Below are 57,601 nucleotides of genomic sequence, written 5' to 3'. Positions count from 1 at the left end.
CCTTAATTAGCCTTAGTTCGTACAACTCAGAGACGTTTGTCAATTTGAGTATCCGCAACGAGCCTTAGTTTGGGGAACTTAGAATAAAAAATCAAATTTTAAGCTAATTTGATCTGATATTTAAATTTTAATTCCTTTTAACCTTTTTCATATAAAGATTATTGCACTAGCTAAAATACCCAAGACAATATTATGAATGCCCATTTCTTTTTTTAGAGTAGAACAGGCTTAGAATTCCTGTCAATATGGCTAGCAGTGCTAGTCCAAGGGATGGATAAAATATCGCTGTAAACCCACTAATTATTCCAATTATTTCGATAATAAAAATTAGTTTATTTTTCATTTATTTTAACCTCCTCCAAAAGATAATCTACTTATATGTTTTACTCTAAAGGATTCCTTTACGATTAAACTTGATCCTTATCAATAAAAAAGAATCCGGTATATTTTACTTAGCCGGATTCTTTTTTACGTTTATTGATTTAGTTTTATTCCTTTTATTTTGCTGCTCTCCCCCTCAGTATAATACGGGATTGGAAGGTAATCCTGCCTACGGAGATACCATATAAGGATGGCTCCAACAAATAGAATAAGTGATAACACTTGCGAAATACGCATGAAATCGCCGATCCATAAACTATCTGTTCTCATACCTTCAATAAAGAATCGCCCTACCGAGTACCAAAACACATAACTTAGTGCTAATTCTCCTTGACGCAATATATTTTTACGATTTCTTAAAATAACAATAATGACAAAGCCTAACAGACTCCACAAAGACTCATACAAAAATGTTGGATGGTAGTAGGTACCGTTAATATTCATTTGGTCAATGATAAATTCCGGTAAATAAAGTTTTTCCAAAAATGGACGACTGACAGGCCCACCATGTGCTTCCTGATTCATGAAGTTTCCCCAGCGACCGATAGACTGAGCTAATAACACATTTGGTGCCAAAACATCCAACAATAGGGCTAAAGAGATTTCCTTTTTCTTTGCATACCAGTATAGGGTAAGGCCACCTGCAATCAATCCTCCGTAAATAGCGATCCCGCCATTCCAAATAGCTAAAATTTCTGCTGGTTTTTGCAGGTAATAGTCCAATTCAAATAAGACATAATAAAGACGAGCGCCTATAAAACCAATCGGAATAGCCCATAATGCCATGTCGACGACTGTATCTTCTTTAAGTCCTTTTTTATTTGCTTCTCTTGTACTTAAATGAATAGATAAATACATTGCTGCAGCAATAATAACGCCATACCAATGGATAATGAATGAACCTATTTCTATAGCATGAGGATCAATGATGCCTAACATTAATTTCATTTTTGACTACTCCATTTCATCTGCTTTCCAAAAAAAAAGATTCCCACTTCTGAAAGTTGGAATCCTTATTCAGATTATTTTTTAATTTTTGTATAGCTAAATGACATTAAGATACTTTAGAAGATAATACTGGATAACCTAATTTTTGAATCGTTTCTTGAATTTTACTGGCTTCGATAGTTGTTTCGTCAAATTCTGTTTTGACTTTGCTAGAGTTGAACATCACTTTAGCAGATTCGATACCTGCTGTTTTATTTAAAGTAGTCTCGATTTTCTTGATACATGATGGACAAGTTAATGGTTCTAATTGATATACGGCTTTACTCATAATTATTTCCCTCCTATTTGTTTGTACCTTCAGTATAAGTGGTACTGGTAATTTAAAAATTGATCTTCATCAATTTCTACAAAAATAACTCAAGAAACTTTTGAATCTAACACTGGATAACCTAATTTTTGAATCGTTTCTTGAATTTTACTGGCTTCGATAGTTGTTTCGTCAAATTCTGTTTTGACTTTGCTAGAGTTGAACATCACTTTAGCAGATTCGATACCTGCTGTTTTATTTAAAGTAGTCTCGATTTTCTTGATACATGATGGACAAGTTAATGGTTCTAATTGATATACGGCTTTAATCATAATTATTCCCCTCCTATTTGTTTGTACCTTCAGTATAGCCGGTACTGCTGATTAAAAAATTGATCCCTGTCAAGTTTTCTGACTTAATCTATAATAAGAGCTATTATAAAAAATGAGAAACAAAAAGTCGAAAGCGCATATCAATCGCACTTTCGACTTTTATAACATTATAGATTTGTGGGTTCAAGCTTCTTGATCCCTATATTTGTGAATCCGCTAATGACCGTTAAAACAGGACAAAGTAGACAAAAGAAAGCGTATGGCAAGTAAGTCAACGTTGGGACACCTAGAGCTGTAGAAATAAACACTCCACTTACACCCCAGGGAATCATAGAGTTAATAACCGCACCGGCGTCTTCTAATACGCGAGAAAGAGCTAACGGCGATAGACCCATTTGTTTGTATGTTTTCTTAAATGCATTACCTGGCAGAACAATAGCTAAGTACTGCTCTCCGACTAAGGCATTCACTCCAATAGCAGACAATGCTGTAACAAGAATTAAATTCCCAACAGACATACGAGCATTAGAGATAGGAGACATGACGGTATCAATGATATTGAACTCCATCAGCAACCCTCCAAGCGCAAGAGCTAGAATAATCAGTGAAATGGACCACATCATACTCTGCACGCCACCTCTTGACAATAGAGCATCGATTATTTCATTGCCTGTTGTCGAAACGTACCCTTCTTGAATGTAACTTGAAATTTGCGAAAGTGTAACAGTTGGCGAATTAAATTTTAATAATCCAATCGATAAGGCAATATTGATCAACAACGTTGGGATAGCTGGGATTCGTTTCCATGAAAAAATGAAAATGAAAATAATTGGAATTGCAGCTAACCAATTCACTTGAAAGTTAGATTCTATAACTTTTGTTAAACCAGCAACTTGATTCGTCGTTGCAAGCTCTTTATTCATACCAAAAAATAAAAACAGTAAAGTAGATAAAATCAAACTTGGAATCGTTGTCCACATTAGATTTTTTATGTGTCTAAACAGATCGACTTCTGCAACCGCTGCAGACAAATTTGTGCTATCTGATAATGGTGACATTTTATCGCCAAAAACACTTCCTGATACAATCGCACCTGCTACTAAACCAGGTGTAAAACCCATAGCCGTTCCCATTCCAAGGAAAGCTAAGCCAATTGTAGAAACAGTGGTAAATGCTGAACCGATAGATGTACCCACCACGGCACAAATCAAAAAGACGGATGGAATAAAGAAGCTAGGATTCAATAGTTTGAACCCAATGACCATCATGGAGGGAATGATCCCAGCTGCGATCCAAATGGAAATGAGCGCACCAATCAGAATAAAGATGATCATTGGTATGATACCCGTTTTAACGCCTTTTTTGATACCATCATGAATCTCATCCCAACTATATTTATGGAATCTCCCCCAAAAAATCAGCAACATGATAGCTAATAGTAAGGGTGTTTGTGGATCTAATTTAAATTTGATAATGCTGACACCAATCATCATTAATAACAGAATCAGTAACGCAAAACTTTCTCGTATCGACAATTTTTTCATTCTATACACTCCTAATTTTTTATAGTGCTGAAGTAAAATTAGTCATACGATAATACGCGATGCCCCCTGTAGTATTGCACAAAAACATGCCCCTACTTCCTTTCTTTCATTTATGTATTGACCTGCCTGATCTATCCAGTAGAAAAAGCTATTCCCTTAGTATGTACTATTGATAAAAAATTGTCAAAATAAAATCAGGACACAAAAAACAAGAGGGGTTTCATAGATAGATGACCCGCTCTTATTCTTTAATTCACTTCTTTTCTATTTTAGAAAACCATGACTTTCTAGTTGAAACTTATTTTACTATTTGGATCACCGATTTTTTGCTAATGCGAAAAATTTAGCATATTTATAATTGTGAATAACTTTTGAATGGTTAAAAACCTTTCCATTTGAAAGAAAAACGGTCTCTTCAGTAACCATCGATGGGTCTGATTCATTTAATTGAAGATGATTACTGTCTATTTTTGATAGTTTTTCAACCGAAATATATTTATCAGCAAAGCCAATAGATAAGTTTAAATCGTTCTCAATATAATTATAAATAGATTTTTCAGCAATTTCTTTTCCAAGATAAGGAATAATATTCTTATTGAAATAACTATACTCGATCGAAAAAGGTTCATTTTCAACATAGCGAATACGATTAACAAAATAAACCGGCGTTCCTATCTCACATTGAAGTTTAAGGCTTATTTCTGCATCTGCTTCTACTTGTTCCAATTTGATAACTTTTGAATGTATTTTTTTATTTTTAAACTCTTCTTTAAATCCTTTGATCGAATTAATAGTAATCGTATCCGGATAAATCGGTTTACGAATATAAATACCGCTACCTTGGACTCGATAAAGGATGCTCTTATCAACCAATACATCAACAGCATTTCGCAAAGTATTTTTACTAACGTTGTATGCTACTATTAATTCTTCTTCTGTCGGTAAGCGAAGTTCGTTTTTGTATTTTCCATGTGTGATTTCCTCTAAAAGTTGATCAGCAACCAGTCTATATTTTCTCATTCTTTATCCTCATTTCAATAAATGTTAGCTGTTATACCTCATTATTATAGCGAAAAGAAAAGGATTAAGCCAATACTGACTTAATCCTTTTTTTTATAAAGTATTTTCTTTTGCTACATTTAAATCAATTTTTTCGTTTTCAAGTTCTGCTGCTATTTCAAGTTCTTCTAGCATGAACTGTTTGTCTTGTTTGATTAGGAATGGGTAATAAATTCCAGTAGATGCAAAGATAATTGTTAATTGAACGGTCAATCCTTGCCAACCACTTAACAGGAAGCCTGATATCAATGGTGGTGTCGTCCAAGGAACTTGGACTGCAGTGAAGGGTTGGATAAAGCCAGTTATTATCGCTCCATAAGTAATTAAAACAGCTGTTATAGGAACTAGAATAAATGGTATCAACATGATTGGGTTGAATACGATTGGCAAACCATAAATAACAGGTTCATTAATATTGAAAAGACTAGGGACAATAGAAAGTTTAGAAATTTCCTTTAATCGTTGTGATTTAGCAAACAATAACGCTGCTATCAACAATCCAATCGTAATTCCTTGTCCTCCAAATTTAGCAAATACATCAATTAATTGAACAGTCATGATTTTTGTATTTTCTCCAATGATAAGTTCTTGCCCTGAATCAAGAATCTTTTGGTTATCTAATGCGTTAGCGGTTAAGATAGGTCCCATAATTCCCATAACAATATTTGGTCCATGAATACCAGCCCAGAAAAGAATAGACATTAAGAACGTAATGAAAAGTCCACCGGGTAGTGTATCAGAAACATTTTGAATAGGTGTTTGAAGCAGTTTAAAGATAAGCGCCGTTAAAGATGCTCCGGTAAATCTGCTTGTCAATGTATAAACGACCATTGAACCAAACATAATAACAAATCCTGGAATCATAGCAGAAAATGCATTTGCTACACCAGCAGGTACAGTCTCAGGCATTTTTATTCTGATATCGCGGTTAATAAAGAATGCAAATGTCTTAGCTACTATAATAGCTACTATGATAGCAGTAATGATACCATTTCCGCCTGTCCAACCTTTAGGAATAACTCCAGTTATCATTTCGCCACTTTCGGTAGTCACAAATGAATCAGTCAGTATCAAGAAGGATACAAGTGATAAAATAGCTGTACTAATAGGATCAATTTTTTCATTTTTAGCATACGTGTAAGAAATTCCTAATACAGCAACGATTGCTAAGATATCAAATGTTGAACCTGCTACTTGATTTAAGGGTGCAGACCAATCACTTCCGAATATACTTGACATCCAAGTATCCCATTGTGGGATTGGAAAATTAGCAACTAAAAGAAAGAGGGAACCTACAAGGGTAATGGGCATGGTCAATAAGAATCCATCTTTGATGGCCATCATTGCTTTTGTATTAACTAATCTTAAAAATGGATCAAGCATTTTATTAAAAAGATCATTGAATTTATTCATTTTTTTTCCTCCAAATTTTTCATTTCTATTTTAGCAATCTTTATAAGTTCTCTCCACGTGTAGCAATCACCTCTTGATACCAATAAAATGAATCTTTTTTCTTACGGTTTAAATGATCTTTGTGATCCACATAAATAAAGCCATATTGCTTTTTGTATCCATTTAACCAACTCAATAAATCAATAACTGACCAAGCAAAGTAACCTTTGATATTAAGGCCTTCTGAAATACCTTTTTTTACAAATTTCAGATGCTTTTCAATGTAGTCGATACGAGCAGCATCCTTGATTTCTCCTTCAACAATTGGATCTTCATCCCCTAGGCCATTCTCAGTGATATAAATGGGAATATTACCATATTCATTTTTCAATAAATGCATTCCATCTAATAAAGCTTCTGGTGAGATCTCCCAACCCCATTTAGTATATGAATGATCGGGTACTTTAACCGTTTGGTAAACACCGTCGTAAGAAACAGCCCCAGCTCCGCCGGTACTAGATTCTCTAGTTATTTCTCTTGACGTGTTTGAATTGTTTGCGATCACACGCATTGGTTGATAATAGTTGATTCCAATAAAGTCATTCAGTGGAGCTGCTTTCAATAGGATCTCTTGGTCTTCTTGAGACAATTCGAAAGCGTAGCCTTTTTCTTTCAATTGATTCAATACGTATTCTGGATAAGTTCCTTTTAAAATTGGGTCATAGTATAAGAATGTATCAAACATGTTTGCATGCTCTGCTGCTTTTTTACTCGATTCTTTATCATCTGCAGGAAAAGCTGGGCTAAAAACATGTGTGATTCCAATATCGCCTTGATAACCTGAATCCTTAAAATTCAAAACAACCTTGGCATGAGTTAAGAAAACATTGTGTAAAACTTGATAGTAGTTTTTAAAATCATTTAAAATTCCTGGCGGGTGTGCTCCAAAAATGTAGCCATGACGAGAAAAGATAACGGTCTCATTAAATGTAATCCAATGTTTGACGCGATCGCCAAAAGCTTTAAAACACGTATCAGCATATTGTTGAAAGGCTTTTAATGTTCTTTCGTTTGTCCAGCCACCATTTATTTCTAGTTCTTGAGGTAAATCCCAATGGTAAAGTGTAACGAAAGGAATAATATTGTATTTTAAACATTCATTGATGACATTATTGTAAAAATCTAACCCTTTTTGATTTAATTCTCCATCACCGTTTGGATAAATCCTTGTCCAAGAAATTGAGAATCGGTAAGATTCCAGTCCCATTTCAGCCATTAAAGCAATATCTTCTTTATAACGATGGTAGTGATCTACCGCAACATCTCCATTTGTTTCCTGATAGGTTTTTCCATCTATCTTTGAAAATACATCCCAGTTTGAAACTCCTTTACCGTCTTCGTTCCATGCACCTTCAACTTGATAAGAAGCTGACGCGGCTCCAAATAAGAAATCTTTTGAAAATTTCATTTTGCTCCCCCTTTTGATACCTATTAAAAAAATTCATACTAATGAATCCATAAGTTAATTATAATCTTTTTTCTTGATAAGTAAACCCTTTCTTTTACTTTTTTTAAAATAATTATTTTAATCCTCTTTAGATAAAAAAACTCCCTTTAAAGTCACAGTCTCGACTTTAAAGGGAGCATAAAAGAATCGAAAAGCTTGACGATTCTTTAACTATATTAAATTATCTATTCTTTCTTGTCTTGAACCGCTTCTAAATAGCGGTAAAATTTTATTTTTATCAGTTCAAAAAAATCCAATCGAATTTAAAAATCTAGTCTAAAGTTTAATAAAATTCACTAGTTATTTTCACAAATTAAAGCATTGTAAATTTCAAGTTTAAGTTAGCCACTTGTTAAAGAATTATTTCATGTGAAAATTAAAGAGCTTAATTCATTTTGTAAGGCTTGGTGCTACACTGAGATATCACAAGTTTATCGACGAACTGTCTACGGTCATCTTCCCAGCTTTCAAGTTATGCCGAAAAAGGCTTTTAAGCTGTTTGTCGTTCTAGGCGAAGTGCGTTCACAAAGCAGTCATGTGGGGTCCTATAATCTAATATTTTTCTGGGATAATCATTCATCCATTGTTGAATTCGCAGGCATTGTGTCTCAGTGAATTGGCTGATAGGCTTCCCTTTAGGAATGAATCGACGAATAAATTTATGTTGATTCTCACTCGTTCCTCGTTCAAAAGAAGCATAAGGGTGGCTGAAATAAACATCTAAAGTGTCTTTCAAAGCCTCATCTAGTCCCGCGAATTCAGAACCATTATCTGAGGTAATCGTTTTGAAAAAAGTTGGAAAGTCCTCTCTGGATCGTGCTTGAAGAGTACGAATCGCTTGATTTACAGATTCTTGATCTTTACCATTTATTTTCATAATAACTTCAAGGCGTGTTTGGCGTTCAACCAAAGTGAGTAATACGGCATCTGTCTTTATTTTGTTGCCAATCACAGTATCGATTTCCCAGTGACCAAAGGTTTTACGATTATCAATTTCTTTTGGACGGTTGTCAATTGATTGTCCAAGTATACGCTTATTTGGACGCTTCTTCAGAGATAATACCTTCGGTTTCCGAGACAGCTTTTCTAGAAGGTCGAGGTTTTTCGTTCTCATAATCTCTCTATCTATCCAGTAATAAAGTGTCGTGGTACAAGGGATAATTGTGGGATCAAACAGCTCATGCTTTAAAGCAAAGCCAACCACTACATCAGGTGACCATTTATCAGTCAACATTTTATCATCGGCCCACTCTATAAAGGCATCTGTATCCGCCCATTTTGGTCGACGGCCACAGTTTAAACGATGCTTGTCATAAACAGCCTGACCGGTACCAGCATCATAAATTCTAATAAAATAATCATAAATCTTACTCTTTTGCTTTTGACGTTTAAGTTGAGTAATTGTTCCACGCTTTATCTCATTATTGATTGTTTGAGGTACTCGATTCAGGACAATAGCAATATGACGATTCGAATAATCTTCCTGTTTCAAAATAGCAATTTGAGATCGTTCTGAATAAGATAAGTGTTTCCCCTTACGTGCTGGTGTGTTATCGTTAGAGTGCGTCATGTGAATTCATCCTGTCTATTGAGAGTTAGTGGTAACTTCAATATAACATGAAATTCACATGGCGTTTTTATATTTTAGCCTTAGTGGCTAACTTCATTATATAATCCAGCCAAATTAAAGCATCAACTATTTACTATTTTATTTTTCTAAGAGTTTTTTATAAGAAAGATCTATAAACGTTGCACCTAGTGGAGCAGTCAAAATGATAGCAAGAACGGCGACAGTTAGAATAAGACTACCTGCTGGAACTCCCATTGCAAGCGGAAGAGAACCAATCGCGGCTTGTACTGTCGCTTTTGGTGTGTAAGCTCCAGCTGTAAATAATTTTTCTTTAAATGTTAGATTTGTACCAGATACACTTAAAAAGACTGCTATCATACGGAAAACCAAAGAAATCAAGATCAATAGAACAACAGCCACACCTGCTTCACTAAGCGCCGTTATATCCGTTACTGATCCTACCAAAACAAATAAAAATACTTCTGCACCTAACCAAACTTTTGAGAATTTAGTGTTTATCCGTTTAGCTAAAATTGGATATAGCTTCAATATAATACCACCTAAAGCCATAACACCTAATAGACCTGAGATAGGAAAAAAGCCTTTTAAGCTTTCTTCTAGAGAAACCATTAGGAAACAGATACTTAAAATCAATAACACTTTTACGGTATCACGAATATGAAAATACTTGAATAGTTTAACCATGATATATCCTACTAGAACTCCTAGCAGAAGACCAAAGAAAATTGCCAAGGGTACAGAGAGCAACGAAAAGAAGTCAAATCCATTGCCTTGAAACATTCCTAAAAATGACGTGAATAATACAATGACGAAAACATCATCTACAGAAGCTCCTGCTAAAATCATCTGAGGGATCCCTTTAGCTTTTCCATAGCCACTTTCAATAAGTCCAATCATTCGCGGAACCACAATTGCGGGAGAAACAGCCCCTAAAACAGCCCCTAGAATAGCGGCTTCTAAAGTACTGATCCCAAAGAATATTGGAGCTAATAGTGTTACAATTATTATTTCAAATGTAGCCGGTAAGAAAGTCATTAGAATAGCGGGACGACCATTCTTTTTTAAATCACTAATATTCATAGTCAAACCTGCTCGAAACAAAATAACGATCAATGCAATTTGGCGTATATCAGTTGATATAGACAATATCTTAGGATCTAGAAGATCTAAATAGTAGGGACCTAAAATAATACCGGTTAGAATGAGACCTAATAAACCTGGTAAACGTAACCGAATAAAAATTGAACTTAATATAAAACCAACAATTAATATCAAAGCAATACTCAAAAGCATTATTTATCCAACCTCCATTTTTAATAAAAACTAATTATCATATGTAATTCTTGTCCACCTAAAAAAAACTGACGACAGACTGCGGCCTATGCGCAGAAGTCATCAGCTTTAATAAGCGGTTTAAGCAGTGTGCTCAGGGAGACATTCATTCCCAAAAGATATTATATTAATACTATATATTTTTTTGCTGTATAAGTCAAAAAAAAAAATGGATAAAAACAATCCAAAAACGAGATACTCGTTTTTGGATTATAGTTTAGTACATTGTTCAAGATTCCCTTTTTTTGGAAATAGTGAACGGTTGATCTCTATGCGTTTTTTAGACTACCCAAATTTCCCTGATACATAATCATTTGTTCGCTTATCCTTAGGGTTTGAAAATATTCTTTCCGTATCATCAAATTCAATCAATTCTCCGTTTAAGAAAAAGGCTGTTTTATCTGATACACGGGCAGCTTGTTGCATATTATGTGTGACGATTATAATACTGTAATCTTTTTTCAGGTCATGCACTAAGTCCTCTATTTTTGCAGTAGATAAAGGATCTAGAGAAGCCGTTGGTTCATCCATTAATATTACTTCTGGTTCAACTGCTAATGCACGAGCGATACAAAGTCGCTGTTGTTGTCCACCAGAAAGACTGAAAGCATTTGCTTGTAATCGATCTTTTACTTCGTCCCACAAAGCGGCCCCTTTAAGACTATTCTCTACCACTTGATCTAAGATTTTTTTGTCTTTTATGCCATGAATGCTTGGACCATAGGCAATATTATCATAGATAGATTTAGGGAAAGGATTCGGTTTTTGAAATACCATCCCAACTTCTGTACGCAAGACTTCAACTTGTGTATGAGCGTCATCAAAGATGTTATTATCTTTATAGTATATCCCTCCCTCCATCCTAACAGAAGGTGCCAATTCTACCATGCGATTTAACGTTTTAATAAAGGTTGATTTTCCGGAGCCAGAAGGTCCAATGATTGCTGTTACTTTTTTTTCAGGTATCTCCAAAGAAATATCTGTAAGCACTTGCTTATCTCCATACCATAAATTGAAGTCCTTCACAGAAAAAACCGGTCGAATACTATTTATATCACTCATTTTAGTCCTCCATTTTAATTGCGTTTAGAAAATTTGTTACGTATGCCTATCGCTATTGAATTCATTGCGATCAATATAATTAATAAGACAACACTTCCTGCGGCGGCAACTGCTTGAAATTCAGCTTGAGGTCTGCTCGCCCAACTAAATATTTGAATAGGTAACACCGTAAAGCTTGAAAATATAGATTCTGGGACATAGGCAATAAACGTCATGGCACCAATCATTAGCAAAGGAGCCGTTTCCCCTATAGCGCGAGATAATGATAAAATGGCACCCGTTAAAATCCCCGGAGTCGCTGCGGGGAGCACAACCGTCCGAATTATTTGCCATTTTGTCGCTCCCATAGCATATCCAGCTTCATATTGATCTTGAGGAATTGAACGGATCGCTTCTTTTGATGAGACTACAATAACAGGTAAAATCATTAATGCCATAGTCAGTCCCCCAGCTAAAACACTTCTTCCCATTCCTAGATATCGAACAAAAAGGGTCAGGCCTAACAATCCAAACACAATAGAAGGCACACCAGCTAGATTAGAGATGTTTAATTCTATAAATTGAGTGAATTTATTATTCGGAGCGTATTCTTCTAAATAAATAGCTGTTCCTATCCCCAAAATCAATGCCACTGGGATAGTAACCGACATTACCCATAATGTTCCCAATAAGGCAGCCTTGATCCCAGAATTTTCTGGGTTTCGGGAAGCAAAATTAGTTAAAAGATCCAAATTCAAATAATCAGCACCTTGCGTGACGATTCGAACGATTAGAACGGCTAATACTGCTAACCCAAAGAATGTAGCTATGAAAAAGACTACTCGAGCTGCTTTGTTTTTGCTAATTCTTTTTTTTATTTGTTTCTCATCAGGATTTACATATTTTTTTTGTGTTCTCATTAGTAGACCTCCCTATATCGACGAGATACATAATCAGCAAGAATGTTCATTCCAAAAGTAAAGATGAATAGAGTCATTCCCACCGCATAGATACTATAATAAATAGTAGAGCCGTAAGTTGCATCTCCCATACTTACTTGCACAATATAAGATGTCATCGTTTGAATAGACTCGGTAGGATTAAAGCTTATATTTGGAGTTGAACCTGCAGCTGTAGCAACGATCATTGTTTCGCCAATCGCGCGTGACATAGCAAGGACTAATGAAGATATTATACCACTGAATGCAGCTGGTACAACTACTTTAATGGCTACTTCAAGCTTTGTTGCTCCTAAAGCGAATGCGCCATCTCTCATAGCTTGAGGGACAGCACTCATAGCATCTTGAGACAAAGAAGTGATTTGAGGGATGATCATTATCCCCACCACTATACCCGGACTCAACGCATTAAAAATAGGCAGATCATTCATGAACGACTGCAATAAAGGTGTAACAAACGTTAAGGCGAACAAACCGTAAACAATCGTCGGAATACCTGCTAATACTTCCAAGATAGGTTGGATGATTTTTCTGCTTTTTTCACTAGCATACTCACTTAAATAGATAGCAGCGGATAACCCTATAGGAACGGCAACTGCCATTGCTATAAAAGCAATTAAAAAAGTTCCCGATATCAGTGGCCAAATTCCAAAACTAGGGTCATTGGCAAAAAACGGATACCATTCTGTTCCCGTTATAAATTCAATGAATGGGACATCGCCAAAGAATAATATCGTTTCGGTTAACAATGTGACCACGATCCCAATTGTCACCAGAATAGAAAGCGAAGCGATCAACAAAAAAAGCGTAGGCATTATTTTTTCTATTCGACTATATACAGAACGGCTTTCTTTCTTTTTTTTAATCATCTCTTTCATAGATGGTTGCATGGTGAAACTCTCCCAACTTTATAGTTTTCAATTTATAAAACTAAATCACATAAATTGAAATCACTTTCTTTTTTAAATTTATACTTATCTTTTAGCTTAATTAATGAAAGTAAGATCCTAAAATAGAAAACACGGCTATAAATACGATTCTCAACTTATTTATCTTGCTCTTTAGGCGAAAATTTGGACTGTTTAAAAACAAATAAAACAGTAAAACATCTGAAGGAAACTTCAACAGACATTTTACAGTTCTGATCCTATCGATTATATTGCCAATACATCCTATTTTATATCTTTGCATTTATCATAAAAGATAACTTTTATTTTAATTCTTCAAGTTTACCCAAGCCTTCTTGATATATTGAATCTTCTAAAGCAACATATCCTACTTCAGTAGCCATTTCACCTGACATCTCTAGCGTATACTTAGCGAATTCATATGCAGCTTTGTTGGTTTTCATTGATTCATTTTTAACATAAATGAACAGTGGTCTAGACAACGGCTCATATGATCCATCTTGTACCGTTTCACTTGTTGGAGTGATTGCTTCACCTTCACCATTTACAATTGGAACGACTTTGACAGTGTCTTTGTTCTCTGCATAATAAGCATAACCAAAGTATGAAATTGCATTTTCAGAACCTTTTACACCTTGAACCAAAACATTATCGTCTTCAGACAATGAAGCTTCTTTATTGATTTGCTCTCCGTCTAAAACAACTTCATCAAAGTAATCGTATGTTCCAGAATCTGTTCCTGGACTGAATAATTCAATTTCTTTTTCAGGCCAGCCTGGACGTACATCAGCCCATGTTTCGACATCACTTGTATCTAACCAAATTGCTGATAATTCTTCAATAGTCAAGGAATCTACCCAGTCGTTTTCAGGATTAACCACTACGGATAAACCGTCTAAAGCTATAGTGAATTCGGTGTACTCAATACCTGCTTCTTCAAGCATAGCAGCTTCTTCTTCTTTCATAGGACGAGAAGCATTAGTGATATCTGTTTCTCCAGCAATGAATTTCTCCATGCCTCCACCCGTTCCGGAAACTCCAATGGTAACTTGCGCGTCTGGATTTTCAATTGAAAATTCTTCTGCAACTCCTTCCATAATAGGGAATACTGTTGAAGAACCATCTGCTTGCACAGAACCAGATATACCTTGTGTTGTATCTCCGTTTTCTGATCCACTTTCATTATCAGTTGTTTCATTTCCACATGCTGCCAAAGTAAATACTGTTCCAAGTGTTACGAATAATTTACTTGCTTTTGCTAAGTTCATTAATTCATCCCCTTTTTCTTATTGTGGCTCTCTTCTACCTATTGCTTATTCTACAGACCAATTATTTAGATGGCATTGTTTTAATGTAAAATTTGTGTAAAGGCGCGTAAATTTTAAGGCGAACAGGGATTATTAATAGCACATACGCGTAAATGAAAGGATAATTAACAGGACTTTGATGGTAGAGGTCTCTTTTTGAATCAATTACTATTTCTCAAGAATTTACCAGGACAGTAGCTATATATTCTTCGCTCCAAAGAAATCGATTTCATAAATTATACAATATTCGTTGATCAAAAGAAATCTTTTGAACTGATAAGCTAGAAAAATTATAGCTTATCAAAGAATAAGTGCTGAAAAAAGTTTAATTTTACAAATAACTACTTTATCCACTAAAATTAAATAAAAAAAAGAAAATAGCTAGTATGATTCTACCAGCTATTTTCTATAGTTATAAGGAAAGTCTCAATCGTTTAGGGTTGAAAGACTTCTAAGCGTAGGTGGTCAAAACATCCCAGACAAATTTCACAACTTATTAGCTACTACTTGGCTAGAAAAACTAAAAAGTGTCTAGGATCTGTGTTATAAAAACACTACTCTTTAACATTAATGAGTGGAAATAGGGACTAAAAAATACCCAACCGACTCTTTCCAAGACAGAGCTAGTTTAATTTTTTTCATCAGAATGTCCCTATACTTATAATGATCCTCATTAGTAATTTTCAGAATATTCCCTACAACTATAACCAACTCCAATTGTAGCATACATAGTAGTTTAATTCTTAATTAAGTCATTACTAGCACTAAAATAAAATAACGAGTATAATTAATCTAAGAACTAACTAGTGGGAACTCTCTTACTTTTACTAAATTAAATAGTCGAAAATCATAGAAGAACTATACTGTTCTTATCGTTAATATGTAATCGCAATCAATGATTTGATTTTTAAGGCGCACCAGATTCTCTATCAACTGTTTCCACAATAAAGACATTATTGTTCAAATAATTGGTAAGAACACTTTAGTATATAAAGGCAAAATTGTATTTATCTTTGTATGCGTATCTGATGGTACAGCGGGCGAACCTAAAAAAAAAACCATTAAACATGTAGTAAAGTGATGAAAGTACCCACTTTAATTTTGAATCTCTACCCAAAAACTAGATACTCGAAAAAAAAAAAAGTATTTTAGTTTTTAGATTATTTTTTATAAAATCCTTACTTAATAGTGGATAATCTGTATTAGAAAAACATATGTCAAATAAAAATCTGGTGTTCCTATAAATTTGTCTATTTACTAAGTGAAGAGTATCATTCATGCAAGAATAAAATCAGTTAGAAATAGAAAACCATGTAAGTAAATAGTTGGACTGTGAAAGAAAGAAGCCTGTATGAGATATTCATTTCTGCCAAAAATATCAAAAGGAAAATGGTCAGTCAGTCTTTTCATTACATTTTTTATATTATCACTCGTAGGAACTTTTATTTCTTCATATCTAGGACATACAATTGAATACTCCAATCCGATCAATAGTCCATTGTTGGGAACTGTCATTCATCTTAGGTTTTTGACAGCCATAATGGCTTCTTTAATGGGACTAATCGCCATAAAGAAAGACCACGAACGCTCGATTTCAGTTTATCTATTTGTACCTATTGGAATTTTTTTTTTTGCAGTTATTGTAATATTCCTGATTGCTAATCTTATTGGACAACCAAATTGAAACTAAGCTTTTTTTAGAACTACAATTGCAGAAATCATAGTCTCGACTACTACCCAAAAAAGTAGGAACCTACTCATAAAACATAAAATTGACAACTTACTATTTAGTTCCGCTACGATACACAATAATTTAAAAGAGTAGACTTCTGCAACTATGAAATACTTAGGAAGTATACAGTAACATACCTGATGCAGCTTTTGCTTTAAATAAGAACAGAAGGAACATAATCATGAAGCTAAAGTTTTGGTCTAAAACAACGACCGGAAAATGGGCAAGCACCTTAACTTTGCTTTTCGCTGGGTTAATGTTCATAAAAATTACGTCACTTGGAATCTCAGTCAGACTGCCCTTTCTATCTCCTTTTATAGCTACCTTTGGAGTAATCGGCTTCATTATGGAGCTGATTGCCATTATAAAAGATAAATATCGGTCGATAATGGTAATCTTGACAATTCCGATTGGGCTATTGATTATTTTCTGGATAATGGCAGAACTTGCTTATTCACACTAGTGTATAAGTCTAAAAAATTGATAAGAAGATTGCACCATCAAATAAAAAAGCCACAAGCATGAAATTTTTTCACTAAACACAAACAAGGAAATAGAAGTAGTCTAAACTTCTATTTCCTTGTTTTTTTATCCTAGTCTCAACCTTTAATGTTCAATAAATGAATTCACAAAATTCAATATATATTGATTTAATTGAAAAAGAATGATAATAAGAGAATTTGCTCGTAAATTTATTTTCTATTTATTTCATATTATGTGTTGAGTTCTTATTAAATAACTCTTTGCTTTGTTTATTAGCATTGATAAAGGTTAAACCGGTTTTTTTATTTTTACTGATCAATTTGTCAATAGCTTCAACAGCCGTTGAATCCCATAAAGTCATAGCACTAACGTCGATAATTAATTCACCTTCATGTTCAAAGTCATGTACAAAAAAATCTAAAAACTTTTCAGCTGATGCGAAGTAAAGATGTCCGTGTGCCTTGTAATGATATTCATCGCTATCTGTTCCTTTTTCTACTTGGAAATGAGTCATTTTAAAAGCCGCAAAAATAGCGCTTATTAGAGTCCCAGCAACTACCCCATAGGCTAAATTGTGTGTAACTAAGACAATTCCAATTGTTAAAATCATAACAAAACTTTCATTTTTAGGCATGACATTTAATCGTTTAACGGATCTCCAGTCAATCGTTTCATATGCTACGACTACCATTACCGCTGCCAAGGCAACGATAGGAATTTGTACTACTATTTGATTGAATAGCACTACAGACATTAACATAAAGAAGCCCGACAAAAATGTCGCTAAACGACCAATTCCGCCATAATTAATATTAATGATTGTTTGGCCGATCATACCACAACCAGCGATCCCACCAAAGAAACCAGCTACCATATTTCCAAGTCCTTGACTCATAGACTCATGATTTTTATCACTCGGTTCATCTGTCAGTTCATCCACCAATTGTGCTGTCAATAATGATTCTACTAAACCAACTATAGCTACCGAAAGTGATGTAGGTAAAATAATTTTCAATGTTTCTAGATTAATAGGTACACTTGGAATACCAAATCTAGGTAATTCACTTGAAATAGACCCTAGATCACCTAATAGTTGTGCATTTAAATCTAACCCCAAAACGAGAGCTGTAACAACTACGATCGAAATGATGGGTGCAGGAATTCTTTTTGTCAGCTTGGGAGCTAAAAATATAATAGCAACTCCAATAAACCCAAGGATGAGTAAGCTTGAACTCCCTTTGAAATGATCCAATTGCGACAAGAACATCATAATACCTAAACCATTTACAAATCCTAGCATAACAGGCTTTGGTATATAACGCATTAATTTACCCACGTTAAATACACCCAATATAACTTGTATGACTCCAGCTAAAATAGTTGCGGCAAAAAGATATTCCACTCCATACTCAGAAACTAAATGGGCTAGTACCAAAGCAACTGAACCAGCAGCCGCTGAAATCAAACCCGTTCGACCTCCAAAAAATGCAGCAGTAGCTGTAATAAAGAATGTTGCATAGACCCCAACGATTGGTTCTACACCTGCAACTAGCATGAAGCCGATGACTTCAGGAAATAAAGCTAAGCAAACAACGATTCCTGCCAGAATATCTCCTTTTATATTACCAAACCATTCATTTTTATACTTTTTCATAAATACCTTCCTTCTCAAACTTTTAAAAAACGATTCACAGTAGATAATAATAACACATGAGTGAATAAAACGGAACAAAGATACACTAATAAGAAAATATTTTAAATCTATTTCGTTAATAGGAAAATAGCCGATATATAGACAAAGGCTAAATAATTTTTATGAAACTTATTGTACTATGTGCGATAAACCGTCACTACTTTTAAAATGGACCTAGTTTACCATGAGAAGTGCAACAAAGAATGCCGACTCAAATTAATTAGGCCATCATTTAAATTGGCACAACTTGCCTTTGTTCGTTCAACTCAAAACCATTTTTCATTTGAGCTAACGCAATTAGCCTCAGTTCGTTCAACTCAAAACCATTTTTCATTTGAGCTAACACAATTAGCCTCAGTTCGTTCAACTCAAAACCATTTTTCATTTGAGCTAACGCAATTAGCCTCAGTTCGTTCAACTCAAAACCATTTTTCATTTGAGCTAACGCAATTAGCTTCAGTTCATTTAACTCAAAACCATTTTTCATTTGAGCTAACACCATTAGCCTTTGTTCATCCACCATCTTTATCAATTCTGCTTTTCCCTGTTTGACTAAAAATCAAAATTTCCACACACATCCTAACGACAAATTAACCTTTATGATCTATTTATGTATGGAATATGTTAATATGATTAGGTGAAAATAAACTTTGCATCTCATTTAGGAGGACACTATGGAAACTGGGAATAGAATTCAAGACCTACGCAAATTAAACAACATGACAGCTAAGGAGTTAGCAGAAAAAATCAATGTTTCTCCTCCTTTTATTTCAGCGATTGAAAATAATGCAACCAAATTATCCCTAAAAACACTCACCTCTATTTGTGATGTTTTAGGTGTGACACTTTCTGAATTCTTCAATTCAGAGACAAGTCCGGTGGAGAAAAAACTTATTTCGCAAATCAAACAATTACCTGAAGAGAAACAATCTGAACTATCAGCTTTTTTAACAGGCTTAGGCTAAAAAAGTAAATGGCAGATTTATATAGTACAACAAAAAGAGCAGTAGATCTATTGTTGATAGATCTACTGCTCTTTTTGTTTTTAAAATACATAATTTCATGTATCTTTATTTTTGATTCAACATTCTGAGGTAACTTTGATAGTTTTTGTTCCCACCAGATAAATTATACACTTTTTCAAATCCATAATTGATCAATACGTTTTGAGCAGCATTTCCTGTGACCCCTTTATTGCAATAAGTGATCGTCACGAGGGTTCTATCCAACTCTTCATTTCTTTCTCTCAATTCTGCAAGCGGAATATGAATAGCTCCTTTTACATGAGCCTTTTCAAAGTCTTTTTTAGACCGCGTATCAACGATTTGCAGTGATTCTGCACTATTTTGAAGACTGACTAACTCAGCTGGTGTTACCAACGGGTTACGTTTCAATGCATTATCTAATGCCATCCCAGTATATAGAATAGGATCTTTTGTTGTCGAGAACGGCGGAGCGTAAGCCAAATCTAAATGGAACAGATCTTCAGCTGTTGCTTTAAAGGTGATAGCTGTCGCGATAACGTCGATTCGTTTGTCTACCCCGCCTTGACCAATCGCTTGTGCTCCCAAAATACGACCAGTTTTTTTATCGGCCAATGCTTTGATGATCAATTCTTTACCACCTAAATATTCAGCGTGGTCTGGTTTGATATTATGCAAAATTTCAACATCATAACCTTCTTTTTTAGCTTCTTTTTCTGTTAATCCTGTTTGCCCAACATGAAGGTCAAAAATTCTGAAGATCCCAGTTCCTAATACTCCTCGGTGTTCTAAAGCTCCACCAGTCATGACATCACCAGCGATCCGACCCATTTTATTAGCAGTCGAACCTAGTGGACGGTAGATTGGTTTCCCAGTGATCACTGAAAAACTTTCTGCAACATCTCCAACCGCATAAATATCTGGGAGATTTGTTTGCATTTTTTTATTTACCGCGATCGCTCTTGAATCCCCAAGCTCTACCCCAATTTCCTTAGCTAGTTCCGTATTTGGGCGAACACCGGCAGATAGGATCACGATATCTGGTTCGATCGTAATGCCATTGGTCGTGATAACTCTCTCGACTGAAGTTTCCCCTTCAATCGTTTTTACAGTGTCGCTCAAGATTAGTTTAACGCCTTTTTCGCGCATATGCTCTTCTATTCGGAAAGTCATATCTGCATCCATTGGCGGCATGACTTGATCCTCTAATTGGACGACTGTTACTTCCAAACCTTTATGCATCAATTGTTCTGTCATCTCTAAGCCAATAAATCCAGCACCAATGATCAACGCTTTTTTAGGTTGTTTCGTTGAGAAAGCTCCAATATCTCGCGCATCTTGGATATTGCGGACTTGGAACACATTGTCATACTTTCTTTTGTTGAATGGAGGCGGCGTAAACGGAGAAGCACCTGTTGCAAATACTAATACATCATAGTGATCTACTTTCATTTCGCCAGAAACAAGATTTGTAACTTCTAATTGTTTGGTTGCATGATCAATTTTAGTTACTTTGTGCTCAGTGAATACAGAAACATTGTATCTCTTTTTAAACCATGCTGCATTTCGAGGTGTCAACGCATTTAATTCTTCTACTTCTCCACCAATTTGATAAGGGATGCCGCAGACAGAATAAGAAATATCTTTTCCTTGATCGTACACCACAATTTCAGCTTCTTCTGTGTTTCTTCTAGCTTTAGCTGCTACAGATGTACCTGAAGCAACCGATCCAATTACAATAATTTTCATTATTTTCGCCTCTTTTCATTTAATTTAAGATTTACTTAATAGTCATATCCATCGAACCAATGTTGCGTTTTATTTGAAAATTTAACTAGTAGTAACATAGTAGGAACTTCTATCAAAACACCTACAACGGTTGCTAAAGTCGCTCCAGAATTTAATCCGAATAGTGAAATTGCAACAGCTACCGCAAGCTCAAAAAAGTTGCTTGTTCCAACCATGGCTGCTGGTGCTGCAATTGAATATGGCAATTTACATGCTTTAGCACCGCCATAACCAATGAAGAATATGACAATATTTTGAATAATCAATGGAATAGCGATTAATAAGATATGGAAAGGATTGCTTAAAATTCGTTCACCTTGGAATGAAAAGATGATAATGAGGGTTAATAATAATCCTATTCGCGTCGTACCATCAAACTTATCTACAAAATCTTTTTCAAAATAATGTTCACCTTTTTGCTTAATAACTTTTTTTCTAACGATTATTCCTAAAGCCAACGGAATCACAATAAACACAAAAATCGAGAGTAAAAGTGTATTTACAGGAACTGAAACGTTCCCTATTCCTAATAGAAGCGCAACAATTGGAGCATAAAGGAAGAGAACAATAATATCATTTATAGACACTTGTAGTAAAGTATAAGCTGGATCACCTTTTGTTAGTTTGCTCCATACAAAAACCATAGCCGTACAAGGAGCCGCACCCAGAAGAATAGCACCAGCTATATACTCATTAGCTAATTCTGTACTTAAAAATGGTTTAAATACCACCAAAAAGAAAAAAGCAGAAATTGCATACATTGAAAAAGGTTTAATTAACCAGTTTACTGCTGTAGTTAAGATTAATCCTTTTGGTTTTTTTGTTGCATTGACAATACTACCGAAATCGATTTTTAACATCATTGGAAAAATCATTAACCATATTAATATCGCTGTTGGAATCGATACATTGTAGTACTCAAATTGACCTAAAAAGTTAGGAATTACAGGAATAAATTGCCCTAGCAATACACCTATAATCATAGAAAGAGCAACCCATAGGCTTAAGTAACGTTCCCAAAGTCCAATTCCACTGTTTTTTGGTGACACTTTTTCTTGTGATCCTTTTTCTTTCATGATTTTCCTCCATTAACCTTTTTTTTAACCTGAAATATCGCAAGACAAACTAGCAGACTTATCCTTATCTCCTTCTGCATTACAGATACATTCATCTGAATGCATCAATAATTGAACGGTCTCTTGAATGTATTGATTTGCTACTTCTTCATTGTTCGAATAATAGTGCCATGTCCCATTCTTTACAGATGTCACTAAACCTGCTTCCACTAGAATTTTGATATGGTGGGACAGGGTTGGTTGTGTAAAATCGAAATGTTCTAAAATATCACAGGCACACATTTTCCCGCACGACAACATATCTAGTATTTTTACACGTTTGGGTTCCGACAAAGCTTTAGCAATCTTCGCATAGTCTTCATAACTCATTATTATCTTCCTTTCTACTTCTAGCGCAAGACTTCTGCTTCTTCCAAACGCAGCTCAAGCCACTCAGAAATTTCTTTATTTGTTGGGTATTCATTGATTTTTACGATTGTCTCGTTATTCAATACTGTCACAGGCAAACAATCAACTCCCTTTTCTTGCATTACCTTTGTGACGTTTTGATTTCGCACGAAGGAGTTAGGATTAGAAGTCAAATTGTAGCGCACTAGTTGCTTTCCATCTAATTTACGTATTTGCTGTGAGACACTCGTGATCCGAATTAAGTCTACATCAACAGATGGACCACATACTCCTGTACTGCAGCACATCGCTGGTTCATAAATAGTTAGTTTATCCATCTACTATTCTCCCCCTTGATTATAAAAATCACTTCACTCTTTCTCTAACATAGTTGTTAATGTTTTTCCTTTAAGTTCTGTAGTGCTCCATTCAACTATAGCGTAGTGGTTATTAGACAATTCTGCTACTTTTTCGATCCACGTCAGTTCACTCTGTGCGCGAGCTCTTAGGATATCGTTGGTTGTTCCACTCGTTAACATACTATTATTTATTACCCACCAAGTATGAGCAATATTGGCACGATCTAAATCCTCTTGTAGACGCATCGATTCATACACTGGTGTATTTTCAGGTAACGTAACCATTACAACTTCTGTTTGTTCTGGATCTTGTAAAATTGGCAACAATTTACGAACGGATTCAGGTACTTCGCCAGAAGTTCGCTCCACTTCTTTAGCATAACTTTGAGAAGAATCTAATAACAATAAGGTGTGGCCAGTTGGGGCTGTATCGATAACAACTACGTCACAATCAACTGTAGCGACGATCTCTGCAAATCGTCTGAAAACAACAATTTCTTGAGTACAAGGAGAACGGAGATCTTCTTTAACATAGTCCAATTCTTCAGAAGACATCGTCTCAAGAGCTTTAGACAGCACTTTTTCCTTATAATCCTGTAGTTCTTTTTTTTCATCAATATGACTCATCTTAATATTCTCTGATTCTTTAATAACAAATTCTAGATGAGCAGCAGGATCTGTTGTTGTTAAATGAACTTTTTTTCCTTTTGCTGCTAAACCTGTTGCTATAGCGGCAGCAATCGTTGTTTTCCCAACGCCACCTTTACCCATAGTAAAAACAACTTTTTTATTTGTTCGGTCTAACTCATTTACGATGTGTTGTAATTCAGGGTACTCCTTGCCTTCTGGAGCCTCTATGACTGTAGTTGGTTGGTCTGAAGTTAAAAGTAACCGTAAGTTTTCAACGCCTGTTACGTTATAAGAACGTAATGGAATGATAAATTTTAACAATTGTTTCAAATTCTCAGGCATCTTTTTTAGCGTTACTTGCTGTTCATCGTAAATTTTTTGAGAAACACTATCTGTGGGTCCTTCTAACAATCCATTGATAATTAACTGCTGGTTTAGCACACCGATTTCTTTTAAATCTTCAGAAGCTCTATTCGCTTCAATAAGCGGTCCGTTTTGTGGACGTGTGACCAACAGTAAGGTCGTTTTTGCTCCATCTGATAAAGTACCAATTGCGTGCTTATACATTTCTTGTTTATCGCCAAGTCCTGAAAGTTGCCCCATACAGGAAACACCCGTAGTATTTTCATCCAAGAAGTCACTCCACGCTGAAGGCAGTTGCAACATTCTTAACGTATGTCCAGTTGGAGCAGTATCAAAAATGATGTGATCATATTGAGCTTCAACTGCTGGATTCGTTAAAAAGCCCGCAAACTCATTAAAAGATGCAATTTCAACGGTACAAGAGCCTAATAATTGCTCTTCCATATTGGCTAAAGCTGAATCTGGCAATACCCCTCTGTACGGACCGACAACACTTTCCATATAATCATGTGCAGCAGTGATCGGATCAAAGTTTGCTACCGTTAACCCATTTACTTCAGGAATTTCTAAGCCGTTATTCGTTAATTCTTTATTAAAAACATCTTGTAAATTACTAGCAGGATCTGTACTAACCAACATAACCTTTTTCCCACTATCAGCCAAATAAACTGCGGTAGCACAAGCTGTAGATGTTTTCCCTACTCCACCTTTACCAGTAAAGAAAAGATATTTTGTAAGGTTTAATTGTTCTGGCTGATAATTTTTCATCTTTTGCACTCCTCCTAACAACATCCTGAGCCTGAGCCACAAGAGCCACCGTCATTTGAATCCATCGGTGCAAATCTAACGCCTGTAAAAGCTGTTATTTCTTCCATTGAAGGATATTTTCCAACTTTAACTACTTCGCCATTTAATAATGTTACTGGTAACGCTTCAACACCTTTTTCTTGTAAGAATTGACTCATTTTTTCGTTTTCTACAAATGCTTGAGGACTGCTCGATAAGTTATATCTCTTGGCTTGAAAACCCTCTAATGTATCTAAAGCGTTCATAACTGAAGTGATTTGTAATAAGTCTTCATTTACAGATGGGCCACATACTCCTGTACTGCAGCACATTGCTGGTTCAAATAGTGTTAAATCTGTCATCTTTTATCTACTCCTTTTACATGTAACTAATTTGGCGCTCGTACATAGACATTTGCCTATGTATACACTATAAAACTTAATTCATATATAGTCAATTACAAATAACGGGCATTAAAAAAAGTGCTGACAAGGAGTTTCCCTGCACAGCACTTTTAAAAATTTTTTATTTTTTTAATATTTCTACAATTTCTTCCGGTTTAGCTACTTTTCCGTAAGAAACGACTTTCTCGTCGATGACAAGTGCGGGTGTCCTCATAACACCGTAAGCTACGATTTCTTGCAGATCGGTCACCTTTGTGATAGTTGCTTCCATGCCTAGAGTCTTCAATGCTTCTTCTGTATTGCCAGCCAATTTCACACAATTTTTACAACCTGAACCTAAAATTTTAATTTCCATAATAAAATTCCTCCTAGTTAATAGTTATCGTTTTTCTACATAAAGAATGGTGTAAAGAAGTTAAATAAGTAGCCAATCAGGATAATTCCTAAAACAACGACCGTGAAGAAAACAGCTAGTAGTTTCGGTTTTACAACTTGTTTCAGCATGATAAGCGACGGCAAGGACAAAGCTGTCACACTCATCATGAAGGCTAGGACTGTCCCTAAGCCAACGCCTTTTGCAGCTAATGCTTCTGCAATCGGTAAAGTCCCAAAAATGTCTGCGTACATTGGTATACCAACAAAGGATGCTACTAATACGGAGTACCATTTATCTTGACCCAAGATGGCGGTAATTATTGATTCCGGTATCCAGTTATGGATAGCTGCACCAATTCCAACACCAACCAAAATATAAAGCCATACTTTTTTGACGACATCATTTACTTGTTCTACACTAAAAACAATTCGGTCTTTTCTGGTTAATTCCTCTTCAGGAATATCCCCATTACCGTTGCCATAAACAAAAGACTCCACTTGATCTTCCAGATGGGCTTTTCCGATGATGGTACCACCGACTACCGCCAAAAACAAACCGACAACAACATAAGCAAAGGCAATTCGCCAATTAAAAATGCTTGCTAGCAAGATGACAGATGCCAAATCGACTAATGGAGAAGAGATCAAGAAGGAAAACGTTACTGCTAATGGCAAGCCAGAACCGGTGAATCCGATGAACAACGGGATTGAAGAACAGGAACAAAAAGGCGTCACCGTACCAAGTAAAGCAGCCAGTGTACTGGCTGTCACACCACTGAAGTGACCCAAAATCTTTTTCGTCCGTTCTGGTGGGAAATAACTTTGAATATAAGAGATCATAAAAATCAATACCGATAACAGGATAAAGATCTTTACGGTATCAAAAAGGAAAAATTGCAAACTAGCTCCAGTACGGCCATTAAGGTCTAAGCCAAAAACATTTTCAACTAATTTGCCCATCAGATCATTTAACCATACCATTTTGAATAGCTGATCATTCAGCCAAGTGAATACATTCATTATTTGCATCTCCTACATTTTTTATACAGGCATCTCGCTGGACATTCGTTTAAAGAAAGCCTTCAAGTCATCCAAGGATTCATGGTTGATGGTATATTTCACCATACTGCCATCTTTTCTGCTGACAACCAAACCGCTGTCACATAAAGTTTTCATGTGGTAGGAAAGCGTCGGCTGCGTGATCGAAAATTCTTCCAACAAATCACAGGCGCATAATTCACCATCCCCTAACAAATCCATAATTTTTAACCTTGTTTCATCTGATAAAACTTTTAAAGCTTTTGCGTATACTTTGTAATTTTGTTCCATCAAAAAACTCCTTCCGGCATTGTCGTCACAATGATTTTTATTTATTTAAAGATAGCAACAAGATTCATGAATATCGATATCGAAGTTCATCTATATTTATTACTATACTCCAATATAGATAAATATCAATATCTTTTTTGTTTTTTTCTTTAAAAAACCGTTTTCTTTCTATTACCTCCCTGATGGTGTTAATATAAGTCTTAAAAGAAGCCTATAGACCTGACAAAAGAAATGAGGGATTAAAATGGAAAGCAACAAAATGCAAGTATCGATAATATGGGAAAATGACTTTATTTTTTCGATGACCAATTCCGATGGCAATCAGCTTAAAATGGATGCTCATATGGAAGCAGGTGGCCAAAAAAAGGGGCTCTTACCGATGCAAGCGCTTCTAGGGGCGCTTGCTGGATGTGTGGGAATGGATTTCACAGCTATCCTTCAGCCACACATGGATCAAGTAAACAGTATTGAGATCGTTACGCAAGGAACAAAAAGAGAAATACAACCCAAAGATTTTACAGCAATCACTGTCACTTTCATAGTAACCGGTGATGTCCCCACAGATAAAGTATGGCGTGCCATCAAAATCAGTGCGGAAAAATATTGCCCGGTTGCCCACTCACTGAAACCAGATATAATCTATCAACTCCGGTTAAATGGACAAGAAATCTTGGATCAGTAAGCGTTACGGATCAATTTGAAGCGGAACGCTAAAAATTCTTTTTCTTTTATAATATGCATCTAAAATGCTTGGATCAAAAAAATAAGGAGGTCCGGGAATATCCGGACCTTCCTATTTTTGTAGATCCTTTTCTTCTGTAACTATTTCAATAGTCGAGTGGGTCACATTCAAATTTTTGATTTGTTCCCGTACTTCTTTCTTGATGCGATCTGCGTAGCGGGAATCATCCGGTGAGAGTAAAATCGTTACAGAAAAAGCGCTTTCTTACCCATCGATGGACCAAAAATGAAAATGAGAAAAATTCTTTACTCCCTGAATAGCCATAATATTGGCCTCGATTTCTTTGACTTCGATCCCTTCTGGGACACCCTCCAAAAAAACCATCAAGGTGCTATATAACTGAGGTAGGGTCTTGATAAGAATATAAACCGCAATGCCTACTGACAAAATAGGGTCCAATATATAAAAATCAGTGAACTACATAACGATACTGACAACAAAGATGCCTACCCAGCCCAAAACATCTTCCAGAATATGCAGATTTAACATCTTTTCATTTTTTGAATTGCCTTTACTTAAACGCCATGCAGCGTAACCATTGAGTCCAATGGCTACTAATGACAACCAGAACATGCCAGTTGCATTCACTGGTTCCGGGTTCATGAGCAAAGGGATACTTCTAAAGGAAACGACGATGGAGCCGCTGACTAAAATAGCTGCTGTGATGAGGGCGCCTACCAATGAAAATCGCTGATATCCGAAACTGAATTTCTCAGCATTTTCTTTACTGGAATAATTTTGGAAGAACCAGGCTAATCCAACAGAAACAGAGTCACCTAAATCATGGACCGCATCTGACAAAATAGCCACACTATTAAAGAGAATACCGAAGAAAAATTCTGAAATCGAGAAAATAAGATTAATAAAGAAGACGATTTTCATGTTTTTTATTGCCTGCACATTTTTTCCATGGTGATGAGAAGTGGGTTGTATTTTATTTTCTTTATTTTGGATAGGATTTTTCATTTTTATTTCCTCCCACACAAACAGATTGAGAACCATTTCATTGCGACGCTTATAAAAATGAAGAAAGGTTGGAAATAGCCTTGCAGTACTATCATCAAAGCATTCGGTGATCTTGAATCAGGCTTTCTTCACCTAATAGGATAAAACTTCACCGCCAGCATCCTTCATCTTATTGTAGACGGAACATCTTTTCCACTTCGACGGCCAGTCTTGCTAAAGCTTCATCGCTCTCATTTGTATCGATGTGATTTTTGCCGCTTTCCTTTTTAGTTGCTAATTTTTTCAGCATTCTCGTAGATTGCTTTGATTTGGTTTGATGATACAGATTTTGACAAAATGTAGGACATCAAGATGATTCCTGGGATATCGATCGCCAGTCTTGTAAATGCGAATTTAGCACCTAGCGAAGAGAGTTCAAACAGAAACATCGGAATTTTGGTCGTTGACCAAGCGCCTACAAAGATAAGAACATTGCTAAATTTCACACCTTTCTTCATGAAGACCGCTGCAATTGGGAATGCACCATAAAGAGGTCCTGCAGCGGCAGACCCTAACAATATGGACAACAAAATCCCTTTCAAGCCAGAACCCTCACCCATATATTTGATCATTGTTTCTTTGGGCACCCACACGTCTAAGAGACCGAGCAAGACAAATACAGGCGGAATAACAAACAGCATTTCTTTGAAGGAGGATATAGAAATATCCCAGGCTTTCAAACCTGTTTCCCTGTTGATGAGCGTCAGTATGCCAACCAATACTACTGTAAAAAGGAAAGCTCTGTATCTTGACAAAATAAATTTCATCACTAACCCACCACCAATCCAATAATATAGGCAACCATTAAGGAGAAAATAAACGCAAATAGATTCCTCAACACAGTCAGTTTTTTACCGAAATATTTTAGTTCAACCGGAATCGTCACAACACCAACCATCATCAGGCTAGAAATGAAAGCCCCTATCTGCATATACCCGGCGCCACCTTGCAAAAGCAAAGCCGCGGTAGGAAAAGCAATAAATCCAGGTATCAATGTGATAGAACCAATCACGGCTGCAAAAATGACTCCTAACCAACCTGAACTAGAACCGATGATTTTTGTAATCAAATCGACATTTAAAAAGGCAAGCAATACGCCAACAAGTAGGATGATGACCAAAAACTCCGGCAAGATATTTTCAAATGACTTCCACCCTTTTTTTAAAGCCATCTTTGTTCTCTTTTTATCTTTAAAAAATGAAACTGCTAAAAATAATAGGCTTATACCATACATAATATAAGTATCCAACAAAACACCTTCTGTCTATATTTTTTTTGAAAGGTTAGAGATATACAATCAGTATTCGATCAATCTTGAACTAAAAAAAATTTGTCACAGCAATTATTAAGCTCTGCTTGAGGAGTAACATGGAAATCTTTTTCCACTAAAAATACAGAAACAACATTTGTAATGAGTTCAATAGATGCAACGCTTATCATCAAAACGTCTCATTAATGCTTCCTAACGAGCGCAACCTTTTAAAAGCTTCGCATAAAATAAACTGATGGATAACACTAGCAACTACGAAGGTTGTGTTCAGACATTGTCTTCACCTTGGTTATTCATTACGAAACCTTCCATTTTAGTTTGTTTCGTTGCAAGAGCCTTTTTTTTTCTCATTTCGAAGCGTGCCGTAAATATGGCCGCCAGAATCCCTACGATAAGGATGATGTAAGAGGCATTATAGAATATGGTTGAAACTCCGTATTTTTGCATCACCATACCATTGAAGCTCGTGCCGATTGCTCCTCCGACAAACATATTGAAAGAGGCCAGTGACATAGCCGTTCCCTTCATTTTAGGGAGTTTTTCTTGTGCGGTAGCTATCAATGTAGACTGAAGGAAGATAAAGGCTATTCCAAAACCAAGCAAGCCAATACCCAAAATCCATACATTTTCATAAGCCGATAGTGCGAAAAGAGCTATCCCACCTATGATCCCAGCCGACACTAAGAAACCGTGTTTCAAAACTTGCTTCAGTTTCGGTGCGATTCTTCCACCAATTACTGTCCCTACTCCAAAGAGAGATAAGATAAGTCCAACAATCATAATGTTATATCCTGTTATTTCTTGCAAGAGTTGACCAGAGTAAGTGAAGCTTCCAAAAACACAAAATCCGACAAAGAAAATTGTCGTCACAAGTCTCATGAATCGATAATTGGTAAGAGGTTCTTTATAAGCCTTGATAAAATTCAAATCAGTAACGACTGGTTGATCACGTTCTAAGATCTTCAACATGACGAACGCAAGTGCTAATTCAGCTATACCGTAAACGATATATACCATTCTCCATGAACCAAAGTAGGCTAAGGCGCCACCGATTGCTGTAGCCATTGCTCCACCAAGGAACATTAGTCCCATGACTTTTCCAAGAGCCTTATGTCTATTCTGATCATCAAAACTTTGCCCTACAAGCGCCATAGTAACAGGGAAAATTCCTGCTGCAAAAGCCCCGTTCATTGCACGAAAGAAGATGAGCGAAGGCAGATTAAATGAAAAGGCCCCCAAAACACTGAAAATAGCTGTCCCTATGGCAGCTATATTGATGATTTTAACTTTACCGTAACGATCCGAAATGGGCCCAAATATCAGTGTAAAAACACCAAAAGAAAGCATATAGGCCGTAACAGACATAGCTGCAACATCAACCGTTATATTCAAATCTTTAGCGATGTTGATTATCAGTGGTGCAGCCGCATAGTTATCTCCATTGGCAAGGAACGCCATCAGTCCCAATACTGTGATCATTTTGTTTTTATTTTCCATAAGTTCATCTCCACTATTCTATAATATCTCTTTTTGAATGATTGCTTGTCCAATGTCGTCACATGGAGCAGATATAGGTGTTCATGAATATCGATATCCATCTATGCGATTAGTATACTCTTATATAGATAAATATCAATAACTAAATGAAAAATATCACGTGATCCATTTTCACACCCGGATCACATGAAAAACTTACTCCGGTTCAAAGCCTTGTGCTGCTATTGGCTTACGAAGCAACCTCCTACTTGTTGCAATTTTTCGCTATTCAGTCCTAAAATAATAAATAGTGATCAGCCAGAAGATTTTCTGGAACATAGAATAATTTATAACTTTAGTCTCTGTTTGTTCTTTATCATTGAAAAACCGGTTGATTCTTTCAAATTGAACGGGTATATCTATAGCCTTTTTACACCCTTTTACAAGTTTCGCTGATCATAAAATCAAACTAGACAAATGAAAAAAGGGTTCTACTGCTTATACGCGGTAGAATCCTCTTTCAGTTCAAACTATACTTATACTAAATCAACTGTCAGTCTTCTTTTTTCATTCTTTTATCAGCGGTTTTAAAACTTTCATGAAAGACCGTTCCACCACGTTCATAAAGCGGTTCTTTGATGCCTTCATTATGGTTTACGACCCGGCCTAATGCAAAAAAATAATCAGACAAACGGTTCACAAAAATTTGTACTTGCCTATTTGTTTTTTCTTCTTCGTTAATAAAAGTTACAATTCTTCGTTCTGCTCTTCTAGTGATCGTTCTAGCTAATTGCATAAGTGAAGCCAAAGGAGAACCCCCTGGGATGATAAATTTATCAACTTCTACGGGGATAGGTGTATAGTAGTCGATACGTTGTTCCAAGAATTTAGTTTCTTCTTCCGTGATCTTATACGGTATTTTTTCATCAGGCACTGCTAAATCGGTGCCGCAATCGAATAAGAAATGTTGGATCATAAGAAGTTCATCTTTCAACTCCAGATTTTCCCCATCAACTTGGCTGACAATAAGACCTATTAAGGAATTCAATTCATCGATCGTACCATAAGCTTCTACTCGAGTAGAGTCTTTACGTACCGTTCTGCCAGTTATAATATTCGTGTTGCCTTGATCGCCTCTTTTTGTATAATACTGCATACTGATTCCCCCAGTTCTTTCATCATTTGATTATACCGACTTAAGATAGATTGTGCCGGTTTATTTTTAAAGAGTCCACAAATTAAAAATAGTTATCTAAAAGCTTCTTAACCATAACTGAATCCTATAAGCCCACTTTGAAAGTCTTATTAGAACTTAACTGTTAAAGCTGGACTAGTCGGATTATTGTAACAGATGCAGATTGGAAATGGATGGCAAAAAAGACTGTGCCTTCATTCTTTTCACTAAATTTTGGCTCACGTTTTGTAAATGCCAGTTTTATTTCCTCCGATAAAGGTTCCATGCATCGTTCAATAACAGCGTTTTACACACGAATGTACTCGTATATAGACTTGATAATAGTTGGAAAAGCTACGACCGGATTTGCAGTAAATTCAACGAATTTTTATTTATCTTTTTTTGTACGAATATACAAAACTCCTGGTATAGCGGCTGCGCTAGTTATCAAGAAACTTTTATTCATCGTCTCCTTCTCCTTCAAGAGCTGATTTACCTAGAAAAGCTTGTAACATCCAAATGGTTTTGTCCAGATAGTTTTTGTATCCAACCATAGTATCTTCTAACACATGATCTACCTCTTTCTGTGCCAAAAGAACTGTTCTTTTTGTCAAATCTCTTGTAATTCGGTAATCATCTACCAATTTTTCGACCATTTCTTCATCTGACAAGTATTTATCTTTAGGTGATTCAGCGACCAAGCTATACTTCGCATACTCTTCATTAGTTGACGCTGGTTTAGCACCTGAGACAATTAAGCGTTCTGCAATTTCGTCATAATACTTGCTATTTTCATCATATAGTTCTTCAAATTTTGCATGTAAGGTAAAGAAATGTGGACCTTTAACATACCAATGGTATTGGTGTAATTTCACATGTAAGAAAGCTTGATTAGAAATGATATGATTCGTCATAGCTGCTGCCGTTGGATTGTTGTAATCGTGTTCTTTTTCCTCCTGAACGATCTCCACTTGATGCAATTCTTCAGTTGTCTGTTCTTTGTGTGTGTGTTCTTCAGTCATTATTAATTCCTCCTAATAGTTTTTTTTCAAGTGATGTAATTACTTTTTCTAGCTGATCATCTCCTTAAATATTGTGATAAAAACTTCGCTACACACTGCATTGTTCCTTTTGATCAAGCTTTTACAGGGACTGCAGCTAGTTCTTTAACAGGTTGCATATTTTTACGGTTGAAGCGAATCAAACGCATAGCATTTAGAATAACGATCAATACGCTGGCTTCATGAATGAACATGCCAGAGGCTAAATGAACGCCTCCCATTAAGACTCCTGTTAATAAAATGGCCACAACACCGACCGCAATGAAGATATTTTGTTTCATATTTCTAGTCGTTGCTTTAGCCAATGAGTAGGCATGAGAAAACTGCATTAATTTATCTGCCATTAAGACAACGTCTGCTGTTTCCATTGAGATATCTGTTCCGCCTTCACCCATTGCTAGTCCAATATCAGCCGTTGCGATTGCAGGGGCATCATTGATCCCATCGCCTGCCATTGCAACAATATGACCAGACTCTTTCAATTTTTTCACATAGTCTACTTTGTCTTCTGGCAATAATTCAGCATGGAACTCATCTAATCCCAGTTCAGTTGCTACAGCTTCCGCTGTATGCTTGTTGTCACCAGTCAACATAACAATTTTTTTGATGCCGTTTTCTCTCATTTGCGTTAAGGCTCTTTTAGCATCGTCACGAATCTGATCAGCAATAGAGATGATACCATCAATTTCCCCGTCAACAGCGATGAAGATAGCAGAGTTGCCGGCTTTTTCACGATTCACTGCATAGTGTTCAGCAGCAGATGATAATGAGATGTTCTCATTTTTCATTAGTTTCCGATTTCCAGCAACAATTTTACGATTGTTCACAACAGCCTTGATTCCGTTTCCTTTGATTGCTTCTCCATCAGATAGTTCCATTGAAGCAAGATCCATGTCGCGGTCCTGTGCTGCTTTAACGATTGTCTGTCCCAAATGATGTTCAGAAATCGTTTCTGCTTTAGCTACTAGGCCTAATAAAGTATCTTTATCGGCCTTGTTAAATACGTGGATATCGGTTACTTCCGGTTTCCCTTTTGTTAAAGTTCCTGTTTTATCGAAGACCAATGTATCCACTTTAGAAAATTTATCCATGATCTCTCCGCCTTTGATCAGAACACCGTTTTTCGCGCCATTTCCGATACCTGCAACATTTGAGACCGGAGCTCCGATAACTAAAGCACCTGGGCATGCGATCACTAAGAAAGTGATTGCCAAATGCAGATCTTTAGTAAAGAGATACACAATAATCGATAGGACGACTACAGCTGGTGTGTAGATATTAGCAAATTTATCCAAGAATTTTTCTGCTTTAGATTTTGATTCTTGTGCTTCTTCAACAAGTTCAATAATTTTAGCGAATGTCGTATCGTCACCGACTCTTTCGGCAATCATTTCAATGTAGCCATTGTCTAAGATCGTTCCACTAAATACTTTATCGTTGATAACCTTTGAAGCTGGAACAGATTCACCAGTGATGGCTGCTTCATTAATGGAAGCTTTACCGGTCATGATTTTACCGTCAACAGGGATTTTTCCACCCGGATGAATAACCACGCGGTCGCCTTCTACAACATCCTCAACTGGGATAATTTCTGTTTTTCCATCAGCTCGCAAAACGGTAGCCTCTTGGGGTGCCATGTCAACCAACTCTCTTAACGATGAACGTGTTTTTTCTAATGTCCTCATTTCTAGATAGTCTCCAAATAAGAATAAGAATGTTACAATAGATGATTCTGTGTATTCTCCGATATATAAAGCACCAAGAACGGCGATACTAACTAACAGATCAATGCTGAAAGCCTTCATCCGTAAAGCTTGAATGGCTTTAATGAAAATAGGAATACTGGCAAGGATAGTTGCGCTAATTAAGGCAATATCTTTTAATTCTCCGTTTCCTACGAAACCAAAGATGAATCCGCTGATGATTAAAATACCTGCTAAAGCAGTGATCTGATTTTTATGGTGGTTGATATGTGCAATCATTTTTCTTCCTCCTTAATTTTTTATGCAATTGCTTTTGAATGGACAGGATATCATGCCTGTAGAATGGCTGCTTCAATTTGTTGGATCGTTACTTTTTTGTTGTCGAATGTCGTACGTATCTTCCCAAGTTGAGGAAAGACTTTCACAGACTCGATTCCGTTTAATTCATTGACCTGATTTTCTATTTTTTTAGCACATCCAGTGCAGTCAAGTGGGTCGATTTGAAATAGGACTTTAGTCATGAACCTTTCTCCTTCCTTTCCTCGTCTCTTTCTATCTTTATATTACCGCTCAAGAAGCTGTTAAAAATTGATTAGGATCAAGAATGACTAAACTATTCTATTTCTGGTGAATAGAATAACGATTCCACCTCTTAAAAGACGGAATCCATTTTTAAATCACTTTTTAATTGTCGTAAGGTTTCTTTCCTTAAGCTAGTTTAGATGATAATACTGGATAACCTAATTTTTGAATCATTTCTTGAATTTTTTCAGCTTTGATTTTAGATTCATCAAATTCTGTTTTGACCTTGCTAGAATTGAACATCACCTTAGCAGACTCGATACCTTCAGTTTTATTTAAGGTAGTTTCAATTTTCTTGATACATGAGGGGCAAGTTAACGGTTCTAATTGATATACAGCTTTACTCATAATTGTTTTCCTCCTGTCTTTTGTTATCTTTAGTATATGCAGTCCTGCTAATTAATAAATTGACCCTAATCAATTTTCTATAAAAATGGATATAAAAAAAGAAGCAGCTAAATTGTTTAGCTGCTTCTTTTGATAATTTAGTTTAATGGATCCAACACTATTTAAAAAAAATAGTTTAATTAACTTATAAATCGCCTGTTTTTTCTTGATAAGTCTGCAATTGATACATATCATAATACGTACCTTTTTTATCGATCAATTCATCATGGCTGCCTTGTTCAACAATTTCACCATTATGCAAAACGATGATCTTATCTGCATCTTTAATAGTAGACAATCGATGAGCTATGATCAATGAAGTCCGACCTTTGCGCATATTAGCTAATCCTCTTTGGATTTTTTCTTCCGTTTCTGTATCAATATTGGCTGTCGCTTCATCAAGGATCAGAATACGCGGTGACCGCAAGATCGTTCTAGCAAAACTGATCAACTGCTTTTCTCCAGCAGATAAACTTGCCCCTCGTTCAATAACCTTTGATGCATAACCATTCTTCATCTCAGATATAAACTCATCAGCATAGACAAATTCAGCCGCTTTTCTAACTTCGGCTTCTGTATAGGAAGTGTTATACATACGAATATTATCTGCAATATTGCCATAGAATAAGAAACTATCCTGCAATACTAATCCCATTTTATTTCGAAGCCCTTCTATTGGCATATCTTTCAAGGAATGGCCGTCAATGGTTATTTCGCCTTCATTGTACTCGTAAAAGCGCATCAATACATTGATAATTGAACTTTTACCTGATCCAGTTTGACCGACAAAGGCCACTGTTTGACCTGGTTTCACTTCAAAATTGATATTACGCAATACTTGTTTCTTTCCATCGTATGAAAAATTCAGATTTTTAACCTGAATGTGCCCTTCTGTGATCATACCCTTTTTTTCTGATGTAGATTGCGGTGCGAGCTCTTTATTATTCAGCAATTCTTGAATACGGTGCCCAGAAACAATCCCATCTTGTAAAGAACTTAAGCTGTTCATCATTTGACTGATGGGTTGAAAGAACGAGCGAGAATAGGCCGTAAATGCATATACTAAACCAATATCAACTGCACTTTGGTTCCATTCTTGATACCCAAAAATAAGCAGTACAGCTACTAGGGCAATTGACTCGATCACATTGATAGCTGGTGCTAATAACAATGCGTTCATGCTGTACATTGAACGACGAGAAGCTACATACTCTTTATTGATATCACTAAATTCATTAATCAAACGCTCTTCTTGATTGTACTTCTGAATAATACTCATTCCACTAATAGATTCACTTAAACTAGCATTCAACTGGCTCAATACCGTTCTCATGCGACTATAAATGAGAGTACTTTTCTTTCGATAGATTCCTGCGATCCACACAATAAAAGGTGTGAAAAAAAGGAATACTAATGCCATCCGCCAATTTAAGGCAAACATAGCAATCGTGATCGAAATGACATTAAATAGTCCATTGGAAATATTTAAAAAGACTGTCCAAAATTCTTTGATCGTTTCTGTATCATTTGTTACTCTAGAAACAACTGTACCTGCAGGTGTTTGATCAAAATACCTCATTCCCAATGAAACAACTTTTTCGTACAATTGATTTCGGATGTTGGCTACCGTTCTTTCAGAAGCCGTATTAAATAGAAAGTCTTTTGCATAAGAAGATACCGCCCTAAGGATGGTCAATACTCCATAAAAGATTACTATACGTACCGTGACCTCCATTGTTGCTGTTCCATTTGTTAAATAAGTGTCAATGTAGCGTTGAATGATGATGGGTAAATAGGCAGTAATTGCTGCACTTAATGCCAGAAACAAAAAAGAAAAGATGAAAATAAATTTATTTGGTTTTGCAAAACGAATCAGACTAAGTAAAACATGTCTGGATTCTTTAGCGGAAAAGGCTACTTGTTTTTGTGCGGCCATTAAACTCCCTCCCCATCTAATTTTTTCTCGAGCTGCTGCTTGTGGTACATATCGTTATACCAGCCTTTTGATTCACTTAATTGTTGGTGAGAACCCCGTTCACTGATGCTTCCTTTTTCCATTACGATGATTTCATCTGCATTCATGATCGAACTGATGCGATGTGCAGAAATAATCGTTGTTTTGTTACGTCTTTCTTTTTTCAATAAACTTAAAATATTTTCTTCTGTCTGAGCATCCACAGCTGAAAGAGAGTCATCTAAAATCAAGCATTCCGGTTCTACAGCTAAAGCTCGAGCAATAGCGATCCGTTGCTTTTGTCCACCAGATAGAGAGACGCCTCGTTCGCCAACTTTTGTATCATAACCTTCAGGAAATTCCAGGATATCTTCATGGATGTCAGCTAATATTGCATATTTCTCAACTGCTTCTTGCGACAGATCAGGATTTCCAAAACGGATATTTTCTCGAATCGTTGTTGAAAATAAAAAGTTTTCTTGCGGAACGATTGCTATCCCTTTTTTTAACGACTCTAATGCATATTCTTTGATATCAATATCATTGTAAGCGATTCTTCCATCGTACTGATCATATTCACGCATCAATAGTTTATATATCGTACTCTTTCCAGAACCCGTTCTGCCAACAATGCCTAACATATTTCCTCTTTCTAAATGAAAGGAAACATCCGTTAAAACTGGATTTTCATCATCAGGAAAAGTAAATGAATGCACGTCAAAACTGATATCACCGGCTAGCTCTTTACGATACGGATTTTTTATTTCTACAATCGAAGGTTCATAATTTAGTAAAACTTCTACTCTATCATAAGCCGCACTTCCTCGTTCTAGGGTATTGATCAAACCCCCTACAGCTAACAGTGGCCATTGCATCATACCGATATAGCTAATAAACGCTACTAAGTCTCCGATAGATATCCGTCCACTTTGAACATAGTTACCACCTACAAGTATAGCAATCACATAGGTCATTCCCATAATGATTTCTATACTTGGATTCAAGGCCGCTTTTAATTTATAAACAAGTTGATTTTTATTTACAACACGTTGAGTTTCTTCTTTAAATGCCGTAAAATCTTCTTCTTCTTCACCAAGTGTTTTTAAAACTTTCATACCTGTTACACTTTCTTGAACATGATCATTCATTGCGGAAAAAGCTTGCAATGCACCACGATAACGTGCATGAATCATTTTACCTAGATACGTTGAAACAAAGATCAAGATAGGCAGTGGCAGAATGGAGACAAGTGTAAGCTTCCAATCAATGAAAAAGAACATTGAAAAAAGTGTCACACCACCCAATGATAAGGCATCTGTTAACGTTAAAACCCCATCAGCTGCAACAAATCGAATAGCTGCCAAATCATTTGTAGCATGAGCCATCAGATCTCCTGTGCGGTATTTTTGATAGAATTCAGAATCCATCCGTGTGAAAAATGTGAATAAACGGTTACGTAAAATAGATTCAATAAGCGTAGAGTTCCCAAATAACGCTATCCTCCATCCGTAACGTAACACATACATCACAAGTGAAAAGATAAGAATCAATGTGACCCAATAAAGCAAAATCTGCCAGTTTAGCGTTCCTGCTATAAAATGGTCAATAATGGTACCGATGATTTTTGGATTCATAACTTGTAAAATAGCACAAATAATTAGAGCTGTAACCCCAAAGGTATAACTTTTCCAACGTAATTTAAAAAACCAACCATACTTTTTAAACGTATTAAACATTATTTCATTCCTTTCATTTTGTCTTCCGCAATGCTATGCCAGACTACATCCATATCCATAAAAAAACAAACAGAAAGAAAACTTCCTATTTGTTCTTAATAGTAGTTGTTTTTATTGTTCTATTTTTTTGACACTATCATCAATCACTACCTCTTGTGCAACCGCTAATGTAATACTTTTATGGCAATACTTGAAAGCCATAAGCGCAAAATACGCCACAAAAAAAATGGTAATCACTTTTTCGTAAAACACATAAAATATTATACCTTTAAATTCCTCTTCAAACCATCTATTCTTAATATAGGTCATATTCTATCTATGTGCAACTAAATAACCTACATTCAAAAAAATTTTAGCCGTATTTTATGAAAAAACATAGCTTATCATTCAAGTTGAGTGTAATAAAAAAAGATTATGAAAGTTATACTGTTCAATTCAAACAAAATGGATTAAGCTTTATGGAATGAACAGGTGCTTCTTCAATCGTCACTATTGCTCTTCAACTTTGGATAATCTTCCCGCATATGATTGATGCTTAGAATAAGAAAGTCTTTAAAGATAGCGTTGAAGCCATTGACACATGAAAAGACAGGCAACTATCAGATAGACTTAAGAAAGAGAGTACAGTCAATTTACATAGGAAAAGAAAATTAATTAGGTTTCATCGTTTGAGATAAAGTATGATGAATAAGCGATTCACAAAAAAAGGAGGATATTATGAAAGGACAAACAGCAAAAAATTATAAATGGTGGATCGTTTTTATTGGAGGTTTAGGGATCTTCTTTTCCGGACCCGGTCAGACCTACTCTAACTCGATATTTATAAATGAATACGTGAATTATTTTGGTTGGTCTCGCTCGGATGTATCCTTGATCTACTCCTTGGGTACACTAGCTGCTGGATTTTTAATGATGCATGTAGGCAAACTTGTAGACAAATTTGGCCAAAGACGAATGACGTTGACCGTAGCGATTCTTTTCGGGTTAGCCTGTATATATAATAGTTTTGTGACGAATCTTTTCTTACTCTTCATTGGATTCTTCCTGATTCGACTATTGGGTCAAGGCAGTATGACGCTGATCCCAAATACGCTGATTCCACATTGGTTTTTGGCGAAACGCGGTTTGGCAATATCCCTGATGACCTTAGGAAGTTTTCTTAGTGCTACCATTTTCCCTGTCTTAAATGAAGCCCTTATTTCTTCTTATGGATGGCAGAATACTTGGAGAATACTTGGTGTCTCGCTTCTAGTCATTTTCTTTCCGATAGCATTTATACTCGTGCAAAACCGACCATTCAAGGAGAATGGTCAGGAACTAATTATCGATCCCAGTACGTCTATCCAAGAAGTTGACGAAGAAATCCAAAACGAACCCATATCTGCTTTAGCGACGAGAGACTGGACCGTAGATGAGGCGAAAAAAACAGCTACTTTCCGTGCGCTTATAGCCTGTGTAGGCATTCCTGCTTTGGTCAACACCGCTATTACCTTCCATATTGTTTCGATTTTCCAGACCAACGGGCTTACAGCTCAAAATGCAGCTGTTGTACTAAGTATGATGGCATTCATGGGCTTTCCCGTGACACTTATTGCTGGACGTCTAGTCGATAGGATCCCTTTACAATTTATGTTGGTAACCGTCTTTATACTCGAGATCGTTTTTTTGGTTGTACTGCTGAATTTAACAAATGTTACCAGTTCAATCTTATTCGCCGTAATATGGGGAATCGCGAATGGTGTGGAAAGAATCGTATTAACTATGGTTTGGCCAAACTTCTTTGGACTGAAGCATAGCGGCTCCTTTCAAGGCATCGGTGCTACATTGACCGTATTGGGTTCTTCGCTCGGCCCTTTACCTTTAGGCTTAGCTTATGATTATTTCCAAAACTACCAATTTAGTCTTCTTATTCTGATAGCTCTACCTGTCATTGGTCTGATTGCCTCCACCAGAGTTAAGCCTCTTGATAAGATTAGTTACACGCATTAAAACACAAAAAAGGATCAGCTGGTAGCTGTTCCTTTTTTTTTTCTCCTATTAACTAGTAACTAGGCAAATACACCGAAGGACTCCCGACCGTAATCAAATCGAGCTTATGCATAGCTCTCGTACAAGCCACATAAAGTAATTTTCGATCCATTTCAGTCCGGTACTCATTTGAAGATACATTTGGGATGATTACTTGATCAAACTCCAATCCTTTCGACATATGCGCACTCGTGACGATAATTCCATTCAAAAAAAGTTCACTTGAGAAATCCAAAAAATACGTATCTGAGATGTCTTGAATCGATTCATAGATAAACTGAGCCATTTTTTCGGTCCGACAAATGATGCCTATATTAGCGGATCCTGATGCTTGGTAACCGCTGATAAGAGCACGAATTTTCCTGACTTGCTCTTCTTTATTTGTACATTCGGTTATTGTCGGAATCTCACCGTGTCTTTCGATAGGAATGATTTCAGGATTTGGTGAGATTTTCTGAGCTATTCCAGCGATTTCCATCGTCGAACGATAACTTTTACGCAAGGTGACACACTTGCTACCTGGAAAGACGCTTTGTATTTTATCCAAAGATGAAGCACTGTAAGGATTCACTGCTTGATACGCATCCCCAAGTATCGTCATTTGGCAACTGAACAACTTTTTCAACACTGCATACTGTACAGGTGTATAATCTTGCATCTCGTCTACCAGAAGGTGTTTCACATAGTCATAACGTGAACTACCTTTGTCAAAATGCAGGCTTGTATACGCAAGCGGGAATACATCACTAAATTCATAGCTATTCTTTTTTTTATTGAACATCTCAGACGTGTTCATTACTTCATAAAAATTCCGATAAATATCTTTGCTATTTTTAAACGGAAGCATGTTAGCTACTTGCTTTTTAATATGAGTTGGATAACTTTTTTCCCATTTTTCTTGTACATTTTCACATTTGATTTTAGCAATTACAATTAAATCTTTTCCTAATTTCAAAATCTTTTCTTTTAAAGGGGTGACTCGCAGATTGTTCATGCGTTCTTCAATCTCTTCTTTCGAGATAATCACTTTACCGATAGTAATAGACTGTGCCTCAAAATAGTTTTCTTCCAAATTTTCAAGATAGTGAGTTAAATTATGGTTGTATTCTGAGGAAGCCTTATAGCTGATGCGTTCCTTCATGTTATCATCATCATTTTCAAGTAGATAGGCTACTTGTTCGGCAAAGGTTTCGTAATGAAAAGAACCACCGATTATTTCTATCCCAATTTTCTCAAATGTTATTTCTGGAACATTGTCTTCGCCCAGTTCAGGCAGCACATTTGAAATATAATTCCCAAAAACTTTGTTGGGTGACAGCACTAAAACATCTGAAGCTTTTATGGTATTTTTAAAGCGGTAAAGCATAAAGGCGATACGATGCAGAGCAATGGATGTCTTACCAGAACCAGCCGCACCTTGAATGATCAATGTTTTAGATTCTTCAAACCGGATAATTTCATTTTGTTCTTTTTGAATAGTCGCAACAATATTTTTCATCTTTTCATCAGATGTATTGCTAAGTTCTTTTTGTAGTATATCATCATCAATGCTGACATTGCTTTCAATCATATACAACAATTCGCTATTTTCAATTTTATACTGCCGCTTAAGGGTAAGTTCCCCTTCTATGGTCCCGTCAGGCGTAGTGAATTGTGCCGGACCTCTTTCATAATCATAAAAAATACTAGAAACAGGAGCGCGCCAATCATGGATCACTATTTCGTGATCGTCTAGCAAACCGTTTATCCCGATATAGACTGGGTTGATTTCTTCTTTCTCCTTGAAATCAATCCTTGCAAAATAAGGAGATTTCTTTGTTTTTTTCAACTTTTTCTGTAGCGCTTTGCTGTGCTCGGTAGTGCTAGTATCGTAAAAAATTTGCGTGCGCGTAAAATTTTTCTCTGCACTGTCCATGTCAGATAGGCTACTCCAAAAATACTTTTTCAGATCATCTACCTCTTTAGCCGATTGCGTGATTATCCCCTCAAATTCATTTTCCTTGCGATAAATTATGGCTTGGATTTTTCTTAAATACGCTCGCTCCGCTTTTTCAACTTGAAGACTCAACTAAATCGCTCCTTTCTTTTTAAAGGTAGTGTAGCGATAGTCATCACAATAAATAATTTCTAAACCAACTTTTGCTGCAATAATCTTCATTGCTTCTGGTGTATAAAAAGAGACATGAGTCTTATCCCGCATATAATGCCATCCAAAAAATTGATCCAGTGCTTTTGGTGGAAAAAGAGTCATGATGGCCAAGATGCCATCATCTTCCAGAAGATTCTTCAGTTCTTTAAAAATTGGGATTGGATCAGCGATATGCTCCATTACTTCAGTACTTGTCACTAAACCAAACTTCTTCCCTACATACGTTTTCTGCGGAGCATAAAACTTATCATAAATCGAATACTGATACCCATAATCTCTTTCCATAAGTTGAGCCAAAACTGGAGATGGACCGCTGCCGAAGTCAAAGCCTGCTTTCCCTTTATTTACAAATGGGAAAACAGCGCTTTGCAAAAATTTTTCAAAAAAGGCAACGTAACGAGGATCGTCAATAGAATTCTCGTGATTTTCATATACCGCAAATTCTTCCTCCGGTGTAGCATAACCTTGAGGATCTTTGCTGATGAAGCCACACACAGGACAGGCATGATAAACGGATAAGAATTTTGGATGATGGATTTCATCCATTAGGCTATCGCATATAAGACACTTCATAAATTATAGTTCCTTCCTTTACATAAACTATTTACCATTAGATTAATTTTTTAAAAATCGAATAATTGATATTCATTGATAAAACACGCTTTTAGTATATCATTTTTCAAGCATCCACGAATTTATTTTAATAAAAGTTAATCTATAGGTTAAAAAAATATGGATTCTATCTTAGTTTTTTGCTATACTCTAATTTGTGTTAGAAATAGGAGGCAATTTATGAGAAATCTTTTCAAAAAAGAAGAATGGTTAGGAAATATTAAAGGTGATATCCTTGCAGGGATCGTCGTTGCTATTGCATTGATTCCAGAAGCAATTGGCTTTTCCTTGGTGGCTGGTTTGGATCCGATGGTAGGATTGTATGGATCATTTATTTTATCCATTATCATTGCATTTACCGGCGGCCGTCCAGGTATGATCACTGGTGCAACCGGAGCAACGGCTTTATTGGTCGGAACATTAGTGAAGACAAATGGGATAGAGTATTTATTCGCTGCAGGAATTCTAGCAGGAATTCTTCAAGTCACCCTCGGTTTACTGGGTGTTGCTAAACTTCTGAAGTTTATCCCCCGCGCAGTTATGGTAGGATTCATCAATGCATTAGGAATTATGATCTTTCTGGCTCAATTGGAACATTTTAGTGGCGCCAACACACTTTTTTATATCCTATTGGTTAGCGCATTATTAATTCTATATATTGCACCAAGATACATCAAACAAATTCCCGCACCCTTAATAGCCATTATTTTTCTGAGCGCACTTGTTATCTTTATGAAGCTAGAAGTTTCTAACGTAGGAATGATGGGCGAAATAAAACGTCAATTACCTGTTTTTTCTATTCCTAGTGTTCCCTTGTCTCTTGAAACTCTATCAATCATCTTCCCAACCTCATTAGCCATAGCTATTGTTGGTCTATTGGAATCGTTATTGACAGTCACGATTGTGGATGATTTGACCCAAACCAAGAGCAGTAAACGTCATGAAGCTATCGGCCAAGGAATCGCCGGTATCACGAACGGATTTTTTGGCGGCCTAAGCGGTTGCGCTATGATTGGACAATCCATCATCAATGTGAAGAACGGCGGAAGAACACGTTTATCTTCTCTAACGGCAGGTGTTGTTCTGATCACGATGATCATGTCATTCGGTAGTCTCGTATCTCAGATTCCCATGGCGGTACTTGTAGCCATTATGATCACGGTCTCTATCGGCACGATCGATTGGCATAGTTTTGAGTATATGCGTCGTGCACCAATAAATGAAACTTTGGTTATGTTGGTGACAATTGTAGCTGTATTGTTTACTCATAACCTGGCCATTGGTGTGGGATTAGGAGTACTGTTAAGTGCCCTATTCTTTATGGTGAAGAATTCAACGATCCACGTTTCTCAATCCAAAGAAACAGTGACCATTTCAGGTCAATTATTTTTTGCTACCGTCGATGAACTTCTGGAAAAAATAAACAAACTAGATTCAAATACGGTTTCAATTATCGACGTGAGTAATCTAACGGTAAGAGATGATGCTGGAGTAAAAGCTGTGCTATCCTTACGGGATTATTTGAAAGGTCGCTCAATCGAAATCATCGGCTTTAAAGATACAGATTCTAAATTTGTAGACTCTTTAGAACCTTATTTGAGAAAAAGTAGTCATTAGGAGGTCAATATGAAAAAAATTGTAATAGCTTATGATGGTACGTCTGAAGGAGTAATTGTCTTCGACTACATCAAACAAAATTTCCTTTCCCATTTTCCCACACTGCAAATAGATGTTATCCGGGTAATCTCTGATAATGAGGTCCTAGAAGATGCCATGAATTTCACAACTAAAATGGAAGACCGAAAAGCTCATCATCAGTCAGTCGTGCAGTCATTTGTAGAACATAAATTAGAAGGTGTACCGGTTAGTGTCAAGGTTCTTTATGGTGATCCAACAAAGAAAATTTTATCTTACCTTGAAAAAAATCAGCCGTTCGACTTCTTGGTGGTCGGTATGAACACAAAAGGCGGACTTTATGAATTTTTTAATGGCAGTGTTACCATCCAACTATTAAAACATTCTAAATACCCTATACTGATTGTCAAATAGGCTCTGCTGAGCGCAACTAAAAAAAGACTTTCATAAGCAACTAGCTTGAATAAAAAAAGGTTCCCCTCACCGAAATAACGGCGATGGGAACCTTTTTTGAGGAATACAGAAGACTTTTTAGTTTATATTTCTCCGTATGCCCTCTAGTCACATTATGAGGAAGCTATCTTTTTATTTATATTCTATTGACTTAACCATATTACATTAAATGGATCAGTTAGGGAAAGGTTTAAAGGTCAATTTGTGGTCTTCTGTTAACAGAAGTGCAGCTGAAAAAGTTTGACCGTTTTTTTTCTTAAAACCTTTTAATAAAGGTGTTTCTTTTGTCATTAAAAGTTTTTTGATCGTTGCTTCAGATAACAATTTTCCTATATAACGTTTTGGCAACGTAAACGTGCAACCATTGCTATAGCCGCTGCAGCCATAAAATTTCCCTTTATCTACTATAGTCTGTCTACACACAGGGCACTTTCCAATCACCTGTATTGTTTGATCCAGACTAGTTGTATGCGTAGACCAATTGCTACTTTCAATAACCTGCTTACTAGACTCTAACGTATGATGAATAAATTTTTGAATATTGTCTAAGAATGCTCGCTGTGTACCTTCTTCTTTTTTTATTTTCTTTAAATAAGTCTCCCATTTAGCAGTCATTTCTGGACTGCTTAACAAAGTATTCCCTACTGCCTGACACAATATCTCTCCTTTTTGGGTGACGGTCACATTATTTTTTTGAATCTCAATATAGTGTTGTTTTTTAAGCGTCTCAAGCACATTAGCTCTGGTCGCTTCTGTCCCGATTCCTTCTGTTGCCTTTAAAATTTCTTTTTCTTCTGCATTTTCCAATTCTTTGCCACATGTCTTCATAGCTGTAATCAAAGTACCTTCTGTGTAAGCTTTTGGCGGTGAAGTGAATCCTTCTGAAGTTGATAAATCTGCTTCAACTGATTCGTTTTTTTGTACTAAAGGCAACTCTGTGCTTTCTTCTTTGTCCGGTTTCTTGCTGTCAGAATACTCCAATTTTCGCCAGCCTTTATCTAGAATTGTCCTGCCTTTGCTTGTAAAAGGTAAATCTTTAACATCCACTGTGATCGTTGCTTCATCATACTTATAATCTGTTTCGAACATAGCCATTGTCCGCTTCAAAACTGTGAAATAAATTTCCTTTTGAATCGATGCCAGCTTGCCTAAATCTTTTTGCGTAGGCACCTTTTTAGTTGGAATAATAGCGTAATGCTCTTGAACTTTTGAACTATTCACATACCGTTTTCGTTTACTAGTATTAGGCTGTTCAATCGTATAATTCAATACATCTTGGTACTCATCTATTTTTTCAAGCAGGTAATGAAACTCTGAATCGGTGATATGTCGGCAGTCGCTTCGAGGATAGCTCAATAATTTAGCCTCATAAAGCGACTGGACATGTTTCAATGTATCTGATGGGCTCACTTTGTATTTCTTGTTTATAAGACTTTGCAAATCACTTAAGGAAAACAACAACGGTGAGGGCTGTGATATCCGCTTCGTTTCAACCGACGAGATCACTCCAGGGTTGCTGGCTAATAATTGATGTTTTTTGATTAGATCTTGTAAATCTTTTTTTGTCGGAAATTTTTTATTGTATTTGGCTTTAAATACACCATTTTCAGCTGTCACGGTTGCCTGCATCTCAAAAAATGGTTCTGGAACGAACTTTTCAATTTCTTTTTGACGTGTATAAATCATATAAAGGGTTGGGGTTTGGACACGTCCAACACTGAATACACCTTCATTGATTCCCTTTTTCTGCAAAGATAACGTGTACATGCGAGATAAGTTGATCCCCACTAACCAGTCACTGATTTGTCTAGTTTGAGCTTCAACATAAGAAGAATAGAAATCTTTTCCATCTCTTAGATTAGAGAATCCCTTTTGTATTTCATCTGCTTCAAGTGAATTGATCCATAGCCGTTTGATCTCTTTGTTGCCTGCTTTTGCTTGATTGATAATTGAACGCGCAATATTTTCCCCTTCGCGGTCGCTATCAGTCGCAATCACGATTCGGTCAGCTTCGTTTAGTAATTTTTTCACCACATTAAATTGTTTGGCTTTACCTTGTCCAACTTTAAATTTAAAGTTCTGTGGAATGATAGGCAATTCTTTTATGCTCCATTTTTTCCATTCGTCTTTATACTCTTCGGGGGAAGCCAATTCAATCAAATGCCCGAATCCCCAAGTAATGATATCATTAGACGGATTTAAAATAATGTACCCATCTTTTTTTGAAAATTTACCAAAAGATTCAGCGTACGCTTGCGCCTGAGAAGGTTTCTCTGCAAGGATCAGTGTAAGTCCCATTTGCTATCTCCCTTACTTTATCTTTTTTATCATTTAAGTATTGTTCTGTTTTTAAATCAAATTAGTGTAATCTTAAACTATTGTACCTTCTACTCTAAAGTATATCCAATAGCAGTTTTATACTACTATATTATAGACTACTTCTTGCTTTTCGCAGCATTTTTTTCTAAATTAGTTATTTCGGATGAACACTATTTGTTGCTTACAAGATAAAACTTGCCTTTCTTTCATTATTATTCAGTGTATGGGTCATAAAAAACACTATAGAGATAATCATGCTAGCTGATTAACCTCTGTAGTGTCATTTTTTGTTCTTTTGATTCGTAAATCTGTTAGATTGACTCTAATTATTATTCTAATACTTTAATGAAGTGACTTCCAAGTTTCTGGAGCTTTCTTAACTAAACTTAAACTTTACTTTTTTCTAAACCTTGTTTATAAAATTCTTCCATATCTTCTTTAGGAACCATACTTCCTCCAGTAGCCCAAGCGATATGTGTTGCCTGATTCATCTTATCAGTCAATCCTTTTTCTGCCAAATAACGTTTTCCTTCTGTAGTACCGAATAAACGAGCTACTCCTGGTACACCAGCTAAAGCTGCTGGTTCTAAGTAAATCTCTTCTTTATCGATCATAGCAGTCAAAAAATGCTGTGCTTCTTCTTCTTGCAGTGTAAAACCGCCGTCAAAGAAGTTTTTCATTAATTTTGAAACAAAACCTGACGTTCTCGGAACTGCTAATCCATCCATTCCTGTTTTACCATCAATATCAAAATCGTCTATTGATACTCCGTCATACTCATCAGTAATCAATCCCAACATCATTGAAGGCATATGTGCTGGCTCTGAAAAGAAACAATGAACATTGTCCCCATAAACTTGTTTTAATCCGAATGTAATGCCGCCTGGGCTTCCGCCGATACCGCATGGTAAATATACAAACAATGGATGATCTTTATCAACTTGTATTTTTTGTTCGTCTAATTGCTTTTTAAGTCGACTGCCAGCTACTGTATAGCCTAAAAATAAATCTACTGAATGTTCATCATCAACAAAATAGCACGTTGGATCTTGTTCTGATTGCATTCTTCCATTTTCGACTGCTTTTGTAAAGTTTGTATTGTGTTCAATAACCGTTACACCATGAGATCTAAGTAAATCTTTTTTCCATTGCTTTGCTTCTACAGACATATGAACAGTGACTTCAAATCCTAGTTTTGCTCCCATTATCCCTACGCTGATTCCAAGATTCCCAGTTGTTCCTACCATAATTTTATGTTTAGCAAAAAAATTACGAAAATCACCACTTGCGAAAACAACATAGTCTTCATCAATACTTTTTAGCAAACCGTTTTCTAACGCTAACGTCTCTGCATGTTTTAGTACTTCATAAATTGCTCCTCTTGCCTTGATCGTTCCTGCAATTGGTAATGTGTCATCACGTTTTAATAATAATTTCCCTTCAATAGTTGTATCATAATAGCTCTCCAGTTCAGCCTTGATTGCTGGAATCGCCGATATTTTTGATTCAATAATACCTTTTGTTTTTTTTGTCTCTGGAAATGCCGTTTCAATATATGAAGCAAAACGGGCTAAACGAGCTTCAGCATCATCTACATCAGTTTTAGAAAGTTTCACTTTTTTCGAGGCCGGTTCAAAGTCACTTTTGAAACGATTGACCCAAAAAACATTTTTCATGTTCATGATATCTTTTAAGACCGGAATCTCTTCTTTCCAATTTCCCAATGTTTTGCCTGCAATCACTTGTTCATTCATATTATTTCCTCCTAAAAGCACTTTAGTGGTATTTTTTACTATTTTTAAATTTCAGACTAATCATTTTGGATCACGATAACAGATTTCAACTTTTCGTATGCACTAATTTCATTAGCGCAGACCTTTTTCTTCTTTAAGATTACCTGTTAGGATGCAACTTCAACCGTTCTATTTTTGGCCAACCCACCGTCTGATCGAATTTCTTCAGCCGTTACGATTTTGGTATCTCTAAAGATATAAGATCCGAGATAGCCGCCAATTACACTTACAATAATAACTCCTAAAGCAGCGATCAATACCTTTCCTGCTGGATTGTACGCGAACATAACTGCAAAACCTGCAATCGGAGTGGCTGTACCTGGAGTATCGTTTACCAGTCCCATAAGTGCCACGATAATACCACTTGCTGCTCCTCCAATAAAGTTTGTTACATAAACAGGAAGAGGATTCGCAGAAATAATATCTGCTTGAGTCAAGGGTTCTATAGCTACTGATATAGTATCTTTTTTACTTCCAAATTTCAATTTGCTAAATAAAATATAATTCATGAATGACGATCCGAATACCGCTAATGCTCCGATAGCCATTGGAACACCTGTTAAACCTAACATTGCTGTCAACGCCATTGAACTTAAAGGAGCTGTTGCGACTACTGTGATGATCCCCCCTAAGATGATCCCCATCATTATGGGACTAGAGTTAGCAGTAGCGGTCAATATTTCACCAATTTGAAGCAGTGTAGCATCTACGAGAGGAGAACTGATTGCTCCAATCAATCTAGCTAGAGGAGCAGCTACCACAATAATAACGATCAAATCTAATCCACCTGGTATCTTTTCTTCCATCTTCTTAATAACAAAAGAGATAAGATATCCAGCTATAAATCCAGGTAATATTCCCATACCCGATAAAGAAAGACCTACCAAAACAGCATATACTGGAGAAACGCCTAAAGCTAAAGGAACTAATATCGCGGCTGCTACTCCTCCTAGGCTTCCATTAGCTGCACCCACTTCTCCTAGAAACTTCAAATTCAATACATTTCCAAAAAAAGCATAATGAAAAGCTTCTACTAAAAAGCTTGCACAAGCTGCACTAGCCAATGCTCCCATTGCTTTCGAGCCGTGTGGTGCTTTGTAATTGAATATCGTGAAAAAAGACAGTACCGCTAATAGTAAAACCGTTCCAATTAAAATATCCATTATATTCCCTCATTTTTCGTTTTAGTAGAACTACTTTTATGTAACCATGAACTATTTTAAAACGGCAATAGCTTCAATTTCGATCATAGCATTTTTCGGAAGTTTCGAAACTTCAAAAGCAGTACGCGCTGGATAGGGTTCTTCAAAAAATTCTGCAAATAATCTATTTACTTCATCAAAATTGGACAAATCTTTCAATAGAACCGTTGTTTTAATAATATCTTTCATTTTCAAATTCTCTTTTTCTAAGATAGATTGAATATTCATTAGCGATCTCTTACATTGTTCTGTAAATGTATCTTCTAGTTCATTTGTTTCAGGATTTATAGGTAATTGCCCTGATGTAAAAAGAAGGCTACCTGCTTTTCGGTATGAAGAATAAGGACCAATAGCTTGTGGTACATTGTACATATTATGTCACCTCCTCGTATTTATATTTTCACTATACCCCGAAAAGAAAACGGTGTCAATAATTTTTTATTATCATTTAAATAAATTATAATCATTATTAAAATATAAAGTTAAGATACCTATTTTTTATCATTGTGGTATAATCTTTGTAACTTACTTACATAATTACATGGAGGAAAAAGGAGGTCTTGTAAAATGAAAAAAGAGATATTTGATCAATACGAGAATTTAGTTTATTTTTTAGGTAAAACATTAGGTACTAATTACGAAATTGTGTTTCATTTGATTGAAGAAGACCATTCTTATATTGCTGCAATTGCAAATAACTCTATCAGTGGAAGAACAAAAAATTCTCCGCTTACTGGTTTTGCCTTAGAACTTATGAAGAAAAAAGAATACTTGAAAAGTGATTACGTAACGAATTATAAAGCGAAATCAAATGGAGTAAATCTCATTCAAGGTTCTACTTTTTTTATTAAGGATGATCAGGGCAATCTGGATGGTATGCTTTGCATCAATACAGATTATACAAAATACAAAGATATTGCTAACGATATTCTTCAGCTCATAAATATAAAAGATGATGCCCCAGATAGTCAGAGGAATACAGTAAAACCAAATCAGCTATCCTCAAATGCCGCTCAGGAAAATGGCGATGAATTCGTAGAAGTCCTTTCTAACAATATAAAAGATATCATTTTTGAGGTGATTGGTCCTGGTGTTTTTAACGAAAACTTTTTATTGAATCAAGATGCAAAAATCCATATCGTAGAACAGTTAGAAAAGAAGGGTATCTTCCAACTAAAAGGGGCTGTTTCACAAGTAGCAGAAGTTTTAAATGTGTCAGAACCAAGCGTTTATCGTTATTTAAAGATTATTACAAAAGCGAATCAAGTATAGAGTGCTGTTAACAGACCTTTACTGATTAAATGGTTCAGCACCATTATTGATTAAGTATTCAAAATAATGGCTGCTTGATTCAATTCTGTACTGTTTAATTTTGACGGATCGTCTAACTTGATTACAAGAATTTTATGGGAAACCAAGAATTCCCTTTAGCTATATCAAGATTTCAATGAATATCATAGAGTGATTATGAATTCAAAAAATCATATGACTAATATTCGAAATCAGTAGAACTTTTGAAATTGATTTGCTCATATAAAAGTTTGAACAGGCTAAGCTCCTTAGGGGACTTAGCCTGTTCAATTTTTTTGTGGATAAAGAAATATATCCTACATCGTATTCGATTATTTAATTTATAAGAAGGCGAAATGATTTTTGATACTGATTGTACTTTATTCTATAAATTATGGACAACTTATTTTCTATTAATTGTTACTAAGCAATCAATACTTTTTTGAATGGTTTCCATCATGATTGTCCCCTTTTATAGCTTAGACTAATGATGGTATTATTTTAGAACTATACTTCTTCAAATAATATTTAGCGGAAAAAATATTTGGTGGCTGGATCAATCTCCTGATACTTTTATAACAAGCTTTGTACTTTTCCACGTTTTCCAGTATGGAGTGAATCTCTTACTTGATAAGAGACAACTTCTGATACACATTTTTCTAAGTCAGTAAACCAACCTACTTCTACATCATCTATCATAGATGATCCTTTTTCAGTTGCCATAGTTACGATAGTCTTATTTAAAATATTCGCCTATATCTGCAACTAATCTTTATTTTTTGCTCCATATCACACATAAATGATTTTTTTGAACGTTTTCCAGCCTTTTCTTCCATTAAAACCCGAGAATCCTTTAATGAGAAAGCAATACATTCCAGCTATTTTAGCAACGTTTACCTCACTTTTTAAACGAAAGAAGAACTATTCATCATTGGTTGACTCTCTTTAGGCTTTGATAAATAGAAAGCGAATAGCCAAAATCCATTAATAAAGTTAATAAGCCCTCGAATATTTCCTGATAATGGTAAGAATAACTAACATAACAATAAATGGACAATTCTATGCCATTAAAGGAAGAATTGTCCATCTATTATTCTATTATTACGCTCCTCGAATATTGGCATGACCTTTTTCTTCATCAGAGCATTTTTTGATTACATTTGAATATGCTCACTTATTAGCTTTTACTATAATACTTGGGTACAGTTACAATACAACCAGATTATTTTTTAGATTTTTTCCCATTTCCAATTTATAACTTCAGGTATATCTGTACCATTTTCGCGAATATATTGATGGTGGAAATTCACTGTATCTTCCATTTCTTGCATAAATTTATTAGCTTTCACTCCATAAACTGCCTTAGCTGCATCTTTTGCTAAGTGGAAGCGATCCATTTCATTTAAAACACGCATATCAAATGGTGTTGTAATATCACCATTTTCACGATACCCATGGATTCGCAAATTGTGATTGTGACGATTGAAAAAAATATCGCGAATCAAACCTTCAAAACCATGGAAGGCAAAAATTATAGGTTGTTCTTTTGTAAAGTAACTATCAAATTTTTCATCAGTCAACCCACGAGAATCAATATCAGGATGACGTAATTTTAGAATATCTACAATATTGATAAAACGAATCTTTAACTCAGGAAAAGCTTTATGCAAGATAGATATCGCTGCCAAGGTTTCCAAATTAGGTTCTGTCCCAGCTGCTGCTATTACTAAATCTGGTTCACTATCATTATCAGTTGATGCCCAATCAATGATTTTAAGACCATCTTTAACTAATATTTCTGCTTCTTCAACTGAATAGAATTGTGGTCGTGGATGTTTACTCGAAATAATCAAATTGATTAATTGTTCTTCCTGTAAGGTTTTGTCCATAACCGCCATTAAACTGTTGGCATCAGCTGGTAAATATTCACGAATAAATTCAGGTTTTTTCTCAGCTAAATGTGTTAATATACCTGGATCTTGGTGAGTATAACCATTGTGGTCTTGTTGGAATACAGTTGATGTTGCAATTACATTCAATGATGGATAGTTATTTCGCCATTTCTGGTCTGTTGCTTTACGTAACCATTTAAAGTGTTGAGTCAACATTGAATCAACCACACGTAAGAATGATTCATAACTTGCAAAGAAACCATGACGTCCTGTTAATACATAGCCTTCCAGAAATCCCTCAGCTTGATGTTCAGAAAGTTGTCCATCGATAACCCGCCCAGCTGAGGATTGCCATTCATCAGTTAGCTCTTTAGATTCTAACCACTGACGATTAGTTACTTCAAAAATTTTATCTAAACGGTTTGATTTAGTTTCATCAGGACCAAAAATACGGAAATTATCAGGATTCTTTACGATTAAATCACGAGCTTGTTCACCAAAGACATCCATATCTTGCGCTATCACTGCACCAGGTATAGTTGTATCGATTGCATACTGTTTCCAATTAGGAATAATCAAAGCTTTAGCATTTATTCCTCCGTTTGTGATTGGATTTGTTGCCATCCGTTTATTTCCTTTAGGTGCTAGTTCTTTTAAATCATCAATTAATCTGCCATTTTCAGTAAATAACTCTTCTGGACGATACGATTTCAACCAATCAACCAGTTTATTGACATATTCCATATGCTCAGCATCGACAGGAATCGGCACTTGATGGGCACGAAATGTTCCTTCGATTTTTTTGTTGTCCCATTCTTTTGGTCCAGTCCAGCCCTTTGGTGTACGAATAATCATGACTGGCCAATGAGGCATCTCCACATCTTCGGGCTTACCTTTACGGGCTTCAGTTTGGATTGACCTGATTTCTTCAATTACAACATCTAAAGTATTAGCCATGACAGGATGAACTTTTTCAGGATCAGTACCTTCAACAAAGTAAGGTTTCCATCCCATACCTTCAAAATATTTTTTTAAATCTTCATTACTCTTACGTGCTAAAATCGTTGGATTTGAAATTTTACCACCATTTAAGTAAAGAATCGGTAGTACAGCACCATCATTGACTGGGTTGATAAAAGCATTAGAGAACCAACCAGCTGCTAATGGCCCAGTTTCAGCTTCTCCGTCACCAATAACTGTCGCAGCAATTACATCAGGGTTATCTAAAATAGCACCCGTTGCATGTGATAGAGAATAACCAAGTTCTCCTCCTTCATGAATAGAACCCGGTGTTTCTGGAGCAGCATGAGAAGCAACTCCCCCAGGAGATGAAAATTGTTTGAATAATTTTTTCATTCCTTCTTTATTTTCAGTAATATCAGGATAAATCTCAGTATAACTACCGTCTAGATAAGCATTAGATATCATTACTTGACCGCCATGACCAGGACCTTCGATATAGAACATGTTCAGGTCATATTTATTAATAACGCGATTTAAGTGAGCATAAATAAAGTTTTGACCGGAAATCGTTCCCCAATGCCCAATCGGATGCGCTTTCACATCAGATGATTTGAGGGGCCTTTGCAACAAAGGATTGTCTCTTAGATATAACTGGCCAACAGAGAGATAATTGGCTGCACGCCAGAAAGCATCAACTTTTTTCAAATAATCTTTAGAATCATAATTTTTCATTTTAATTTCTCCTATTTTTTTGTCATATAAATAAAACCGACGAACTTTTTTCACAAACATTATCAAAACTATTCAACAGCTATCATTTTTAGGACTTTATTAGTACAATTTCTCAACTTGTGTAAACGGTTCTGCATTCTTCAGCGAAAATATAATACGTATCCTCTACTCTAATAATTGAGGGGTCCGCATTAAAACCTCTTAATACTGGATTAGTAATACTAATACCTTACCCCACATTATTATTATTTACTAAACCAAGTAGTCATTTAATTTTGATTTAATATACTCAATATGAGATGATTCATTTTTAACGTCATTATGTTCTAATGCGTAACTTGTCAACGTTTCCAAATCTGCTTTCCCAGAAATAATATCTGAACCAATACCTGTTTCATAACTTGCATAACGTTTTTCTTTTATTTTTTTTTTAAAAACATTTTTTTT

Annotated in this window: 49 protein-coding genes, 1 pseudogene and 1 riboswitch; of the genes and pseudogenes, 6 read left to right on the top strand and 44 right to left on the bottom strand. The window is 35.8% G+C overall.

The window, feature by feature from the left end; genetic code table 11:
• Window positions 1-474 precede the first annotated feature (474 nt).
• From lgt to J7E16_RS04010, 15 genes are all read right to left on the bottom strand, one after another.
• Window positions 475-1,329, bottom strand: coding sequence for a prolipoprotein diacylglyceryl transferase (lgt, locus tag J7E16_RS04080; protein ID WP_214888991.1), 855 nt, complete (start codon window positions 1,327-1,329; stop codon window positions 475-477).
• 106 nt (window positions 1,330-1,435) lie between these two features.
• Entirely contained in the window at window positions 1,436-1,657 is a 222-nt protein-coding gene (locus J7E16_RS04075) for a heavy-metal-associated domain-containing protein (protein WP_214888987.1), read from the bottom strand.
• Window positions 1,658-1,746: 89 nt separating this feature from the next.
• On the bottom strand, window positions 1,747-1,968 hold the full coding sequence (locus J7E16_RS04070; RefSeq protein ID WP_214888984.1) for a heavy-metal-associated domain-containing protein: 222 nt from the start codon (window positions 1,966-1,968) through the stop codon (window positions 1,747-1,749).
• Window positions 1,969-2,135: 167 nt separating this feature from the next.
• A complete protein-coding gene (nhaC, locus tag J7E16_RS04065; protein ID WP_214888981.1) occupies window positions 2,136-3,512 on the bottom strand; it encodes a Na+/H+ antiporter NhaC in 1,377 nt (458 codons plus the stop codon).
• 315 nt (window positions 3,513-3,827) lie between these two features.
• Window positions 3,828-4,532: a GntR family transcriptional regulator gene (locus tag J7E16_RS04060; RefSeq protein WP_214888978.1), complete on the bottom strand. Its 705-nt coding sequence runs from the start codon at window positions 4,530-4,532 to the stop codon at window positions 3,828-3,830.
• A 93-nt stretch (window positions 4,533-4,625) separates the two neighbouring features.
• Window positions 4,626-5,984, bottom strand: a complete 1,359-nt coding sequence (locus J7E16_RS04055; RefSeq protein ID WP_214888975.1) for a PTS sugar transporter subunit IIC — start codon at window positions 5,982-5,984, stop codon at window positions 4,626-4,628.
• Window positions 5,985-6,024: 40 nt separating this feature from the next.
• Window positions 6,025-7,431: a glycoside hydrolase family 1 protein gene (locus J7E16_RS04050; protein ID WP_214888972.1), complete on the bottom strand. Its 1,407-nt coding sequence runs from the start codon at window positions 7,429-7,431 to the stop codon at window positions 6,025-6,027.
• A gap of 529 nt (window positions 7,432-7,960) precedes the next feature.
• Window positions 7,961-9,040 carry an IS30 family transposase gene (locus J7E16_RS04045; protein ID WP_214888969.1) on the bottom strand — a complete coding sequence of 360 codons (1,080 nt, stop codon included), beginning with the start codon at window positions 9,038-9,040 and terminating at the stop codon, window positions 7,961-7,963.
• 138 nt (window positions 9,041-9,178) lie between these two features.
• Entirely contained in the window at window positions 9,179-10,354 is a 1,176-nt protein-coding gene (locus J7E16_RS04040) for a cation:proton antiporter (protein ID WP_214888968.1), read from the bottom strand.
• Between the two features lie 86 nt (window positions 10,355-10,440).
• A riboswitch (Fluoride riboswitch) is annotated at window positions 10,441-10,516 on the bottom strand.
• A gap of 162 nt (window positions 10,517-10,678) precedes the next feature.
• Entirely contained in the window at window positions 10,679-11,455 is a 777-nt protein-coding gene (gene pstB, locus J7E16_RS04035) for a phosphate ABC transporter ATP-binding protein PstB (protein ID WP_214888967.1), read from the bottom strand.
• 14 nt (window positions 11,456-11,469) lie between these two features.
• Window positions 11,470-12,354, bottom strand: a complete 885-nt coding sequence (pstA, locus tag J7E16_RS04030) for a phosphate ABC transporter permease PstA (RefSeq protein WP_214888966.1) — start codon at window positions 12,352-12,354, stop codon at window positions 11,470-11,472.
• Window positions 12,354-13,283 carry a phosphate ABC transporter permease subunit PstC gene (gene pstC / locus J7E16_RS04025; protein WP_214888965.1) on the bottom strand — a complete coding sequence of 310 codons (930 nt, stop codon included), beginning with the start codon at window positions 13,281-13,283 and terminating at the stop codon, window positions 12,354-12,356. Before pstC ends, pstA begins: the two co-directional genes overlap by 1 nt.
• A gap of 320 nt (window positions 13,284-13,603) precedes the next feature.
• Entirely contained in the window at window positions 13,604-14,569 is a 966-nt protein-coding gene (locus tag J7E16_RS04020) for a PstS family phosphate ABC transporter substrate-binding protein (RefSeq protein ID WP_214888963.1), read from the bottom strand.
• A 2,474-nt stretch (window positions 14,570-17,043) separates the two neighbouring features.
• Window positions 17,044-18,477, bottom strand: coding sequence for a SulP family inorganic anion transporter (locus J7E16_RS04015; RefSeq protein WP_214888961.1), 1,434 nt, complete (start codon window positions 18,475-18,477; stop codon window positions 17,044-17,046).
• Between the two features lie 271 nt (window positions 18,478-18,748).
• Entirely contained in the window at window positions 18,749-19,048 is a 300-nt protein-coding gene (locus tag J7E16_RS04010; RefSeq protein ID WP_214888960.1) for a hypothetical protein, read from the bottom strand.
• Window positions 19,049-19,190: 142 nt separating this feature from the next.
• On the opposite strand from J7E16_RS04010, the gene J7E16_RS04005 reads away from it, so the two are divergent.
• Entirely contained in the window at window positions 19,191-19,481 is a 291-nt protein-coding gene (locus tag J7E16_RS04005; protein WP_214888958.1) for a helix-turn-helix domain-containing protein, read from the top strand.
• A gap of 105 nt (window positions 19,482-19,586) precedes the next feature.
• Here the strand turns inward: J7E16_RS04005 and J7E16_RS04000 are convergent, their stop codons facing one another.
• From J7E16_RS04000 to J7E16_RS03960, 9 genes are all read right to left on the bottom strand, one after another.
• Window positions 19,587-21,248: an FAD-dependent oxidoreductase gene (locus J7E16_RS04000; protein ID WP_214888956.1), complete on the bottom strand. Its 1,662-nt coding sequence runs from the start codon at window positions 21,246-21,248 to the stop codon at window positions 19,587-19,589.
• A 35-nt stretch (window positions 21,249-21,283) separates the two neighbouring features.
• Window positions 21,284-22,363, bottom strand: coding sequence for an ACR3 family arsenite efflux transporter (gene arsB, locus J7E16_RS03995; RefSeq protein WP_214888954.1), 1,080 nt, complete (start codon window positions 22,361-22,363; stop codon window positions 21,284-21,286).
• Window positions 22,364-22,387: 24 nt separating this feature from the next.
• Window positions 22,388-22,732: an ArsR/SmtB family transcription factor gene (locus J7E16_RS03990; protein WP_214888952.1), complete on the bottom strand. Its 345-nt coding sequence runs from the start codon at window positions 22,730-22,732 to the stop codon at window positions 22,388-22,390.
• Between the two features lie 20 nt (window positions 22,733-22,752).
• Window positions 22,753-23,088: an arsenite efflux transporter metallochaperone ArsD gene (gene arsD, locus J7E16_RS03985; protein WP_214888949.1), complete on the bottom strand. Its 336-nt coding sequence runs from the start codon at window positions 23,086-23,088 to the stop codon at window positions 22,753-22,755.
• A gap of 33 nt (window positions 23,089-23,121) precedes the next feature.
• Window positions 23,122-24,870 carry an arsenical pump-driving ATPase gene (gene arsA, locus J7E16_RS03980; protein ID WP_214888946.1) on the bottom strand — a complete coding sequence of 583 codons (1,749 nt, stop codon included), beginning with the start codon at window positions 24,868-24,870 and terminating at the stop codon, window positions 23,122-23,124.
• 14 nt (window positions 24,871-24,884) lie between these two features.
• Window positions 24,885-25,250, bottom strand: coding sequence for an arsenite efflux transporter metallochaperone ArsD (gene arsD, locus J7E16_RS03975; RefSeq protein ID WP_214888944.1), 366 nt, complete (start codon window positions 25,248-25,250; stop codon window positions 24,885-24,887).
• A 163-nt stretch (window positions 25,251-25,413) separates the two neighbouring features.
• Complete coding sequence (locus J7E16_RS03970) at window positions 25,414-25,647, bottom strand: thioredoxin family protein (protein WP_214888942.1); 234 nt, start codon at window positions 25,645-25,647, stop codon at window positions 25,414-25,416.
• A 35-nt stretch (window positions 25,648-25,682) separates the two neighbouring features.
• The gene (locus J7E16_RS03965) at window positions 25,683-26,687 is read right to left on the bottom strand and encodes a permease (protein ID WP_214888940.1); all 1,005 of its coding nucleotides are present in this window, start codon (window positions 26,685-26,687) and stop codon (window positions 25,683-25,685) included.
• Between the two features lie 21 nt (window positions 26,688-26,708).
• On the bottom strand, window positions 26,709-26,996 hold the full coding sequence (locus J7E16_RS03960) for an ArsR/SmtB family transcription factor (RefSeq protein ID WP_251006058.1): 288 nt from the start codon (window positions 26,994-26,996) through the stop codon (window positions 26,709-26,711).
• A gap of 244 nt (window positions 26,997-27,240) precedes the next feature.
• On the opposite strand from J7E16_RS03960, the gene J7E16_RS03955 reads away from it, so the two are divergent.
• On the top strand, window positions 27,241-27,678 hold the full coding sequence (locus J7E16_RS03955) for an OsmC family protein (protein WP_251006057.1): 438 nt from the start codon (window positions 27,241-27,243) through the stop codon (window positions 27,676-27,678).
• 477 nt (window positions 27,679-28,155) lie between these two features.
• Here J7E16_RS03955 and J7E16_RS11400 read toward each other — a convergent pair whose 3' ends face one another.
• From J7E16_RS11400 to J7E16_RS03900, 11 genes are all read right to left on the bottom strand, one after another.
• A complete protein-coding gene (locus J7E16_RS11400) occupies window positions 28,156-28,704 on the bottom strand; it encodes a cation diffusion facilitator family transporter (protein ID WP_251006056.1) in 549 nt (182 codons plus the stop codon).
• Window positions 28,705-28,970: 266 nt separating this feature from the next.
• Window positions 28,971-29,510: a permease gene (locus tag J7E16_RS03945; RefSeq protein WP_214888938.1), complete on the bottom strand. Its 540-nt coding sequence runs from the start codon at window positions 29,508-29,510 to the stop codon at window positions 28,971-28,973.
• Window positions 29,511-29,512: 2 nt separating this feature from the next.
• Window positions 29,513-29,992: a permease gene (locus J7E16_RS03940; RefSeq protein WP_214888936.1), complete on the bottom strand. Its 480-nt coding sequence runs from the start codon at window positions 29,990-29,992 to the stop codon at window positions 29,513-29,515.
• A 288-nt stretch (window positions 29,993-30,280) separates the two neighbouring features.
• Entirely contained in the window at window positions 30,281-31,510 is a 1,230-nt protein-coding gene (locus tag J7E16_RS03935) for an MFS transporter (RefSeq protein ID WP_214888933.1), read from the bottom strand.
• A gap of 532 nt (window positions 31,511-32,042) precedes the next feature.
• Window positions 32,043-32,645 (bottom strand): cob(I)yrinic acid a,c-diamide adenosyltransferase, encoded by a 603-nt coding sequence (locus J7E16_RS03930; RefSeq protein ID WP_214888930.1) that lies wholly within the window; start codon window positions 32,643-32,645, stop codon window positions 32,043-32,045.
• 476 nt (window positions 32,646-33,121) lie between these two features.
• Entirely contained in the window at window positions 33,122-33,685 is a 564-nt protein-coding gene (locus J7E16_RS03925) for a Dps family protein (protein WP_214888927.1), read from the bottom strand.
• Between the two features lie 113 nt (window positions 33,686-33,798).
• Window positions 33,799-35,706, bottom strand: coding sequence for a heavy metal translocating P-type ATPase (locus J7E16_RS03920; RefSeq protein WP_214888924.1), 1,908 nt, complete (start codon window positions 35,704-35,706; stop codon window positions 33,799-33,801).
• 50 nt (window positions 35,707-35,756) lie between these two features.
• On the bottom strand, window positions 35,757-35,948 hold the full coding sequence (locus tag J7E16_RS03915) for a heavy-metal-associated domain-containing protein (RefSeq protein WP_214888921.1): 192 nt from the start codon (window positions 35,946-35,948) through the stop codon (window positions 35,757-35,759).
• Between the two features lie 187 nt (window positions 35,949-36,135).
• The gene (locus J7E16_RS03910) at window positions 36,136-36,357 is read right to left on the bottom strand and encodes a heavy-metal-associated domain-containing protein (RefSeq protein WP_214888918.1); all 222 of its coding nucleotides are present in this window, start codon (window positions 36,355-36,357) and stop codon (window positions 36,136-36,138) included.
• Between the two features lie 184 nt (window positions 36,358-36,541).
• Window positions 36,542-38,332 (bottom strand): ABC transporter ATP-binding protein, encoded by a 1,791-nt coding sequence (locus J7E16_RS03905; protein ID WP_214888915.1) that lies wholly within the window; start codon window positions 38,330-38,332, stop codon window positions 36,542-36,544.
• Complete coding sequence (locus J7E16_RS03900) at window positions 38,332-40,086, bottom strand: ABC transporter ATP-binding protein (RefSeq protein WP_214888912.1); 1,755 nt, start codon at window positions 40,084-40,086, stop codon at window positions 38,332-38,334. The genes J7E16_RS03905 and J7E16_RS03900 overlap by 1 nt, the downstream gene beginning before the upstream one ends.
• A 717-nt stretch (window positions 40,087-40,803) precedes the next feature.
• On the opposite strand from J7E16_RS03900, the gene J7E16_RS03895 reads away from it, so the two are divergent.
• Complete coding sequence (locus J7E16_RS03895) at window positions 40,804-42,075, top strand: MFS transporter (RefSeq protein WP_214888909.1); 1,272 nt, start codon at window positions 40,804-40,806, stop codon at window positions 42,073-42,075.
• A gap of 52 nt (window positions 42,076-42,127) precedes the next feature.
• Here the strand turns inward: J7E16_RS03895 and J7E16_RS03890 are convergent, their stop codons facing one another.
• Entirely contained in the window at window positions 42,128-44,182 is a 2,055-nt protein-coding gene (locus tag J7E16_RS03890) for a HelD family protein (protein WP_214888906.1), read from the bottom strand.
• Window positions 44,183-44,836 (bottom strand): class I SAM-dependent methyltransferase, encoded by a 654-nt coding sequence (locus J7E16_RS03885; RefSeq protein ID WP_214888904.1) that lies wholly within the window; start codon window positions 44,834-44,836, stop codon window positions 44,183-44,185.
• 219 nt (window positions 44,837-45,055) lie between these two features.
• Here J7E16_RS03885 and J7E16_RS03880 point away from each other — a divergent pair, with 219 nt between their 5' ends.
• Together J7E16_RS03880 and J7E16_RS03875 are read left to right on the top strand one after the other, a co-directional pair.
• A complete protein-coding gene (locus tag J7E16_RS03880; RefSeq protein ID WP_214888901.1) occupies window positions 45,056-46,492 on the top strand; it encodes a SulP family inorganic anion transporter in 1,437 nt (478 codons plus the stop codon).
• A 9-nt stretch (window positions 46,493-46,501) separates the two neighbouring features.
• Complete coding sequence (locus J7E16_RS03875) at window positions 46,502-46,924, top strand: universal stress protein (protein ID WP_214888898.1); 423 nt, start codon at window positions 46,502-46,504, stop codon at window positions 46,922-46,924.
• Between the two features lie 213 nt (window positions 46,925-47,137).
• Here J7E16_RS03875 and J7E16_RS03870 read toward each other — a convergent pair whose 3' ends face one another.
• From J7E16_RS03870 to J7E16_RS03855, 4 genes are all read right to left on the bottom strand, one after another.
• Window positions 47,138-49,261 (bottom strand): type IA DNA topoisomerase, encoded by a 2,124-nt coding sequence (locus J7E16_RS03870; RefSeq protein ID WP_214888895.1) that lies wholly within the window; start codon window positions 49,259-49,261, stop codon window positions 47,138-47,140.
• Between the two features lie 407 nt (window positions 49,262-49,668).
• Complete coding sequence (dsdA, locus tag J7E16_RS03865; RefSeq protein WP_214888892.1) at window positions 49,669-51,036, bottom strand: D-serine ammonia-lyase; 1,368 nt, start codon at window positions 51,034-51,036, stop codon at window positions 49,669-49,671.
• A gap of 146 nt (window positions 51,037-51,182) precedes the next feature.
• Complete coding sequence (locus tag J7E16_RS03860; protein WP_214888890.1) at window positions 51,183-52,238, bottom strand: PTS sugar transporter subunit IIC; 1,056 nt, start codon at window positions 52,236-52,238, stop codon at window positions 51,183-51,185.
• A gap of 51 nt (window positions 52,239-52,289) precedes the next feature.
• Entirely contained in the window at window positions 52,290-52,649 is a 360-nt protein-coding gene (locus J7E16_RS03855) for a RidA family protein (protein ID WP_214888886.1), read from the bottom strand.
• A gap of 195 nt (window positions 52,650-52,844) precedes the next feature.
• Here J7E16_RS03855 and J7E16_RS03850 point away from each other — a divergent pair, with 195 nt between their 5' ends.
• A complete protein-coding gene (locus J7E16_RS03850) occupies window positions 52,845-53,549 on the top strand; it encodes a helix-turn-helix transcriptional regulator (protein ID WP_214888884.1) in 705 nt (234 codons plus the stop codon).
• Window positions 53,550-54,140: 591 nt separating this feature from the next.
• Here J7E16_RS03850 and J7E16_RS03845 read toward each other — a convergent pair.
• The 3 genes and pseudogenes from J7E16_RS03845 to J7E16_RS03830 form a co-directional block, all read right to left on the bottom strand.
• Window positions 54,141-54,290 carry a hypothetical protein gene (locus J7E16_RS03845; protein ID WP_214888882.1) on the bottom strand — a complete coding sequence of 50 codons (150 nt, stop codon included), beginning with the start codon at window positions 54,288-54,290 and terminating at the stop codon, window positions 54,141-54,143.
• Between the two features lie 506 nt (window positions 54,291-54,796).
• Window positions 54,797-57,154, bottom strand: a complete 2,358-nt coding sequence (locus J7E16_RS03840; RefSeq protein WP_214888880.1) for a phosphoketolase family protein — start codon at window positions 57,152-57,154, stop codon at window positions 54,797-54,799.
• A gap of 252 nt (window positions 57,155-57,406) precedes the next feature.
• Window positions 57,407-57,601 (bottom strand): annotated as a pseudogene (locus J7E16_RS03830) (xylose isomerase); the annotation flags it as partial.

It is taken from the genome of Carnobacterium sp. ISL-102, from assembly GCF_018612935.1.
GTDB lineage: Bacteria > Bacillota > Bacilli > Lactobacillales > Carnobacteriaceae > Carnobacterium_B > Carnobacterium_B alterfunditum.
This window is presented reverse-complemented; position numbering and strand designations above follow the sequence as displayed.

Bases quoted from the DNA above. Each gene is read 5' to 3' on its own strand.
- lgt (WP_214888991.1), bottom strand. From the start codon at position 1,329: ATGAAATTAATGTTAGGCATCATTGATCCTCATGCTATAGAAATAGGT.
- J7E16_RS04075 (WP_214888987.1), bottom strand. From the start codon at position 1,657: ATGAGTAAAGCCGTATATCAATTAGAACCATTAACTTGTCCATCATGT.
- J7E16_RS04070 (WP_214888984.1), bottom strand. From the start codon at position 1,968: ATGATTAAAGCCGTATATCAATTAGAACCATTAACTTGTCCATCATGT.
- nhaC (WP_214888981.1), bottom strand. From the start codon at position 3,512: ATGAAAAAATTGTCGATACGAGAAAGTTTTGCGTTACTGATTCTGTTA.
- J7E16_RS04060 (WP_214888978.1), bottom strand. From the start codon at position 4,532: ATGAGAAAATATAGACTGGTTGCTGATCAACTTTTAGAGGAAATCACA.
- J7E16_RS04055 (WP_214888975.1), bottom strand. From the start codon at position 5,984: ATGAATAAATTCAATGATCTTTTTAATAAAATGCTTGATCCATTTTTA.
- J7E16_RS04050 (WP_214888972.1), bottom strand. From the start codon at position 7,431: ATGAAATTTTCAAAAGATTTCTTATTTGGAGCCGCGTCAGCTTCTTAT.
- J7E16_RS04045 (WP_214888969.1), bottom strand. From the start codon at position 9,040: ATGACGCACTCTAACGATAACACACCAGCACGTAAGGGGAAACACTTA.
- J7E16_RS04040 (WP_214888968.1), bottom strand. From the start codon at position 10,354: ATGCTTTTGAGTATTGCTTTGATATTAATTGTTGGTTTTATATTAAGT.
- pstB (WP_214888967.1), bottom strand. From the start codon at position 11,455: ATGAGTGATATAAATAGTATTCGACCGGTTTTTTCTGTGAAGGACTTC.
- pstA (WP_214888966.1), bottom strand. From the start codon at position 12,354: ATGAGAACACAAAAAAAATATGTAAATCCTGATGAGAAACAAATAAAA.
- pstC (WP_214888965.1), bottom strand. From the start codon at position 13,283: ATGCAACCATCTATGAAAGAGATGATTAAAAAAAAGAAAGAAAGCCGT.
- J7E16_RS04020 (WP_214888963.1), bottom strand. From the start codon at position 14,569: ATGAACTTAGCAAAAGCAAGTAAATTATTCGTAACACTTGGAACAGTA.
- J7E16_RS04015 (WP_214888961.1), bottom strand. From the start codon at position 18,477: ATGAAAAAGTATAAAAATGAATGGTTTGGTAATATAAAAGGAGATATT.
- J7E16_RS04005 (WP_214888958.1), top strand. From the start codon at position 19,191: ATGGAAACTGGGAATAGAATTCAAGACCTACGCAAATTAAACAACATG.
- J7E16_RS04000 (WP_214888956.1), bottom strand. From the start codon at position 21,248: ATGAAAATTATTGTAATTGGATCGGTTGCTTCAGGTACATCTGTAGCA.
- arsB (WP_214888954.1), bottom strand. From the start codon at position 22,363: ATGAAAGAAAAAGGATCACAAGAAAAAGTGTCACCAAAAAACAGTGGA.
- J7E16_RS03990 (WP_214888952.1), bottom strand. From the start codon at position 22,732: ATGAGTTATGAAGACTATGCGAAGATTGCTAAAGCTTTGTCGGAACCC.
- arsD (WP_214888949.1), bottom strand. From the start codon at position 23,088: ATGGATAAACTAACTATTTATGAACCAGCGATGTGCTGCAGTACAGGA.
- arsA (WP_214888946.1), bottom strand. From the start codon at position 24,870: ATGAAAAATTATCAGCCAGAACAATTAAACCTTACAAAATATCTTTTC.
- arsD (WP_214888944.1), bottom strand. From the start codon at position 25,250: ATGACAGATTTAACACTATTTGAACCAGCAATGTGCTGCAGTACAGGA.
- J7E16_RS03970 (WP_214888942.1), bottom strand. From the start codon at position 25,647: ATGGAAATTAAAATTTTAGGTTCAGGTTGTAAAAATTGTGTGAAATTG.
- J7E16_RS03965 (WP_214888940.1), bottom strand. From the start codon at position 26,687: ATGAATGTATTCACTTGGCTGAATGATCAGCTATTCAAAATGGTATGG.
- J7E16_RS03960 (WP_251006058.1), bottom strand. From the start codon at position 26,996: ATGGAACAAAATTACAAAGTATACGCAAAAGCTTTAAAAGTTTTATCA.
- J7E16_RS03955 (WP_251006057.1), top strand. From the start codon at position 27,241: ATGGAAAGCAACAAAATGCAAGTATCGATAATATGGGAAAATGACTTT.
- J7E16_RS11400 (WP_251006056.1), bottom strand. From the start codon at position 28,704: ATGAAAAATCCTATCCAAAATAAAGAAAATAAAATACAACCCACTTCT.
- J7E16_RS03945 (WP_214888938.1), bottom strand. From the start codon at position 29,510: ATGAAATTTATTTTGTCAAGATACAGAGCTTTCCTTTTTACAGTAGTA.
- J7E16_RS03935 (WP_214888933.1), bottom strand. From the start codon at position 31,510: ATGGAAAATAAAAACAAAATGATCACAGTATTGGGACTGATGGCGTTC.
- J7E16_RS03930 (WP_214888930.1), bottom strand. From the start codon at position 32,645: ATGCAGTATTATACAAAAAGAGGCGATCAAGGCAACACGAATATTATA.
- J7E16_RS03925 (WP_214888927.1), bottom strand. From the start codon at position 33,685: ATGACTGAAGAACACACACACAAAGAACAGACAACTGAAGAATTGCAT.
- J7E16_RS03920 (WP_214888924.1), bottom strand. From the start codon at position 35,706: ATGATTGCACATATCAACCACCATAAAAATCAGATCACTGCTTTAGCA.
- J7E16_RS03915 (WP_214888921.1), bottom strand. From the start codon at position 35,948: ATGACTAAAGTCCTATTTCAAATCGACCCACTTGACTGCACTGGATGT.
- J7E16_RS03910 (WP_214888918.1), bottom strand. From the start codon at position 36,357: ATGAGTAAAGCTGTATATCAATTAGAACCGTTAACTTGCCCCTCATGT.
- J7E16_RS03905 (WP_214888915.1), bottom strand. From the start codon at position 38,332: ATGGCCGCACAAAAACAAGTAGCCTTTTCCGCTAAAGAATCCAGACAT.
- J7E16_RS03900 (WP_214888912.1), bottom strand. From the start codon at position 40,086: ATGTTTAATACGTTTAAAAAGTATGGTTGGTTTTTTAAATTACGTTGG.
- J7E16_RS03895 (WP_214888909.1), top strand. From the start codon at position 40,804: ATGAAAGGACAAACAGCAAAAAATTATAAATGGTGGATCGTTTTTATT.
- J7E16_RS03885 (WP_214888904.1), bottom strand. From the start codon at position 44,836: ATGAAGTGTCTTATATGCGATAGCCTAATGGATGAAATCCATCATCCA.
- J7E16_RS03880 (WP_214888901.1), top strand. From the start codon at position 45,056: ATGAGAAATCTTTTCAAAAAAGAAGAATGGTTAGGAAATATTAAAGGT.
- J7E16_RS03875 (WP_214888898.1), top strand. From the start codon at position 46,502: ATGAAAAAAATTGTAATAGCTTATGATGGTACGTCTGAAGGAGTAATT.
- J7E16_RS03870 (WP_214888895.1), bottom strand. From the start codon at position 49,261: ATGGGACTTACACTGATCCTTGCAGAGAAACCTTCTCAGGCGCAAGCG.
- dsdA (WP_214888892.1), bottom strand. From the start codon at position 51,036: ATGAATGAACAAGTGATTGCAGGCAAAACATTGGGAAATTGGAAAGAA.
- J7E16_RS03860 (WP_214888890.1), bottom strand. From the start codon at position 52,238: ATGGATATTTTAATTGGAACGGTTTTACTATTAGCGGTACTGTCTTTT.
- J7E16_RS03855 (WP_214888886.1), bottom strand. From the start codon at position 52,649: ATGTACAATGTACCACAAGCTATTGGTCCTTATTCTTCATACCGAAAA.
- J7E16_RS03850 (WP_214888884.1), top strand. From the start codon at position 52,845: ATGAAAAAAGAGATATTTGATCAATACGAGAATTTAGTTTATTTTTTA.
- J7E16_RS03845 (WP_214888882.1), bottom strand. From the start codon at position 54,290: ATGGCAACTGAAAAAGGATCATCTATGATAGATGATGTAGAAGTAGGT.
- J7E16_RS03840 (WP_214888880.1), bottom strand. From the start codon at position 57,154: ATGAAAAATTATGATTCTAAAGATTATTTGAAAAAAGTTGATGCTTTC.